This window comes from Devosia sp. (genome assembly GCF_039927955.1).
Taxonomy (GTDB): Bacteria; Pseudomonadota; Alphaproteobacteria; order Rhizobiales; family Devosiaceae; genus Devosia.
On record NZ_JBDSUA010000030.1, the window covers coordinates 1 to 56,139 of the forward strand.

At 61.6% G+C, this 56,139-nt stretch carries 54 protein-coding genes and 1 tRNA gene (1 of these 55 only partly in view); 27 read left to right on the forward strand and 28 right to left on the reverse strand.

Features of this window, described 5'->3' with window-relative positions; all coding sequences use genetic code 11:
* Positions 1-305: 305 nt before the first annotated feature.
* Positions 306-1,037 (forward strand): SprT family zinc-dependent metalloprotease, encoded by a 732-nt coding sequence (locus ABIT12_RS08945; RefSeq protein WP_348043449.1) that lies wholly within the window; start codon positions 306-308, stop codon positions 1,035-1,037.
* Here the strand turns inward: ABIT12_RS08945 and ABIT12_RS08950 are convergent.
* Both ABIT12_RS08950 and ABIT12_RS08955 read right to left on the reverse strand, forming a co-directional pair.
* Complete coding sequence (locus ABIT12_RS08950) at positions 1,034-1,426, reverse strand: glyoxalase/bleomycin resistance/extradiol dioxygenase family protein (protein WP_348043451.1); 393 nt, start codon at positions 1,424-1,426, stop codon at positions 1,034-1,036. The two genes, ABIT12_RS08945 and ABIT12_RS08950, sit on opposite strands and share 4 nt — an antisense overlap.
* Positions 1,426-1,845, reverse strand: a complete 420-nt coding sequence (locus tag ABIT12_RS08955) for a hypothetical protein (protein WP_348043453.1) — start codon at positions 1,843-1,845, stop codon at positions 1,426-1,428. The genes ABIT12_RS08950 and ABIT12_RS08955 overlap by 1 nt, the downstream gene beginning before the upstream one ends.
* Before the next feature lie 100 nt (positions 1,846-1,945).
* Between ABIT12_RS08955 and ABIT12_RS08960 the strand changes: the two genes are divergently transcribed.
* Positions 1,946-2,566 carry a TetR/AcrR family transcriptional regulator gene (locus ABIT12_RS08960; protein WP_348043455.1) on the forward strand — a complete coding sequence of 207 codons (621 nt, stop codon included), beginning with the start codon at positions 1,946-1,948 and terminating at the stop codon, positions 2,564-2,566.
* A 16-nt stretch (positions 2,567-2,582) separates the two neighbouring features.
* Here ABIT12_RS08960 and ABIT12_RS08965 read toward each other — a convergent pair whose 3' ends face one another.
* From ABIT12_RS08965 to dnaN, 4 genes are all read right to left on the reverse strand, one after another.
* The gene (locus tag ABIT12_RS08965; protein WP_348043457.1) at positions 2,583-4,997 is read right to left on the reverse strand and encodes a PBP1A family penicillin-binding protein; all 2,415 of its coding nucleotides are present in this window, start codon (positions 4,995-4,997) and stop codon (positions 2,583-2,585) included.
* 222 nt (positions 4,998-5,219) lie between these two features.
* Complete coding sequence (gyrB, locus tag ABIT12_RS08970; RefSeq protein WP_348043459.1) at positions 5,220-7,646, reverse strand: DNA topoisomerase (ATP-hydrolyzing) subunit B; 2,427 nt, start codon at positions 7,644-7,646, stop codon at positions 5,220-5,222.
* Between the two features lie 98 nt (positions 7,647-7,744).
* Positions 7,745-8,869, reverse strand: coding sequence for a DNA replication/repair protein RecF (gene recF / locus ABIT12_RS08975; protein WP_348043461.1), 1,125 nt, complete (start codon positions 8,867-8,869; stop codon positions 7,745-7,747).
* 180 nt (positions 8,870-9,049) lie between these two features.
* On the reverse strand, positions 9,050-10,171 hold the full coding sequence (gene dnaN / locus ABIT12_RS08980; RefSeq protein WP_348043463.1) for a DNA polymerase III subunit beta: 1,122 nt from the start codon (positions 10,169-10,171) through the stop codon (positions 9,050-9,052).
* 218 nt (positions 10,172-10,389) lie between these two features.
* Here dnaN and ABIT12_RS08985 point away from each other — a divergent pair, with 218 nt between their 5' ends.
* Together ABIT12_RS08985 and ABIT12_RS08990 are read left to right on the forward strand one after the other, a co-directional pair.
* Complete coding sequence (locus tag ABIT12_RS08985) at positions 10,390-11,247, forward strand: SDR family NAD(P)-dependent oxidoreductase (protein WP_348043465.1); 858 nt, start codon at positions 10,390-10,392, stop codon at positions 11,245-11,247.
* Positions 11,248-11,250: 3 nt separating this feature from the next.
* Complete coding sequence (locus tag ABIT12_RS08990) at positions 11,251-11,943, forward strand: alpha/beta fold hydrolase (protein WP_348043467.1); 693 nt, start codon at positions 11,251-11,253, stop codon at positions 11,941-11,943.
* 168 nt (positions 11,944-12,111) lie between these two features.
* Here ABIT12_RS08990 and dnaA read toward each other — a convergent pair whose 3' ends face one another.
* From dnaA to mutM, 3 genes are all read right to left on the reverse strand, one after another.
* Positions 12,112-13,548, reverse strand: coding sequence for a chromosomal replication initiator protein DnaA (gene dnaA, locus ABIT12_RS08995; RefSeq protein ID WP_348043469.1), 1,437 nt, complete (start codon positions 13,546-13,548; stop codon positions 12,112-12,114).
* A gap of 896 nt (positions 13,549-14,444) precedes the next feature.
* Positions 14,445-14,711 carry a 30S ribosomal protein S20 gene (gene rpsT, locus ABIT12_RS09000; RefSeq protein ID WP_348043471.1) on the reverse strand — a complete coding sequence of 89 codons (267 nt, stop codon included), beginning with the start codon at positions 14,709-14,711 and terminating at the stop codon, positions 14,445-14,447.
* A 150-nt stretch (positions 14,712-14,861) separates the two neighbouring features.
* The gene (mutM, locus tag ABIT12_RS09005) at positions 14,862-15,749 is read right to left on the reverse strand and encodes a bifunctional DNA-formamidopyrimidine glycosylase/DNA-(apurinic or apyrimidinic site) lyase (protein ID WP_348043473.1); all 888 of its coding nucleotides are present in this window, start codon (positions 15,747-15,749) and stop codon (positions 14,862-14,864) included.
* Positions 15,750-15,848: 99 nt separating this feature from the next.
* Between mutM and ubiE the strand changes: the two genes are divergently transcribed.
* The 6 genes from ubiE (at position 15,849) to ABIT12_RS09035 (ending at position 20,750) form a co-directional block, all read left to right on the forward strand.
* Complete coding sequence (gene ubiE / locus ABIT12_RS09010; RefSeq protein WP_348043475.1) at positions 15,849-16,613, forward strand: bifunctional demethylmenaquinone methyltransferase/2-methoxy-6-polyprenyl-1,4-benzoquinol methylase UbiE; 765 nt, start codon at positions 15,849-15,851, stop codon at positions 16,611-16,613.
* Between the two features lie 10 nt (positions 16,614-16,623).
* The gene (ubiB, locus tag ABIT12_RS09015; protein WP_348043477.1) at positions 16,624-18,162 is read left to right on the forward strand and encodes a 2-polyprenylphenol 6-hydroxylase; all 1,539 of its coding nucleotides are present in this window, start codon (positions 16,624-16,626) and stop codon (positions 18,160-18,162) included.
* 90 nt (positions 18,163-18,252) lie between these two features.
* Positions 18,253-18,876 carry a hypothetical protein gene (locus ABIT12_RS09020; RefSeq protein ID WP_348043479.1) on the forward strand — a complete coding sequence of 208 codons (624 nt, stop codon included), beginning with the start codon at positions 18,253-18,255 and terminating at the stop codon, positions 18,874-18,876.
* Positions 18,876-19,337, forward strand: a complete 462-nt coding sequence (gene dut / locus ABIT12_RS09025) for a dUTP diphosphatase (protein ID WP_348043481.1) — start codon at positions 18,876-18,878, stop codon at positions 19,335-19,337. Before ABIT12_RS09020 ends, dut begins: the two co-directional genes overlap by 1 nt.
* A complete protein-coding gene (locus ABIT12_RS09030) occupies positions 19,291-20,040 on the forward strand; it encodes a DUF2259 domain-containing protein (protein ID WP_348043483.1) in 750 nt (249 codons plus the stop codon). The genes dut and ABIT12_RS09030 overlap by 47 nt, the downstream gene beginning before the upstream one ends.
* Positions 20,037-20,750: a molybdopterin-synthase adenylyltransferase MoeB gene (locus ABIT12_RS09035; protein WP_348043485.1), complete on the forward strand. Its 714-nt coding sequence runs from the start codon at positions 20,037-20,039 to the stop codon at positions 20,748-20,750. The genes ABIT12_RS09030 and ABIT12_RS09035 overlap by 4 nt, the downstream gene beginning before the upstream one ends.
* 6 nt (positions 20,751-20,756) lie before the next feature.
* Here the strand turns inward: ABIT12_RS09035 and fabB are convergent, their stop codons facing one another.
* Entirely contained in the window at positions 20,757-21,980 is a 1,224-nt protein-coding gene (gene fabB / locus ABIT12_RS09040) for a beta-ketoacyl-ACP synthase I (protein WP_348043487.1), read from the reverse strand.
* Between the two features lie 116 nt (positions 21,981-22,096).
* Positions 22,097-22,627 carry a 3-hydroxyacyl-[acyl-carrier-protein] dehydratase FabA gene (gene fabA / locus ABIT12_RS09045; protein WP_348043489.1) on the reverse strand — a complete coding sequence of 177 codons (531 nt, stop codon included), beginning with the start codon at positions 22,625-22,627 and terminating at the stop codon, positions 22,097-22,099.
* 196 nt (positions 22,628-22,823) lie between these two features.
* Here fabA and irrA point away from each other — a divergent pair, with 196 nt between their 5' ends.
* On the forward strand, positions 22,824-23,252 hold the full coding sequence (irrA, locus tag ABIT12_RS09050; RefSeq protein WP_407065609.1) for an iron response transcriptional regulator IrrA: 429 nt from the start codon (positions 22,824-22,826) through the stop codon (positions 23,250-23,252).
* A 7-nt stretch (positions 23,253-23,259) separates the two neighbouring features.
* Here the strand turns inward: irrA and ABIT12_RS09055 are convergent, their stop codons facing one another.
* The gene (locus tag ABIT12_RS09055) at positions 23,260-23,880 is read right to left on the reverse strand and encodes a hypothetical protein (RefSeq protein WP_348043493.1); all 621 of its coding nucleotides are present in this window, start codon (positions 23,878-23,880) and stop codon (positions 23,260-23,262) included.
* 35 nt (positions 23,881-23,915) lie between these two features.
* On the opposite strand from ABIT12_RS09055, the gene ABIT12_RS09060 reads away from it, so the two are divergent.
* Genes ABIT12_RS09060 through ABIT12_RS09075 form a run of 4 tightly spaced genes read left to right on the forward strand, consistent with a single transcriptional unit; the run spans position 23,916 to position 26,773 of the window.
* Positions 23,916-24,740, forward strand: a complete 825-nt coding sequence (locus tag ABIT12_RS09060) for an arylamine N-acetyltransferase (protein WP_348043495.1) — start codon at positions 23,916-23,918, stop codon at positions 24,738-24,740.
* Positions 24,741-24,742: 2 nt separating this feature from the next.
* Positions 24,743-25,339 carry a YdeI/OmpD-associated family protein gene (locus ABIT12_RS09065; RefSeq protein WP_348043497.1) on the forward strand — a complete coding sequence of 199 codons (597 nt, stop codon included), beginning with the start codon at positions 24,743-24,745 and terminating at the stop codon, positions 25,337-25,339.
* Positions 25,336-25,857: a DUF1697 domain-containing protein gene (locus tag ABIT12_RS09070; RefSeq protein ID WP_348043499.1), complete on the forward strand. Its 522-nt coding sequence runs from the start codon at positions 25,336-25,338 to the stop codon at positions 25,855-25,857. Before ABIT12_RS09065 ends, ABIT12_RS09070 begins: the two co-directional genes overlap by 4 nt.
* Positions 25,858-25,876: 19 nt before the next feature.
* A complete protein-coding gene (locus tag ABIT12_RS09075; protein ID WP_348043501.1) occupies positions 25,877-26,773 on the forward strand; it encodes a ribokinase in 897 nt (298 codons plus the stop codon).
* Positions 26,774-26,890: 117 nt separating this feature from the next.
* Here ABIT12_RS09075 and ABIT12_RS09080 read toward each other — a convergent pair whose 3' ends face one another.
* The gene (locus tag ABIT12_RS09080) at positions 26,891-27,778 is read right to left on the reverse strand and encodes a LysR substrate-binding domain-containing protein (protein ID WP_348043503.1); all 888 of its coding nucleotides are present in this window, start codon (positions 27,776-27,778) and stop codon (positions 26,891-26,893) included.
* A gap of 107 nt (positions 27,779-27,885) precedes the next feature.
* On the opposite strand from ABIT12_RS09080, the gene ABIT12_RS09085 reads away from it, so the two are divergent.
* Positions 27,886-28,509 carry an NAD(P)-binding domain-containing protein gene (locus tag ABIT12_RS09085; protein WP_348043508.1) on the forward strand — a complete coding sequence of 208 codons (624 nt, stop codon included), beginning with the start codon at positions 27,886-27,888 and terminating at the stop codon, positions 28,507-28,509.
* Positions 28,510-28,583: 74 nt separating this feature from the next.
* On the opposite strand, the gene infC is transcribed toward ABIT12_RS09085, so the two are convergent.
* Positions 28,584-29,120, reverse strand: coding sequence for a translation initiation factor IF-3 (infC, locus tag ABIT12_RS09090; RefSeq protein WP_348043562.1), 537 nt, complete (start codon positions 29,118-29,120; stop codon positions 28,584-28,586).
* 197 nt (positions 29,121-29,317) lie between these two features.
* On the opposite strand from infC, the gene ABIT12_RS09095 reads away from it, so the two are divergent.
* Positions 29,318-30,088 (forward strand): alpha/beta hydrolase, encoded by a 771-nt coding sequence (locus ABIT12_RS09095; protein ID WP_348043510.1) that lies wholly within the window; start codon positions 29,318-29,320, stop codon positions 30,086-30,088.
* Positions 30,089-30,223: 135 nt separating this feature from the next.
* Here the strand turns inward: ABIT12_RS09095 and ABIT12_RS09100 are convergent, their stop codons facing one another.
* The 4 genes from ABIT12_RS09100 to ABIT12_RS09115 all read right to left on the reverse strand — a co-directional run bounded on the left by ABIT12_RS09100 (position 30,224) and on the right by ABIT12_RS09115 (position 33,661).
* Positions 30,224-30,886: a GNAT family N-acetyltransferase gene (locus ABIT12_RS09100; RefSeq protein WP_407065608.1), complete on the reverse strand. Its 663-nt coding sequence runs from the start codon at positions 30,884-30,886 to the stop codon at positions 30,224-30,226.
* The gene (locus ABIT12_RS09105) at positions 30,873-31,739 is read right to left on the reverse strand and encodes an NAD-dependent epimerase/dehydratase family protein (protein ID WP_348043512.1); all 867 of its coding nucleotides are present in this window, start codon (positions 31,737-31,739) and stop codon (positions 30,873-30,875) included. The genes ABIT12_RS09100 and ABIT12_RS09105 overlap by 14 nt, the downstream gene beginning before the upstream one ends.
* Complete coding sequence (queG, locus tag ABIT12_RS09110; protein WP_348043514.1) at positions 31,736-32,854, reverse strand: tRNA epoxyqueuosine(34) reductase QueG; 1,119 nt, start codon at positions 32,852-32,854, stop codon at positions 31,736-31,738. The genes ABIT12_RS09105 and queG overlap by 4 nt, the downstream gene beginning before the upstream one ends.
* 129 nt (positions 32,855-32,983) lie before the next feature.
* Positions 32,984-33,661 carry a glutathione S-transferase family protein gene (locus ABIT12_RS09115; RefSeq protein ID WP_348043516.1) on the reverse strand — a complete coding sequence of 226 codons (678 nt, stop codon included), beginning with the start codon at positions 33,659-33,661 and terminating at the stop codon, positions 32,984-32,986.
* A 115-nt stretch (positions 33,662-33,776) separates the two neighbouring features.
* Between ABIT12_RS09115 and ABIT12_RS09120 the strand changes: the two genes are divergently transcribed.
* Positions 33,777-34,586, forward strand: a complete 810-nt coding sequence (locus ABIT12_RS09120; RefSeq protein WP_348043518.1) for an undecaprenyl-diphosphate phosphatase — start codon at positions 33,777-33,779, stop codon at positions 34,584-34,586.
* A 68-nt stretch (positions 34,587-34,654) separates the two neighbouring features.
* On the opposite strand, the gene ABIT12_RS09125 is transcribed toward ABIT12_RS09120, so the two are convergent.
* Positions 34,655-35,641 (reverse strand): complex I NDUFA9 subunit family protein, encoded by a 987-nt coding sequence (locus ABIT12_RS09125; RefSeq protein ID WP_348043521.1) that lies wholly within the window; start codon positions 35,639-35,641, stop codon positions 34,655-34,657.
* 210 nt (positions 35,642-35,851) lie between these two features.
* Here ABIT12_RS09125 and ABIT12_RS09130 point away from each other — a divergent pair.
* The 6 genes from ABIT12_RS09130 to rpoN all read left to right on the forward strand — a co-directional run bounded on the left by ABIT12_RS09130 (position 35,852) and on the right by rpoN (position 40,162).
* Positions 35,852-35,936: transfer RNA gene (locus tag ABIT12_RS09130), tRNA-Leu, on the forward strand.
* A gap of 139 nt (positions 35,937-36,075) precedes the next feature.
* On the forward strand, positions 36,076-36,693 hold the full coding sequence (locus ABIT12_RS09135) for a ribonuclease D (RefSeq protein WP_348043522.1): 618 nt from the start codon (positions 36,076-36,078) through the stop codon (positions 36,691-36,693).
* Positions 36,693-37,325: a hypothetical protein gene (locus ABIT12_RS09140; protein WP_348043524.1), complete on the forward strand. Its 633-nt coding sequence runs from the start codon at positions 36,693-36,695 to the stop codon at positions 37,323-37,325. Before ABIT12_RS09135 ends, ABIT12_RS09140 begins: the two co-directional genes overlap by 1 nt.
* A complete protein-coding gene (locus ABIT12_RS09145) occupies positions 37,322-37,774 on the forward strand; it encodes an LptA/OstA family protein (protein WP_348043526.1) in 453 nt (150 codons plus the stop codon). The genes ABIT12_RS09140 and ABIT12_RS09145 overlap by 4 nt, the downstream gene beginning before the upstream one ends.
* Positions 37,771-38,529, forward strand: a complete 759-nt coding sequence (lptB, locus tag ABIT12_RS09150; protein ID WP_348043528.1) for an LPS export ABC transporter ATP-binding protein — start codon at positions 37,771-37,773, stop codon at positions 38,527-38,529. The genes ABIT12_RS09145 and lptB overlap by 4 nt, the downstream gene beginning before the upstream one ends.
* A gap of 130 nt (positions 38,530-38,659) precedes the next feature.
* Positions 38,660-40,162: an RNA polymerase factor sigma-54 gene (gene rpoN / locus ABIT12_RS09155; RefSeq protein WP_348043530.1), complete on the forward strand. Its 1,503-nt coding sequence runs from the start codon at positions 38,660-38,662 to the stop codon at positions 40,160-40,162.
* A gap of 149 nt (positions 40,163-40,311) precedes the next feature.
* Here the strand turns inward: rpoN and ABIT12_RS09160 are convergent, their stop codons facing one another.
* The 8 genes from ABIT12_RS09160 to ABIT12_RS09195 all read right to left on the reverse strand — a co-directional run bounded on the left by ABIT12_RS09160 (position 40,312) and on the right by ABIT12_RS09195 (position 50,308).
* Positions 40,312-42,123, reverse strand: coding sequence for an ATP-binding cassette domain-containing protein (locus tag ABIT12_RS09160; protein ID WP_348043532.1), 1,812 nt, complete (start codon positions 42,121-42,123; stop codon positions 40,312-40,314).
* Positions 42,124-42,410: 287 nt separating this feature from the next.
* A complete protein-coding gene (gene rirA / locus ABIT12_RS09165; protein ID WP_348043566.1) occupies positions 42,411-42,869 on the reverse strand; it encodes an iron-responsive transcriptional regulator RirA in 459 nt (152 codons plus the stop codon).
* Between the two features lie 112 nt (positions 42,870-42,981).
* Complete coding sequence (locus ABIT12_RS09170) at positions 42,982-44,166, reverse strand: ROK family transcriptional regulator (protein WP_348043534.1); 1,185 nt, start codon at positions 44,164-44,166, stop codon at positions 42,982-42,984.
* 431 nt (positions 44,167-44,597) lie between these two features.
* Positions 44,598-45,545: an ABC transporter permease gene (locus tag ABIT12_RS09175; RefSeq protein ID WP_348043536.1), complete on the reverse strand. Its 948-nt coding sequence runs from the start codon at positions 45,543-45,545 to the stop codon at positions 44,598-44,600.
* Entirely contained in the window at positions 45,545-47,056 is a 1,512-nt protein-coding gene (locus ABIT12_RS09180; protein WP_348043538.1) for a sugar ABC transporter ATP-binding protein, read from the reverse strand. The genes ABIT12_RS09175 and ABIT12_RS09180 overlap by 1 nt, the downstream gene beginning before the upstream one ends.
* 1 nt (position 47,057) lies before the next feature.
* The gene (locus tag ABIT12_RS09185) at positions 47,058-48,080 is read right to left on the reverse strand and encodes an ABC transporter permease (RefSeq protein ID WP_348043540.1); all 1,023 of its coding nucleotides are present in this window, start codon (positions 48,078-48,080) and stop codon (positions 47,058-47,060) included.
* 236 nt (positions 48,081-48,316) lie between these two features.
* A complete protein-coding gene (locus ABIT12_RS09190; RefSeq protein ID WP_348043542.1) occupies positions 48,317-49,348 on the reverse strand; it encodes a sugar ABC transporter substrate-binding protein in 1,032 nt (343 codons plus the stop codon).
* Positions 49,349-49,381: 33 nt separating this feature from the next.
* Positions 49,382-50,308 carry an SMP-30/gluconolactonase/LRE family protein gene (locus ABIT12_RS09195; protein WP_348043544.1) on the reverse strand — a complete coding sequence of 309 codons (927 nt, stop codon included), beginning with the start codon at positions 50,306-50,308 and terminating at the stop codon, positions 49,382-49,384.
* Positions 50,309-50,496: 188 nt separating this feature from the next.
* Between ABIT12_RS09195 and ABIT12_RS09200 the strand changes: the two genes are divergently transcribed.
* Both ABIT12_RS09200 and ABIT12_RS09205 read left to right on the forward strand, forming a co-directional pair.
* Entirely contained in the window at positions 50,497-51,747 is a 1,251-nt protein-coding gene (locus ABIT12_RS09200; RefSeq protein ID WP_348043546.1) for an ATP-binding protein, read from the forward strand.
* Positions 51,744-52,466, forward strand: coding sequence for a response regulator transcription factor (locus ABIT12_RS09205; RefSeq protein WP_348043548.1), 723 nt, complete (start codon positions 51,744-51,746; stop codon positions 52,464-52,466). The genes ABIT12_RS09200 and ABIT12_RS09205 overlap by 4 nt, the downstream gene beginning before the upstream one ends.
* Positions 52,467-52,493: 27 nt before the next feature.
* Here the strand turns inward: ABIT12_RS09205 and ABIT12_RS09210 are convergent, their stop codons facing one another.
* The gene (locus tag ABIT12_RS09210; RefSeq protein ID WP_348043550.1) at positions 52,494-55,679 is read right to left on the reverse strand and encodes a glycoside hydrolase family 38 C-terminal domain-containing protein; all 3,186 of its coding nucleotides are present in this window, start codon (positions 55,677-55,679) and stop codon (positions 52,494-52,496) included.
* Between the two features lie 134 nt (positions 55,680-55,813).
* On the opposite strand from ABIT12_RS09210, the gene ABIT12_RS09215 reads away from it, so the two are divergent.
* Positions 55,814-56,139, forward strand: partial view of a LacI family transcriptional regulator gene (locus ABIT12_RS09215; RefSeq protein ID WP_348043552.1) — the 5' portion only. It continues 721 nt past the right edge of the window; the window shows 326 of its 1,047 coding nt (coding positions 1-326); its start codon is at positions 55,814-55,816; the stop codon falls past the right edge of the window.

A 56,139-nucleotide genomic window follows, 5' to 3' on the forward strand; every position in this document is an offset into this window, starting at 1 on the left:
AGACTTGAAACCGCGCCTGATCAGATGCGCACCACCACACCGGGGACAATCCATCCCATCCTCCTGAGCAAATCACTTGCACAGCACAAGAATCCAAAAAGGATCGTAGGTAAACAGTTCCCCTTGATGGGGAGGTTGGGAGGGGGCGGGCGGCGCCATGATTTCAGAGTGATAAATCTGGGCCCTCACCCCCCCACCGTTGATCCCTCCCCACAAGCGGGAGGCTGGCGACTGAGACTGTTCGGCTCAAACCACTGACAAGCCGTGCTACCCTTCCCCCACGCGATTCTTCCATTAGGCCCAGATTGAAGCTGTTCTCCCGCACCAAGATCCCCGCCTCCACCGAGGTCAATATCGATGGCCGCATGGTCGCCGTCGCTGTGCGCACCCATGCGCGGGCGCGCAGCTATCGGCTATCGATCCCCCATAGCGGTGGCCCGGTGCTGACCCTGCCACCGCATGGCCGCTGGCCCGATGCCGAGGCGTTTCTGTTGCGCCAGACCAATTGGCTGGCCGCTCGCCTACCCCGCGCCGCTTCGCCGGTGTCGTTTGCGCCCGGCTCGACCATTCCATTGCGGGGCGTCGATCATCTGATCGTTGCCAGCGGCAAGGTGCGCGGCAAGGTCGAGATCGAAACTGATGACGAAGGCCCGATGCTGGTGGTGCCCGGTGATCCGGAACATCAGGCACGGCGGCTGACCGATTGGCTGAAGGCCGAGGCCGAGATCGATCTCAATCGACAAACCGCCATCCATGCCGCAACGCTGGGGGTCACCGTGCGATCGCTGAAGCTGCGCTCGCAGGCGACGCGCTGGGGCTCGTGTTCTTCGACCGGCAATCTCAATTTCAACTGGCGATTGATCTTGGCGCCCGAATTCGTGCTCGATTACGTCGCCGCCCACGAAATTGCCCATCTGGTGGAAATGAACCACTCTGCGGCCTTCTGGGCGACGGTGGGCAAGGCCCTGCCTGACAAGGATCGCGGCCGCGCCTGGCTCAAGGCCCACGGCCGCCAGTTGATGGCCTATGGCGTCTAGCGCTCGCTGAACAGCCACTGCACGCCAAACGCATCGATCAGCATGCCGAACTGCTTGCCCCAACCTTGTAACGCGAGCGGTACGGTAATCCGCCCACCCGCCGCGAGACGCCCGAACATCTCGGCCATAGCGGCCACATCGGCATATTCCAGCGTCACCGCACAGCCGCGCATCGGTTCGGCATCGTCATTGTCGGAGCAGTGCAACAGCACGCCCTGCCCTTCGAACCGGGCGTGCAGCACTTTGCCCCGTAGCGCTTGACTGCGCACGGCCATGCCATGGTCGCCGTAGCGTACCATGACCTTGCCTTCGCCCAGCCCGCAGCTTTGGTAAAACCCCATCGCCGCCTCGCAATTGGTCGTAAAAAACAGCGACAGGGACTGTTGCATCAGGCGACTGCCATCACGGCGGCGATCAAGCCTTCGCCGGTATATTGGATCCCCCCGATACCCCAGGCGCCATCCTCTGCATTGAGGATGTTGATCCAGGTATTTTCGGGGCGATGCGTCGGCACGCTGAGTTCGGCAACGATGGCGGTGGCCGTGGCGATGAAGCTCTGGCGCGCCTCCAGCGAAGCCAGCCCGATATTGGGCAGCTTGAGCTCAACCATCACCACCGGGCGGTTGCTCCCACCGGCATAGATCTGCTCGGGCGGCAGGATATGCACGGTTCCGCCGACGATGGCGGTGAAGAAGCTGTTTCCGGCAAGCCCGGAAACCTCGATCAGTGCCGCGATCAGGCGGGGCATGATTTCGCGCTCGCCGGCAGACGTTAATACGCCCCTGGGGGCAGTTACGGTGATTGGCATGTCATTTCCTGTTGATCGGTTGGCAACGGCCTTGTCGCGTTACATATCAATCGTTATGTTATGATCCATAACGGCGTCAATAGGTTTCGTAACGATCAGTATGGAAATTCCAGAAAAACGCGCCGGCCGCCCCCGCGCCTTCAATGCCGACACGGTGCTCGAAGCGGCAATGCTGCTGTTCTGGGAACATGGCTATGAGGCCACGTCGCTGGCGATGTTGCGCGACGCCATGGGGCTGACCCCGCCGCAGATCTACAATGCCTTCACTGACAAGGAGACCTTGTTCCGCAAGGCGCTGGAGCGCTACCATCAGACCGAAGTGAGCTTTGCCCTTGCAGCGCTCAACGCCGAGGTCTCGACCCGCGAGGCGATTGCCTTGCTGCTGACCGGCGCCGCCACTTCTTACACCAGGCCCGACAAGCCCGGCGGATGCCTGTTCATCAGCGGTGCGCTGGCCGCCTCGCCCCAGGCGCAGCAGGTGGCCGATACGCTCAAGGGCTATCGGCAGCGCAGTGAAACCGCAATCGCGGCGCGACTGGCCAAGGGTCAGGCGGATGGGGATTTGTCGATGCAGATTTCGGTGCCGACGCTGGCCAGATATATCCGCAGCGTCATGCACGGCATGTCGGTGCAGGCGCGGGAAGGGGCAACGTCGTTGGAGCTGGGTCAGCTCGCAGAACTGGCACTGCTGGCTATGCCCGAAAACAGTTCAGGCGGCTGAGCCGCCTGACCAGATTCTAACCACCAAAGATCAGATCCACCAGCGTGTGCTGGCTTTTTGGGCTCTGTTGCGGCGTTGGTTGGGCAGCGTTCGGATCATAGATCAGTTGATCGCCCTGATTTGCCGGTGGAATAATCGCCTGCCCGGTGGCCGGATCGATCTGGAAACCCTGCTGCACCGGCTGGCCGGTTGCGGGATCGACTGGTATTCCGGTCGCCGGATCGATCTGTGGAGCCGCTGTCGGCTGCACGATCTGTCCAGTGGTCGGATCGAGCTGCACCTGCACCGGCTGCCCGGTCAGCGGATCGACATACTGTACCTGCGGCTGCCCCGTCGCCGGGTCAATCGCCTGCTGGCCGGTAGCCGGATCGATGACCGGCTGGGCCACTGGCATATTGCTGGCGTCGTAGCCCGAAGGCAGGCCGATCGGTTTCAGCCCGGCATGCGCCTTGGCCATGAACTGCGTCCAGATCGCCGCCGGCACATTGCCGCCCGACAGCGTGGTCTTGGTCGCATCGTCATTACCCAGCCAGACCCCGGTGATCATGTGCTCGGAAAAGCCGACGAACAGCGCGTCCTTGGCCTGCTGCGAGGTGCCGGTCTTGCCGCCGAACTGCCAGCCCGGCAGATTGGCGCCCTTGCCGGTGCCCACTTCCACCACCTTGGTCAGCATGTCGTCCATTTCCGCCACGATCGGCGGCGCGATTACCCGGCCCGGGCCGGCGGTCGAGGCTTCATACAAAACCTTGCCATCGGTGGTTTCAATCTTGGTGATGACGCTGGGGATGACACCGATGCCACCATTGGCGAACGGCGCATAGGCCCCTGTCAGCTCCAGCAGCGACACTTCCTGCGTGCCCAGCGCGATCGAGGGTACTGCTTCGAGTGGCGAGCCAATGCCCAGGCGCATCGCCGTATCCACCACCACTTGCGGGGTAACGTCGATGGCCAAGCGGGCGGCAATGGTGTTGAGCGAATAGGCCAGACCCTGCCGCAACGTCACCGAGCCGGCATACTTGCCGCTGGCATTGTGCGGGCTCCAGCCCTCATAGGTGAACTGGGCGTCTTCGGCGACGGTATCAGGCGTATAGCCTTTTTCCATGGCTGCCAGATAAACGAACGGCTTGAAGGTCGAGCCGGGCTGGCGCTTGGCTGTCACCGCGCGATTATACTGGCTGCTCTGGTAGTCGACGCCGCCCACCATGGCTTGAATCGCGCCATCAGTGGTCATCGAGACCAGCGCGCCCTGGGTAAAGCCGCGCTTGGGGCCATCATTGGCCACCGCTTCCTTGACGATGAATTCGGCCTGCTTCTGCAAATCCCAGTTGATCGTGGTGGACACCACCACGTCCTGCTTGATGTCCCCAAGATAGGACTGCATCAGGCTTTCGACACAGTCGGCAACATAGGATTCAGAGCCCGCAACCTTGGTGCGCACCTTCTGGTTCGGATCAATCTGCGCTGCCTGGGCTTCGGCGGGCGAAATGTAGCCCTCCTCCGCCATGGCATTAAGCACCAGCTTCTGGCGCGCCGCCGTCGCCACCGGGTCTGATTTTGGATTGAGGCGCGAGGGCGCTTGCAGCGAACCGGCCAGCATCGCCGCTTCACCGAGCGACAGATTGCGCGCCGATTTGCCGAAATAGGTCTGCGCTGCGGCCTCGATGCCGGTGGCATTGTTGCCGAAGAACACGCGGTTCAAATACAGCTCAAGGATTTCGTCCTTGGAATAGGTCCGCTCCAGCCACACCGCCAGCAGCGCTTCCTGCACCTTGCGGGCCAGGCTTTGCTCGGGGGTCAGGAACAGGTTCTTGGCCAATTGCTGGGTAATGGTCGAGGCGCCTCGGGTGACCCGGCCGGCACGCAGGCTTTCCACCGCCACCGCGGCCAGACCATAGAGATCGACACCGAAATGCTCGTAAAAGCGCCGGTCTTCGATGGCGATCACAGCGGCGGGCACATAGGCCGGCAATTCGCGCAGCGTCGCTGCCTCGCCGCCGGTCTTGCCGCGATTGGAAATCAACTGCCCGTCGGCCGCCAGAATCCGGATATTTGGCGGCCGGTCCGGCACGGCCCAGGTATTGGACGACGGCAATTGCATGCCGAAATAGGCAATCACGCCACCCAGGGCGATGGTGCCCAACAGGCCAGCCATGAACAGCCAGTAGACGATAGAGACGATGAACCCGCCCAGGCCACGGCGCTTGCGCCGTTTGCCGTTTGCGACTTTCGCGGTGCCGCGTTTGACGGGTTTTTTCGACGCCGGCTTGCCGCCTGAGCGCTCATCATCTACGAAGCCGCCGACGGCGCTGCCCATGGTCGGTTCAACCCGCCCCTTGCCCCAGCCGGATGACTTGGCCTTGGCCGCAGGTTTGCCGCCGCGCTTGCCCGGCTGCGCGCCAACCCGGTCCTCAGGCGAAATACGAAATTCCATGCAATCCGTTCCGAAGCAAAGCGGCCTGCTCGTGCCGCTGCAGTGCCAGTATCAGGCCATCCCTAAACGTCTTTTTCAGGGCCGACGGCGCACCGTCTCATGGCCACCAGCATCAAGGCAAGCGAACGCCAGCCAATGTCCATACACCGACCGGCTTGTCCGTGCGAATTGTGGCCGGTTTATGGGGCAATTGTCGCCGACGGCGGCGCTGTTGCGCGGCTGCTACACGTCCAGATTGGAAACGCTGAGCGCATTGTCCTGGATGAAATCACGGCGCGGTTCGACCAGATCCCCCATCAGCGCGGTAAAGATCGCATCGGCTTCGTCGCTTTCGCGGATTTCCACCTTGAGCAGCGTGCGCACATTGGGATCGAGCGTGGTTTCCCACAACTGGCTTGGGTTCATTTCGCCCAGACCCTTGTAGCGCTGTAGCGATACGCCCTTGCGCCCGGCCTCGGTCACCGCCTTGAACAGTGATGCCGGCCCATGGATCTGGGTCGTATCGCCCTTGCGGCTCAGATGCGCCGGCCCACCGAACAGTTCATCGAGCCGAGGCGCGATCTGGCGCAGCTTGCGCGCATCGGCGCTGTTGAGCAGGCCCGGATCGATGCCGTGGGTTTCGGCCACGCCGCGCACGGTGCGGGTAAAGGCCAGTCCATCTTCATCAGTAATGACGCCCGACCAGCCGCGTTCCAGCTCGTCCGAAATCAGGTCCAGCCGCTCCGCAATCCGGTCCAGCGTTACCTGCGCCTTGCTCCGGTCCGACAGGCCATCCGGATCGAGCGCGCCAACGATGGCGGCCTGCTCGACCAGCGATCGGTTGTACCGAGTGTTCAAATTATCGATGGCGTTCACGATATCGCGTGCCTGCTGCAGGATTTGCAGCAGATCGGCGCCGGCATGGGTTGAACCGGAATGGGTGGTCAACACTGCGTCTTCCGTGCCGGTCGACAGCAGATAGTCTTCCAGCGCCCGCTCGTCCTTGAGATATTGTTCGGACTGGCCGCGCTTGATTTTATACAGCGGCGGCTGGGCGATATAGATATGACCGCGCTCGATCAACTCCGGCGTCTGCCGGTAAAAGAACGTCAGCAGCAGGGTGCGGATATGGGCGCCGTCCACGTCGGCGTCGGTCATGATGATGATCTTGTGGTAGCGCAGCTTGTCGGCGTTGAACTCCTCGCGGCCAATGCCGGTGCCCAGCGCCGTGATCAGTGTACCGACCTGCTCCGAGCTGATCATGCGATCGAACCGGGCGCGTTCGACGTTGAGGATCTTGCCACGCAGCGGCAGCACCGCCTGTACCGAGCGGTCGCGCCCTTGCTTGGCCGAGCCACCGGCGGAGTCACCCTCCACGATGAAGATTTCGGACTTGGCGGGATCGCGTTCCTGGCAGTCGGCAAGTTTGCCCGGCAGCGACGAGATTTCCAGCGCGCCCTTGCGGCGGGTGAGGTCACGCGCCTTGCGGGCCGCTTCGCGGGCCGAGGCAGCTTCGGCCACCTTGGCGGCAATGGCACGGGCTTCCTGGGGATGCTCCTCGAACCACTGGCCGAGCTTTTCGTTGACGACGTTTTCCACCACCGGCCGCACTTCGGACGAGACCAGCTTGTCCTTGGTCTGGCTGGAAAACTTCGGGTCCGGCACCTTGACCGACAGCACGCAGGTGAGGCCTTCGCGCGTATCGTCGCCAGTCAGCGTCACCTTTTCCTTTTTGGAAATGCCGGAGCTATCGGCATAACCGGTGACCTGCCGGGTGAGTGCGCCGCGCAGGCCGGCCAGATGGGTGCCGCCATCGCGCTGCGGGATATTGTTGGTAAAGCACAGGACATTTTCGTGGTAGCTGTCATTCCACTGCAGCGCCACCTCGACGGTGATACCGTCCTTTTCATGCAGGATGGTGATCGGCTTGCCGATGATCGGCGACTTGGACTTGTCCAGATAATTGACATAGGCCTCAAGCCCGCCTTCGTAGAACAGCTCGACATCGACCGGCTCCGGATGACGACGATCCGCCAGCAGGATGCGCACGCCGGAGTTCAGGAACGCCAGCTCGCGCATGCGATGCTCCAGCGTCTTGAAATCGAACTCAACCATGGTGAAGGTCTCGGTCGACGGGAAGAACGTCACTTCCGTGCCGGTGCGGCCTTCATAGGTGCCTGTCACTTCGAGCGGTTTGTCGGCGACACCGTGCGTGAACGATATCTCGTGGATATTGCCTTCGCGGCGGATCTTGAGCTTGAGCCAGGCGGATAGCGCGTTGACCACGGAAACGCCCACGCCATGCAGACCACCCGAGACCTTGTAGGAATTCTGGTCGAATTTGCCGCCGGCATGCAGCTGGGTCATGATGACCTCGGCCGCCGAAATGCCTTCGCCGGTGTGAATTCCGGTGGGCATGCCACGGCCATTGTCGGTGACCGAAACCGAGCCATCCGAATTCAGCGTCACCGTGACGCGATCGGCGTGGCCGGCCAGGGCCTCGTCGATGGAGTTATCGACCACCTCATAGACCATGTGGTGCAGGCCCGAACCGTCGTCGGTATCTCCGATATACATGCCCGGGCGCTTGCGCACAGCATCGAGCCCCTTGAGCACCTTGATGCTGTCGGCGCCATACTCTGCGGGATCGGGAATATTATCGTCGGTCATGTGGTTCCGAATCAGGCTCGTGAAGATGAAATAGTTCTAGTCGATAGAGGGTCTATCCCCAAGCAAAATGCCCGTTTCAGGCCGCTCGGCGGGGGATTTCAGCGGTCCGGGAACACCCGCCCGTCGCGCACCGTGATCCGTTGTGCGCGCGCCTCCAGAGCTTCGAACAGCAAGGGGTCGGTGCCGGTCAAAAAGCACTGGGTTCCCAGGCCGTCCAGCGCCACAAACAATGCCCGTCGCCGGTCCGGATCGAGGTGTGCGGCGATCTCATCCAGCAGCAGAAACGGGGTGATCCCGGTACGCTGTTTGACCAGCCTTGCATGGGCAAGGATCAGCCCGATCAGCAGTGCCTTCTGCTCGCCGGTCGAGCCCAAAGCCGCCGGCATGCCCTTTTGGGCATAGGTGACGTCCAGATCGACGCGGTGTGGTCCGGACGTGGTGCGTCCGGCGGCGCGATCAAGCCCGCGCGTGCCCGCCCACAGTTCCATCAGTTCCGCCTCCAGCGCCGAGGATGACACCGGCTCATGCCGATCCTCGAACAGCGGCGTCAGCGCCAGATGGGCGGCCGGAAAGCTGCCCTGCTCCAGGCTCTGCGCGATCAGGTCCTGCAAATGCGTCAGGCTGTCGGTGCGCGCCAGATGGATCGCCGCGGCCACCTCGGCCATCTGCACTTCGATGGCGTTGAGCCAGCGCGGATCGGCATTGTCCTCGAGCAGCCGATTGCGCTGGCGCATCACCTTGTCAAAATCGTTCACCGCCGCCGAATGGCCCGGAATCAGCGTCGTCACCAACCGGTCCAGAAACCGCCGCCGCTCGCTGCCCGGGCCGGAAAACAGCCCATCCATCGCCGGCGTCAGCCACAGCACCCGCAAGTAATCGCTCATCGCCTCGATCGAACGGGCATTGGCGCCGTTGATCCGCACCCGCCGGCCGGCATCGCCGGTTCCAGCGCCGGTGCCGATATCGGTCGGGCCCTCGCTGGTCTCGATCGTTGCCGCCACCGCCCACGGTCCGTCCGAGCCTTGCGCCTGCACCGTCTCGAACGCCGCCCGTCGCAGCCCGCGCCCCGGTGACAGCAGCGAAATGGCTTCGAGCAGATTGGTTTTGCCGGCGCCGTTCGGTCCGGTCAGCACCACGTGGCGCTCGTCCAGGTCGAGCGCTGCCGCGGTGTAATTGCGGAAGGCACTGAGGCGCAGGCGGGAGAGGTAACGGGAGGGGGTCATCTATTCCAACGTCCACCGGGTCTCCCCTCACCCCTTGAGGGAGAGGGTGGATCGGCCAGAGGCCGAGACGGGTGAGGGGTTATCTCAGTCAGCATCGACAGAGCAACCATCCTGGACCCCTCGTCCGCCCTTCGGGCACCTTCTCCCTCAAGGGGAGAAGGAAGAACCAGAGAACTGGCCTTAAACCCGCATCGGCATCAGCACATAGAGCGCCTTTGCCTCGCCGTCTTCGCGCACCAGCGTTGGCGAGCCAGCGTCGTTGAACAGGAAGATTGCATTGTCGGAGCGGATCTGCCCGACGATGTCGAGCAGATAGCGCGCGTTGAAGCCGATCTCGAAGCCATCGGTGTCGAACTCGACGGCCAGTTCTTCGGAGGCCGTACCGTGGTCGGGATTGGTGACCGACAGTTCAAGCTGCCCATCCTTGGCCGAGAGCTTGACCGCCTTGCCGCCGCGTTCCGAAGCAATGGTCGAAACGCGATCCACCGCCGTGGCAAAGGCCGCGCGATCGACGCTCATCGACTTGTCGTTGTTCTTGGGGGTGACGCGATCGTAATCGGGGAAGGTGCCCTCGATCAGCTTGGAGAGTAAAACTACACCGCCGAGCGAGAAGCGGATCTTGGTATCGCTGACTTCCACCGCCACGTCGCCATCGGCGCCATCGAGCAGCTTTTGCACTTCGCTGACGGTCTTTTTCGGCACGATAATGCCGGTCATGCCCTTGGCGCCCTTGGGCGCTTCGGTTTCCGCCCGGGCCATACGGTGACCGTCGGTGGCCACGGCGCGCAGCACCAGGCCTGAGCCGGAAACATCGATGGTGTGCAGATAAATACCGTTCAGGTAATAGCGCGTCTCCTCGTTGGATATCGCAAATTGCGTCCGCTCGATCAGTTCGCGCAGCGAGGCGGCCGGCAGCGAGAATTCATGGCTGAAACTGCCCGATTTCAAGTCGGGAAAGCTGTCGGGCGACAGGCATTGCAGATGAAAGCGCGAGCGCCCCGAGGTCAATAGCATCTGCTCGCTGCCATCGGTTTCGAGCCGTACTTCGGCCCCATCGCTGAGCTTGCGCACGATCTCGTACAGCGTATGCGCCGGCACCGTCGTGGTGCCTGCGGTTGACACCATTGCCGGAACGCTTTCGGTGACTTCGATATCGAGATCGGTGGCGCGCAGTTCCACGGTATCGCCGGTGGCCTTGAACAGCACGTTGGCCAGGATCGGATAGGTATTGCGCCGTTCGACCACCCGATGCACATGGCTCAGCGACTTGAGCAAATGATTGCGTTCGAGCGTAACTTTCATCGATCCGGTATCCTCACTGCACGCGCCGTAAACTGGCGTGGTCAAACCCGGCAAGCCGGGCGCAGACCATTGCAATTCAGGGACAAAAAGGCAAGGGCGCGCCGGGATTTGCCCCCGCCAAATAGCCAAAAAACCGTCGCGCGCGGCAAATAGCGCCGCCGCTGCATCCACAAGTGGTTTTGGCTACAATGCCCCCATCGATTCTAGGAAAAACCAACATGGCAGAAGCCTTCACTCAAAACGGTCTGGCCGTCATCACCGGAGGTGCCAGCGGCATCGGCCGCGCCGCCGCCCGGCAAGCCGCCAAGGCGGGCATGAAGATCGTGCTGGTCGACGTCAACGCGGCAAAACTGGCATTAACCGCTGCCGAACTGGCCGGTATGGTTGGTGTCGATAATGTGCTGATTTCGACCGCCGACGTCGCCGATCCGGCGCCAATGGTGGCTCTGGCGCAAACCGTCATCGCCCGTTTTGGTAGCCCAACGCTGTTGATGAACAACGCCGCCGCCTTCGTTTCGGGCGGGGCAGGCGGCATTCTCGATCCCATTGAAAACTGGCAGCGGCTGTTTGGTGTCAATGTGCTGGGGCCGGTCAATGGCGTGCAGGCGTTTCTGCCCGCCATGCTGGAAGCGGGCATGCCAGCCGTCATCGTCAATACCGGCTCCAAGCAGGGCCTGACCAACCCGCCGGGCAACCCGGCCTATAACACCTCCAAGGCGGCGGTGAATGCCTATACCCAAAACCTGGCGCGCGACCTGCGTGAGCGCCCCGGCTGTCGGGTCACGGCCCACCTGCTGATCCCCGGCTGGACCACGACTGGGGAGGCCGAACATCGCCAAGGCGCCTGGTTGCCCGAGCAGGTGATCGCCTTCATGGACGAAGCCATCGCCCGCGACGGCTTTTTCATCCTCTGCCCCGATGACGAGACCAGCACGACAACCGACCGCAAGCGCATCTACTGGAACGCCATGGATATCGTGCAGAACCGTCCGGCGCTGTCGCGCTGGCATCCCGACTACAAGGACGAGTTTGCCGCCTTCATGGCGCGGGACCTGCCGATCGATGACGGCGACTGAGCAATGACCCCGATCCTTCTGGTTCCCGGCCTGCTCTGCACCGCCGAAATCTTTGTTCCGCAGATCGTGGCGCTCTGGCCCTATGGGCCGGTGACGGTAGCGTCCACGCTCGAAGGCGAAACCATGGCGGCGATCGCCGCCAATATTCTGGCCGGTGCGCCGCCGCGCTTTGCCTTGGCCGGCATTTCCATGGGCGGCTATGTCTGCCTGGAAATCATGCGGCAGGCACCCGAGCGGGTGGTCAAGCTGGCGCTGCTCGATACGTCGGCCCGCCCCGATACCCCCGAACAGAGCCAGTTGCGGCGCGATCGAATGGCGCGTGCCCGCAGCGAGGACTTTGCGGCGCTACTGGCCGAAACCATGTCCATGAACCTGCATCCCGACCATCGCAATGACCCCGAACTGGGCGCTATCAGTCTGCGCGGCGGGCTGGCCGTGGGCGTCGAAGGCATGGCCCGACAGCAGAATGCCATCATCACCCGCATCGACTCGCGCCCCAGCCTTGGGGCGATCGCGGTGCCGACCACGGTGATTGTCGGGGATGCCGATCCGCTGACCCCGCCGGCGCTGGCGCAGGAAATGGCGGAAGCGATTGCCGGCGCGAAACTGGTGGTCATCGCCCATTGCGGGCATTTTTCGACCTGCGAGCAGCCGGAAGCGGTGAACCGGGCGCTAGTTGAGTGGATTAGCGACTAATCACCGGCCTCTCCTCGCCCCTTGAGGGAGAGGGACCGATTTTCTGCGTTCAGCAGAAAATCAGGGTGAGGGGTTCCCTCCGCAAACGCGAGGCAACAAGGGACCCTCATCCGCCCTTTGGGCACCTTCTCCCCCTGGGGGAGAAGGGCGAAAAAGTAAGCTAGAAAGCTATTCCTCGATCATGCGTTTCAGCAGTTCGATTTCCTGGCACAGCTCGCCGTCATCCTTCATCATCTGTTCGACTTTCCGAACCGAGTGCAGCACAGTGGTGTGATCGCGTCCACCAAAGCGGCGGCCAATTTCGGGGAGCGAGCGCGAGGTCAGGGCCTTGGCCAGGAACATGGCGATCTGGCGCGGGCGTACCACATCACGGCTGCGGCGGGCGGAGAGCAGCTCGTTGCGCGGCACCTTGTAGTGGCGCGACACGATGCGCAGGATGTCTTCGATGCGAACCCGGCGGGCTTCCTGCGAGCGGATCAGGTCGCCCAGCGTCTTCTCGGCCAGCGGAATAGTGATCATTTCGCCGGTCAGCTGATTGGCAGCAACCAGGCGGTTCACCGCTCCGTCGAGATCGCGGCCATGGCTGACCACGACCCGAGAGATATAATCGATCACCGGCGCCGGGAAGTGCATGCCATAGCGCGTTGCGGCCTGATCGGCGCGGCGCTGCACGATGGCGCGGCGCAGCTCGACGTCAAAGGCGGTAATCGGCACCACAAGGCCACCGGAAAGGCGCGAACGCACCCGTTCATCCAGCATTTCCAGATCCCGCGGCGGCGCGTCGCCCGCCACGACAACCTGCTTGGCGCCAGTCAACAGTGTACCCAGAGTATGGCCGAATTCGGTGGCCGACTTGCCCTGCAGGAACTGCATGTCGTCGATCAGCAGCAGGTCGACCTTGCGCAGCCATTCCTTGAAGGTCAGGGCCGACTGGCGCTGCACCGCAGTGATGAAATGGTACATGAAGTGGTCGGCGGTCAGATAAACGATATTCTTGCTCGGATCGGCCTGCGCGGTGGCATGGGCGATGGCGTTGAGCAGGTGCGATTTACCCAGGCCGACGGTGGCGTGGATATAGACCGGATTGAAACTGACACTGTCGTTGACAGCCGCATTGGCCACCTGTCGGGCGACGCCCAGCGCGATCTCATTGGGGCCGCCGGCCACGAAACTGTCAAATGTCATGCGCTGGTCAATGGCGCTGCCAGAAAGGGCGTCGCCCTTTTGCGCGCTGTTGTCGCGCACCAGTCGCGGCATGGCCGGAATGGTGGCAACGGCGACGGGCGCCTCCTGCACAAAAATTTCGGGCTGCGGGGCAATGCGCGGACGGGCCTGGCCATTGACGCGCAATGTCACCTGCAGGCGGCCGATCTGGGGCGCATCGAGCTGGATCGCTTCCAGAATCCGATCGGCGTAATTGGACTGCACCCACGAGCACAGGAAGCGGGTGGGTGCCGACAACAGGCACAGGTCATCGACCATTTCTTCGAGGTCGAGCCGGGCGAACCAGCTGGTGAACACATCCTCGCCCACCGCCACCTTGAGCCGGGCGCGGGCCCGGGTCCATAGGTCGCGTTCAGCTTCGGAAGGAGTGGATGTGGTCATCGCGGACAGTTCGCCTTTTGTGGTGGTCTGAGGTGTCGGTTGACTGGAATTGTCCCAATCGTCCCGTCCGGCGGTCGCCTGTCGCTTCATCGTCTGTGCCTCGTTTCAATTCGGCACAGACCCCGCAAAGTGTCCATGCCGTCGATCGCCGCCCTGCCCGGACGGCTCTGCCAATACTTCAACCCGCGCCCAAATGATGGGCGAGCGATCCCGTGGCGCGGCTGGGCCGCTGCCTGTCGTCCTGAATTTTGATCTGAACCCGGCCGAACCAGCCAGAAATTCTGTTACACGCCTACGCCAACCCGCCGCCGCAGAGCAGCGCCAAAACCGTCATGTTCAAAATGACATTGGCTGCCAAACCCAGAAGACGTCGCCGCCTTCACAGCCCTGATAATATGCCCCAATACGACCTTGAAAGCTCCGTCTGACGGGTCTAGCGCCGCCTTTTCTTGAGCTGACTTAGCCATATTAGAGTGGACCTTTTGGCCCCGCAACACGTGAATCGATGAAATAGGGGCTTGACTCTGCGAAGGCGAAAAACAGTTTCCAAGGCCCTCTCCCGGACCCCAAACCAAGCATCTGTGACTCAACGCAGAATCGTAAATTCGGGTTAAGCGGCGGAGAAATTTTTTCGTCAGATTATTCCGTTGCGCTGGTTCGGTTTTTATTCCGGCCCGGCGGAAATTACGCATAGGAAATCAGTCAAACGTTTGAAAAGACAAATGTATTTTATAGCCGATCGCCAGCTACCGGTATTTTTGACGGTGTCACTGCAACGTCACAGATTCCAGCTACCGTCGCATTTTTTGTGGCCTGGTCCAGGCAATAAAAAAGGGCTCCACAAGGAGCCCTGTCTCACGCCAGTCCATCTCGGACCGGACAGTCAATGGTATCTGTTAGACAGCCAGCGCCTTGACGCGGCCATTGAGGCGCGAAACCTTGCGCGATGCCAGATTGGCATGAACGATGCCCTTGCCAGCAGCACGGTGGATTTCTGGCTCTGCAGCCTTCAGCGCTGCCATGGCAACCTTGTGATCGCCAGCCACGATCGCTTCCTCAACCTTGCGGATGAAGGTGCGGATGCGCGAACGGCGCGACTTGTTGACCGCGGTGCGGGCTTCGATCTTGCGGGTCGCCTTTTTGGCGGAAGCGGTATTGGCCATGATGGTCCTCTTGGCGCGTCATCCGGCAGTCAGCGCGCCCAAGGCGTCACCAGCGTCCGGTATCAAAATGAAATCGGCGGCACATCGATAGCCGCCAAGTTGGGCGGTCTATACTAGCGCGCCCCCGGCCCGTCAACAGGAAACAGGGCATCATGGCTTCTTCTGGCATACCGGGCAAAAGAAGGTCGAGCGGCCCGATTGCACGATCCGCTCGACAGTGCCGGTGCACATCGGGGTAGGGCAGGGCTCCCCCTCCCGGTCATAGACGGCAAAGCGATGCTGGAAATAGCCCGAGCCACCTTCCGCATTGCGAAAATCCCGCAGCGTCGAGCCACCCACTTCAATGGCTTCAAGCAACACCTGGCGCACGGCGCTGGCCAGGTCTTCAAGCATGATCTTCGGCTTGCCCTTGGCGGTTACCAGCGCGCCGGCATGCGCGGTGGGCAGGATGTGCGAGCGATGCAACGCCTCGGCCACATAGATATTGCCCAGCCCCGCCACCACCCGCTGATCCAGCAGCGCCGCCTTGATCGGGGCTTTCTTGCCAACAAATTTTTGCGCCATTTCCGCGGCGTTGAAATTATTGCCCAGCGGCTCCGGCCCCAATCCGGTCAGATAGGGGCTATTTTCCGCCCTGTCATAAAGATCGACAAATCCGAACCGGCGTGGATCGGCGTAGATCAGGTGCAGGTGCCCATGCTCTGGATGGGTGATGTCCCACACCATATGGTCATGCTTTGGGGTGGGCTCGATCTCATAATAGCGCGGCGGCTTGTCCAGCTTGCGCTCGGCAAAGCGATAGCTGCCGGTCATGCCCAGATGGCTGAGCACAGTCTGGCCGCTCGACAGCTCGATCAGCAGATACTTCGCGCGCCGGCCCACGGAAACCACCGTCTGCCCCTCAAGCGCCTCGGCAAAGCCCTTGGGGAACGGAAACCGCAGATTAGCCCGGTTGAGGGTCACTTTGTCGATGCGCGCGCCCTTCAGATACGGCTCGAGGCCCCGGCGGACGGTTTCGACTTCGGGCAGTTCCGGCATACGCAAATAACCCTTCACCCTGTGCGGCTTTGCGCCATGGCAAAGCCGATGCTGCTTCGCTATGGTGCGGCAAATCAAAATCGCACGAGACTCAATGCCATGACCGAGGCCCGCGAGACCACCCATTTCGGCGAACAGCAAGTGCCACTCGACGAGAAGCAGGGCCTGGTCAATGCCGTATTCCACGGCGTAGCCGACCGCTATGACCTGATGAACGATTTGATGAGCGGCGGCATCCATCGCGTCTGGAAGGACGCCATGGTCGCCGATCTGTCCCCGCCCAAGCAGGGAACGCGGCCGTATCGCGTGCTGGATATGGCTGGCGGTACCGGCGATGTCGCCGAACGCATCATCAATGCCTCGGTCGGCTATGCCGAAGTCGTGGTCTCCGACATCAATTCGGACATGCTGCGCGTCGGTGCCGAACGGGCGAAGTCCTGGCGCTTTCCGGCCCAGGCCAGTTTTGTCGAGGCCAATGCTGAAGAGCTGCCCTTCGCCGACAAGTCCTTTGACGCCTATACCATCGCCTTTGGCATCCGCAACGTGCCGCGCATCCAGAAGGCGTTGGGCGAAGCGCACCGTGTGTTGAAGCGCGGCGGCCGCCTGCTGGTACTCGAATTTTCTCATGTCGATGTGCCGGGGCTGGACAGCTTTTACACGACGTTTTCCGATCGGGTCATCCCGCCCATGGGCAAGATGGTCACCGGCGATGGCCAACCCTATCAATATCTGGTGGAATCGATCCGCAAGTTCCCGACCCCACCGGCCTTTACCGGCATGATTTCTGAGGCCGGCTTCAAGCGGGTCACCCACACCGCCTATTCCGGCAATATCGCGGCGCTGTTCAGCGCCTGGAAAATGTAAGGGTCTGCTCTTGGGCCTCTCCGCCTATTTCCGTCTGCTGCGCGCCGGCTATGTGCTGTCGCGCGAAGGCGCGTTCTCCATTATCGAGGCCAAGGACCTGCCGGCGCCGCTGCGGTTGGGCATCGCCACCGCGCGGCTGATCGAACGTCCCTCGGTGCGCCGCACCGGTCGCGTCGAACGGCTGACCCGGGCGCTCAACCGGCTTGGCCCCACCTATGTTAAATTTGGCCAGACTCTGGCCACGCGTCCCGACATTGTCGGCGCCGATATTGCCGAGGATCTGTCATCGCTGCAGGACCGGATGGACCCGTTCGATCCGGCCTCGGTCCCGGGTATTCTGAGCGAAGCACTTGGTGCCAAGGCGCTGGAGCTGACCGAGCTATCGCCGCCGGTCGCCGCCGCCTCCATTGCGCAGGTGCATCAGGCCCTGCTGGTCGCGCCGGGCACGATGCCCAAAAAGGTCGCCGTCAAAATCCTGCGCCCCGGCGTGGCCGGGCGGTTCATGGCCGATATCGAAAGCTATTATGCGGGCGCAAGGCTGGCGGAAAAACTGGTCCGCTCCACCCGCCGCCTCAGGCCAACGCAGATTGTGGCGACGTTGGATCGCTCGGCCCGGCTCGAACTCGACCTGCGGCTTGAAGGCGCCTCGATTTCCGAGTTCGCAGAGAACATCAAACATGACACCGGCTTCGTCATCCCCGACGTGCATTGGGACCAGACCGCGCAGAATATTTTGACCACCACCTGGATCGACGGCATCCCGATCCGCGATCTGGCGGCGCTTGATGCTGCCGGCATGGACCGCAAGGCGCTGGCCACCTCCCTGCTACAGAATTTTCTCAAGCACGCCATCCGCGATGGCTTCTTCCACGCCGATCTGCACCCGGGCAATCTGTTCGCCGATCCGAAAACCGGCTCGCTCGTGGCCGTCGATTTCGGCATCATGGGCCGCATCAACAAGGCCGAGCGGCGGTTCCTCGCCGATACGGTCTTCGGCTTCATTTCCCGCGACTATCGCCTGGTCGCACAGCGCCATTTCGACATCGGCTATGTCCCGGCCGATCAGTCGATCGAGGATTTCGCGCTCGCCATCCGCTCGATTGGCGAGCCGCTGCATGGCCGCGTCGCCAGCGATATCTCGATGGCCAATGTGCTGGGGCAGCTGTTTGCCATCACCGATCTGTTCGGAATGCAGACCAGGCCCGAACTGGTGCTGCTGCAAAAATCCATGGTGCTGGTCGAAGGGGTTGCCCGTGCACTCGATCCGGATCTGGATATCTGGACCATTGCCGAACCCGTTGTCGGCGATTGGCTGCGCCGCGAGGAAGGCCCCATCGGCAAGCTCGAAGACCTCAAGTCCGGGCTGGCAACCCTGGCTGACACCGTCCGCCGCATCCCCGTCATCGTCACCCAGGCAGAGGCGGCGCTGGCCGACTATCATGCGGAAAAGCACCGCCGTTCGGCAATAGCGCCGTGGATGGTCTATTCCCTGTTCTGGCTGCTGGCGGTGCTGGCGGTGGCGGCGATCTGGCGGCTGGTCACGCTTTAGTGTCGCCGCACCCGCCTTGTGGCGCATCCGGCCCGGATTTAGATTGCCGCCGCTTGGCTGGCTCAGCCTGACCGTATTGGACGCGCAGCAATGATACTTCCGGCCTTTGCAAAACTTCCGATCTTCGCCGGATTGCTGGTGCTGCTCGCTGGCTGCGTCGATGCCGATCTCGACGTCAAACTGACCAGCACCACCACCGCCAGCGCCACGCTGATCCAGGTGATGAACGCGCAGTTCTATTCCATGATCAAGCCGCCCGCGACCAAGATTGATCCGAGCGGGCAAACGGAGCAGGGCCCGGAAATCCAGCATTTCTGTGCCGATGGGACGCTCACGCAAAGCACCGACGGTTCGGCCACCTGCCTGATCACCGCATCGGGGCCGTTTGCCGGCCTGGCGCTGGGCAAGCATCAGAAATTGCTCAGTTTTGCCCCGGCTGGCGCTGGCCTCGTCCGTGTCGCGTTCGACACCGGCGGCCTGCTCGCGGAAACCGGCGCCAGCTTTGCCCATGACGAAGAAACCGAGCAGATGAATCAATCTGTGTTCAGCGGCCACACACTGACGCTGCATTTTTCCGGGCTCGAGGTCATCGACACCAACATGACATTGTCTGATGATAAGACTTCTGCTGTACAAGCCATTCAGTTCCTTGAAATTATCAACGGAACTGCCAAGCTCCCCAAACAATTGTTTGCGGTTATCAGGGTCAAATAATGCCGGGTCTTCCCGTTCCGATCAGTTTTGCTCGTCTGCCGCATGGACAGGGGCTGGAAGCGCCACGCCAGCACACGGCTGGTGCTGCCGGTGTTGATCTGTCGGCGGCGCTCGAAACTGGGGCGGAACTGGTTATTTTGCCGGGCACCAGCGCCATGGTCGGCATAGGCTTTGCCATTGCCCTGCCGCAGGGCTACGAGGCGCAGGTGCGGCCGCGCTCCGGTCTTGCCGCCAAATTTGGGGTCACGGTGCTCAATGCGCCGGGCACTGTCGACGCGGATTATCGCGGCGAAATTAAAGTCATTTTGATCAATCACGGCTCGGCGCCCTTTTCGGTGCGTCGTGGCGATCGTATCGCCCAAATGGTGGTTGCACCGGTTTGCGCCGTAACCTTTTTGGAAACGGAGACGCTGGATGAAACCGAACGCGGCACTAAAGGCCATGGCTCGACTGGCCGTTAGCCTGGGGCTGGTTGCCGCTTCGGCCATGCCAGCCTGGGCCGGCGATCGCGCCCAGTTCGGGGCCATCGGCTACGATGAAGGCGGCCACTATCTGGCCTTCGAGGAATTCGGCATCGGCGACGGCTCGGGCCTGCCCTATTCCAATATCTATGTCGTCGATCTGCAAAAGGACTCCTGGGTGCTGGGCACGCCGATCAAGGTGCAGGCGGTCGATGAAAGCGAAACCCTGCTCGGCATCCGCGCCAAGAGCTTGGGCAAAGTGCAGACACAGTTGAGCGAGTTGGGCATCAACGCACCGGCGGAACTGATCGCCCAGATCGGCGATGGCCTGGTCGGCAACGACGGCGCCAACCTGCGTTTTGGGCTGCCGTCCTACACCACACCTGGGGCCATTATCGGCGATTATGGCCTGAAACTGACGAGCTTCGAGGCCACCGCCAGCGTGCCCTGCGCCGACTGGTTCGGCACGGCCGGCCTCGGCTACAAACTCCTGCTGACCGGCGATGGCGCCGATCGCGTCATCCATCTCGATGACAAGCTGCCCCGCTCGCGCGGCTGCCCCATGGCGTACCGGCTGTATGGGGTATTGCTGCCGCCCGATAGCGACAGCGTCAAAAGCGCAGTAGCCATTGTCTCGGTCTATACCAATGGCTTTGAAGGCCCGGACCGGCGCTTCCTTGCCATACCTCTGGCAGCGCAGTGATTTTCACGCCCGACGAAACCCGCCGCTATGCCCGCCATCTGGTGCTCAAGGGCATGGGCGGACCGGGGCAACAGGCGCTCAAGGCCGCCAAGGTGCTTGTGGTTGGAGCCGGTGGGCTGGGCAGTCCCGTCATCGCCTATCTGACCGCCGCCGGCATCGGCACTTTAGGTATCGTCGACAATGACACGGTATCGCTGTCCAACCTGCAGCGGCAGGTGCTGCACACGGTCGGGGGCATTGGCTCCGGCAAGGTGCAAAGCGCCGCCAATTTTGCTGCCGCGCTTAATCCCCATGTCACGGTGACGTCCCACGCCGTCCGCTTCGAACCCGACAACGCGACGGGTCTGATTGCCGATTATGATCTGGTAATCGACGGCACCGACAACTTTGCCACCCGGCTCAGCATCGCCACGGCCTGCGAGGCAGCCGGCAAGCCGCTGATCTCGGGCGCCGTCTCGATGTATGATGGGCAATTGACGGTCTTTTTGCCGGACGGTCCGCGCTTTGCTGATCTCTACCCGGCCAGCCCCGACGATGCCGATCTGCCAAGCTGTGAGGCGACCGGTGTGCTCGGTCCGCTCACCGGCATCATCGGCACCCTGATGGCGATGGAGGCAATCAAGCTGATCACCGGCATCGGCACGCCCTTGGTAGGGCGCTTGCTGATGTATGACGGCCGCGACGCCCGGTTTACCGAACTGACCTATTAGCGAGCGTCAGGCCTCGGGGTGCTTGAATACCAGCGTCGCATTGGTGCCACCGAAGCCGAACGAGTTGGACAGGGCCACGCCGATCTTGGCATTGTCGCGCCGTGCCCGAAGGATCGGCATGTCTTCAAACGCCGGATCGAGGTTTTCAATGTTGGCGCTTTCACACAGGAAGCCTTCCTGCATCATCAGCATGCAATAGATCGATTCCTGCACGCCCGTGGCGCCGAGCGAATGCCCGGTCAGTGACTTGGTGGCCGAAATCGGCGGGCATTTGTCGCCGGTGCCGAACACCGCGCGGATGGCGTCCATTTCGCGCGCATCGCCGACCGGGGTCGAAGTGGCGTGCGGGTTGATATAGTCCACCGGCATCTTGATGCCTTCAAGTGCCAGCCGCATGCAGCGCTCGGCGCCTTCGCCCGATGGGGCGACCATGTCGTAGCCATCGGAGGTCGCGCCATAGCCGATGATTTCGGCGTAGATCTTGGCGCCGCGCGCCTTGGCATGTTCGAGTTCTTCGAGCACCAGCACGCCCGCGCCGCCGGCGATGACAAAACCATCGCGATCGCGGTCATAGGCGCGCGAAGCCTTGGACGGGGTGGCATTGAAGTCCGAACTCATGGCGCCCATGGCGTCGAACAGGTCGCTCAGCGTCCAGTCGAGATCCTCATGACCCCCGGCAAACACGATGTCCTGCTTGCCCATCTGGATCTGCTCATAGCCATTGCCGATGCAATGCTTGGAGGTCGCGCAGGCCGAGGAAATCGAATAATTGATGCCCTTGATACCAAAGGGCGTCGCCAGCGTTGCGGAGGCAGTCGAGCTCATCGCCTTGGGCACGGCCAGCGGCCCGATGCGCTTGGGGCCTTTGTCGCGGGTGATGTCAGCGGCTTCCACAACGGTGCGGGTCGATGGACCACCCGAACCCATCACGATCCCGGTACGCGGGTTCTTGATGTCGGATTCTTCCAGCCCCGAATCCTCGATTGCCTGCTGCATTGCCAGATAATTCCAGGCCGCGCCCTTGCCCATAAAGCGGGTGGTGCGGCGGTCGAGCACGGCAAATGGATCAATGGTGGGCGCGCCATGCACATGGCAGCGGAAATTGAGGTCGGCATAATCCTGGGCGAAGGTAATGCCCGGGGTGGCGGCATAAAGGCTGGCCAAAACCTCGGCCACATTATTGCCGATGGAAGAAATGATCCCAATGCCGGTTACGACAACTCGTCTCATCTTCGCCTCGCTCCAGATCGTATAGCAGAGTTCCGCCCCGGGCGCTCACCGCTTTTATATAGTTTGGCTTCCCGCCAGTTTCATGGCTGGGGCCGCTTTACGCGATGAACTTTTGCTTACGCGCTCTTCTGGTCGCGCAATTGGCTGTCGGTGAACAAACCTACGCGCAAATCCTTGGCCTCATAGATCAACTTGCCGTCAGCCTTGACCCAGCCATCGGCAATGCCCAGCGTCAGCCGCGAACGCATCACGCGCTTCACGTCGATGCCGTATTCCACCACCTTGACGTCATCGGTCACCTGGCCGGTCATCTTGATTTCCCCGCCCAGGGCGCGGCCCTTGCCGGGCGCACCGACCCATCCGAGGAAAAAGCCGGTCATCTGCCAGACAGCGTCAAGGCCAAGGCAGCCCGGCATCACCGGATCGCCGATGAAATGGCATTTGAAAAACCACAGGTCCGGGTTCACGTCGAGTTCGGCCCGCACCTGCCCCTTGCCATGGGCACCGCCGGTCTCGTCGATCCGCGTGATGCGATCAAACATCAACATCGGTGGCGCCGGCAGGCGCGCATCCATCTGGCCGGGCAATTCGCCGCGACCATGCGCCAGCAGCTCGTCATAGGTAAAAGAGTTCTGCCGCTCGGCCATTGCCTGCCCCGTGGTTAACCAGTGGCCGTTGTGTAGAGGGGCGGGGCAGGAGGGTCAAGAGAGCCGGGCTCTGCGCCAATCTGTCATTGTGGCTTTCCCTGTGCATAGCTTGTGCCAAACCGCCGCTCTGCGTATAAGAGGAGCGAACAATTATGGCCCTTTCTGTCGACCTAAGGACCCAATGCCGGACCACACCCTGACCAGCCGCACCCATCCGTCGCGCAAACCGTGTCTCACGGCAGTGCTGCGCATGGCCGGCCTTCGCCCCACGCGCCAGCGTGTCGCCCTGGCCGAACTGCTGTTCGGTGGCCCGCATCGCCATGTCAGCGCCGAACAGCTGCATGGTGAAGCAAGCCTGACCCGCGTCAATGTTTCGCTGGCGACCATCTACAACACGCTGCACCAGTTCCATGAAGCAGGCCTGCTGCGCGAAGTGGCTGTTGACGCCTCCCGGTCCTATTTCGACACCGATACGTCTGATCATCACCACTTCTACGTCGAAGACGAACAGCGGATGATCGATATCCCCGCCTCGGCCGTGAGCTTTGAGTCTTTGCCCGAAGCCCCTGCCGGCATGGTGGTGAGCCATGTCGATGTGGTCATTCGCGTTCGCAAGGCGCAGTGACGCTCTTTTAGAGCCTGCCGAACGCTACGCCCTTCCATCCCCAGCCGTTAGCCAGCGTGGTTTCCTGCAGCGGTGTCTTGATTTCGCCGGTGCTGAACTTGGCTTCGTAGATTTTGCCAAAGCTGCCGTCTTCCTTGATGCCAAAGGCGGCGCCGTAGCTGAACGATTTTTGCTGGCCGCGCGAGGCCGAAGCCGCGAACGACAGGCTCGGGATGCCCGCATGCCATTCCACGCTGAACTCGTGATCCACCGAGCGCACGACGCCGCGGCTCGCATCCAACTTCATCAGCACCTTAAACACCCGTTTCAGGCCCGCCTTTTCAAAGAACGCGTACCATTTGGCGTCGATGATCTTCCATTCGGCCACCAGATCAACCTTTTCCGGGCCGCCGTCGCGGATCAGGAACGGCACGCCATCGTTGTTGAGCGCCAGCAGTGCCTCACGTAGCTCCGATGGCGGTTTCCTGGCCACGCCTGAGGGAGCGGCTTTGCTTCCGGTGATGAAACCCAGCAATCCCATATTGCGTCCCCCATTGGCATAATCTGGACGAACCCTAGTCCATTCCGAAGCGTTCTGCACGGAGCGGTTTGGCGCCGGCGTCGTGACAAAGCCGGCTTCGGTCGCCATGATGGGGTTCTCATAAAACCAGTTTGCGGGTCCCGATGAGCGAAAAAGTCAACCTGGCGGCCTATTTCGAGCGAATCGGCTTCTCCGGCTCCATCGCCCCGACCCTGGCGACCCTGGAACAACTGCATGCGCTGCACCCCGCAGCGATCCCGTTTGAAAACCTTGATGCATTCCTGGGCCTGCCGGTCCCGCTCGACCAGCACAGCCTGGAACACAAGCTCTTGCACAATCGCCGCGGTGGCTATTGCTTTGAACAGAATCTGCTGTTCATGCGGGTGTTGCAGACGCTCGAATTTGAGGTGCGCGGCTATGCCGGGCAGGGCCTGTGGTGGAACCCCGATCCAGCCGGACGGGGGCCCTCCCATATGTGCCTGGTGGTGGACATTGCCGGCGTTTCCTATCTGGCCGACGTCGCTTTTGGCAGTTGCACCCTGACCGCCCCGCTCAAACTGCGCACCGAGGTCGAACAGACGACCCCCAATGATACGTTCCGCCTCATGCCGATCGGTGACGGGTTCCGGCTGGAGGTCAAGTTCAACGAGGTTTGGCGCCCCGCCTATCAGTTCGAACTGACCGAACCGACGGACGCCGACTATGCCGCGCTCAGCGCCGAAATCGCGGCAAAGCAGCATCAGGCGGGGTTGCTGATCGCCGCCCGGGTCCAGCCCGGCTTGCGTACCACGCTGCGCCACAATCTGCTGAGCACGTATCGTCCGGGAGAGGAGCGCGACCGTCGCATTCTTACAAGCGTGGAGGACATCCGTGCGGCACTCTCGGATACCTTCGGCATTGCCCTGCCAACCAGTGATCTGCTCGATCCGGCACTGGCTCAGATGCTTGCCACCCATACCGAAAGCTGACCATGGCTCCCGTCTATGTCGATCCCGACAAGGTCCATCCCTTCGCCAGCGCGCAGGCGTTTTACGATTGGCTGGCCAAGCACCACGACACGGAAACCGAAGTGTGGGTACGCATCTTCAAGAAGGCCACCGGTACGCCCACAATAAATGCGGTCGAAGGCATTGAGGTGGTGTTGTGCTGGGGCTGGATCGACGCTATCCGCAAGAGCTACGACGATGTGTCCTTCGTACAACGCTATACGCGGCGCGGGCCGAAAAGCCTGTGGAGCCAAGTCAATCAGGACAATGTCGCCAAGCTGCTCTCCGATGGCAGGATGACCGAACATGGCATGCGCCATGTCGAGGCAGCCAAGGCCGATGGCCGTTGGGCCGCCGCTTACAAAATGGATATGCCGCCGCCCGAGGAGCTTTTGGCGGCGATCGAAGCCAGCCCCAAGGCGATGGAGTTTTACGGCAAGCTCAGCGCCCAGAACCGCTTTGCGCTGACCTTCCGCACCCACAACCTCAAGACCGCCGCCGGCCGCGCCAAGCGCATCGCCAGCTTTGTCGAGATGCTGGAAAACGGCGAGACCATCTATCCGCAGGGCAAGAAATCGTGACGCGCTACGCCGCTTTCCTGCGCGGGGTGAATCTGGGCAAGCGGCAGGTCAAAAGCGCCGACCTGCTCAAAGCCTTCACCAACATGGGGTTCGACAATGTCAAAACCCTGCTCGCCTCGGGCAATGTGCTGTTCGATGCCGACAGTCCCGACGCTCGCCAGATCGAAGCGGCGTTGGAGCGGGCTTTCAGCTTTGCCATCGGCACCGTGCTGCGCAGCCAGGATCAGCTCAAGGCGCTGATCGATCTCGATCCGTTCGATGGACGCAAAGAGGATGAGAACACCAAGCTCTACGTGACCTTTGTCGAGGACCTGAACGCCACATCCCTGCCGATGCCCTGCGCCGTCACGGCTGACTTTGAAGTGGTCAAGCTCACTGACGGCGAAGTGTGCATTGTCACGTATCGCAAGGCCGATGGCCGCTATGGCTCAGGCATGGACCTGATCTGGAAGCATTATGGCAAGAAGCGCCTCTGGACCTCGCGCAACTGGAATACCGTGTTAAAAGCAGCCAGCTAACGCATCAGGACTTAGAACCATGATCACTGTTTTCGGCTCCACGGGCCTGGATCAAATCGGCACCGTGCCGCGCCTGCCAGGCCCCGGCGAAACCGTTTTGGGCGGCGTTTTTGCCTCCGCCCCCGGCGGCAAGGGGGCCAATCAAGCGCTGGCCGCCAAGCGCGCCGGTGCCGACGTGCGCCATGTGTCGGCGGTGGGCGACGATGCCTTCGCCGCCCAAGCCTTGGCGTTGCTCAAGGCCGGCGGGGTTGATCTGAGCCTGGTCAAAACCGTGCCCGGCGCCACCGCGATCGCCATGATCTTTGTCGATGCCCATGGCGAAAACTGCATCGCCGTGCTCCCCGGCGCCAATGCCACAGTCAGCGCTGATGAGGCCGAAACGGCGCTGAGCAAACTGCCGCCCGGCGCGGTGGTGATGTTGCAACAGGAAATCTCGCAGTCCGCTACCGAACGCGCCCTTGATATCGCCAAGGCCAATGGCCTGGTCTCGATCCTCAATACCGCGCCGTATCTCGAAACCACCAAGACCCTCGCCCACAAGGCCAGCATCCTCGTCGCCAACGAAACCGAGTTCGCCCTGCTCAGCAATTCGACGCCGGCCGAACTCGACACTGCCATGGCCGCCTGGGTCAAGCAGCACGGCCAGACGCTGATCGTGACGCTGGGCAAAGACGGCGCCAAGGCCGTCACCCCCACCAGCGCCTTCAGCGTCCCCTCTCTCGCCATCACTCCGGTGGATACCGTTGGTGCCGGTGACACCTTCTGCGGCTATCTCGCCGCCGGTCTCGATGCCGGCCTTGATCTCGAAGCCGCCATGCGCCGCGCCGCCTATGCCGGAAGCCTCGCCTGCCTCAAGCCCGGCGCCCAGCCTGCGATCCCGTTTGCCGCTGAGGTGGACAAGGCGCTGGCTTCGTAGAGGCGCCACCCCCCTTGATCCCCCTTGTGGGGAGGGAAGCGAGATAGGACTTAGCTTCAGCTAAGTCCGGCATCGAGCAGCGTGGGGCTGTGCTTCCGCATACTCGAAGACTGACCCCTACTCCCGCATCCCCTCCGCCAGCGCATCGATAAACGCGGTTACTCGCCGCGGCACCTGTTTGCGGCTGGGATGCACCACCTGGATGGGCAGGCCGGGCATGGTCCAGTTCGGCAGTATGCGCACCAGACGTCCCGATGCGAGATCGTCGCGCACCAGATCCTCCGGCAGATACGCCGCACCGCCGCCGGCCAAAGCTGCTGCCAGTTGCGCCTCGCCATTGTCGATCTCGATACCGCCCCTCACCGCCGCTGTCACTTCCTGCCCCTCCGGCCCGATAAACGGCCAGCGATTGCGCGGGATCAGGTTGAGATTGAGCACGCAGGGCGCATGCTGCAGACCATCGGGCGTCTGCGGCATGCCGTGGCGTTCCACATGGCTGGCTGCAGCACAACAGATGAACCGGTAAGTGCCGATCCGCCGCACGATCAGGCTGGATGGCGGCAGCATGCCGATGCGCACGGCCAGATCAAAACCCTCGGCAATCAGATCGACCCGTCGGTCGCTGAGCGAAATCTCGCAGATCGCCCCCGGATGCGCGGCGACGAAGCCGGCGACGATCCTCGGCAACCGCCTTATCCCCAGCGTCGTCGGCGCGCTGATGCGAATGCGCCCATGCAATTGTCCCGGCTCGACCCGGGTCAAATCGCCCAGCGCGTTCTCGGCATCAAGGACAGCCTGCGCCTGCACCAGAAATCGCTCGCCCAGTTCGGTCAGCCGCTGGCTGCGCGTCGTCCGTTCGATCAACCGCGCGCCATAGTGCTCTTCGAGCGCCTGCACCCGCCGTCCCACCATCGCCGGCGAAATATCAAGCCGTCGCGCCGCCTTGGCAAAACTGCCCAGCCGCGCTGCGGTCACAAAGGTACGGATATCGATCAACTCGCTCATTCGATATTATTATGCAATTCTAAAACGACAATCCACCCAATTTACGTAACAATGGCGCTGCTCTATCTCATGGTCATCGCAATCAAACCAAACCGATGGAGAAACCAATGACCGTAGCAATTCTTGGACTGGGCAATATGGGCAAGGGCATCGCCGCCCGCCTCGCCGGCAAGACCGATCTGGTGCTGGGCGTGCGTGACGCTGCCGCCAATGCGGCGCTGTCCGCACAATTTGGGAATGCCCGTGTCGCTTCGATCGCTGATGCAATCGCCGCCGCCGATATCGTCGTGCTGGCCCTGCCTTACGGCGCCGCGCTCGAAGTCGCCGCCCGCCCAGATCTGGCTGGCAAGATTATCGTCGATATCTCCAACCCGGTTAAGCCGGACTTCTCCGGCCTCAGCATCGGCCATACCACCTCGGCTGCCGAGGAAATTCAGGCCGTCGCCAGCGCGGCTAAAGTGGTCAAAGCCTTCAACACCATTTTCGCCAGTGTGTTCGCAGCGTCCGCTGCCTCGACGGCCAACGTCCCGGTCTTTGTGGCCGGCAATGACGAGGCCGCCGTCGCCGCTGTCTCCGAATTGGTCAAGCTGGCTGGCTTTGCCGTCGAAAACGCCGGTGGTCTCGATGCCGCCCGCTTGATCGAGCCCGTCGGCATGCTCAACATCCGCTTCGGCTATGGCCTGGGTCGCGGTACGGCGATTGCGCCGCAGTGGACCAATGTTGCGGCTTGATCAATCCGGCAGCGGCGCAAAACAAAAAAGGCGGGCTCAAAGCCCGCCTTTTCCAATTCAAATGTGCCAGAAGCTCACTTCGGCGCTAGAACCATCACCATCTGGCGGCCTTCCGACCGGGGCTGGCTTTCGACCTTGGCCAGAGTTTCCATCTGGTCCTTGACCTTGATCAGCAGGTGCATGCCGATATCCTGGTGGGCCATTTCGCGGCCACGGAAACGCATCGTTACCTTGACGCGATCACCATCTTCGAGAAAGCGGATCACCGCCTTCATCTTGGTTTCATAGTCATGGGTGTCGATATTGGGTCGCAGCTGGATTTCCTTGACCTCGATGACCTTCTGTTTCTTGCGGGCCTCGGCAGCTTTTTTCTGCGCGGCATACTTGAAACGTCCGAGGTCCAGCATCTTGGCGACGGGCGGAACGGCATTGGGAGAGATCAGAACCAGATCGAGACCCGCTTCCTGCGCTTCAGCCATGGCCGCGCGCGTGTTGACGATCCCGCGGTTCTCGCCTTCAGCGTCGATGAGTTGGACATCGGCGCTGGTGATATCTTCGTTAGAAAGCGGCCCATCCTTCTGGGGCGCAACTGGTCTCATGGGACGACGAATGGCAAACGTTCCTTGTATTGACAAACCGAGTGGTGAAATCAGGCGTAAAATCGTGTTAGCGCAGACAGAAGTCAACAGGCAAACACACCCAAATTGTGGCGTGTTGCAGCATGGTAACGGCTTTATCTGCAAGCAATTGCGCCGTCTTCGGCGCGAGGGCAACACAGCCATTATAGCGCAGTGGAGAACAAAGAGCGATGGCCGAGATACAACCGCGCGATATCGTGGTGGGGCATGGGACCGATGCCAGAGCCATCGCAGTGCGCCAGCGGTCCGGAACGGCGCCCGGCCTGTTCTGGCTCGGTGGCTTCCGCTCCGACATGATCGGCTCCAAGGCCATGGCGCTCGATGCCTATGGCGCCGAGCATGGCCTGGCCGTCACCCGCTTTGACTACTCCGGCCATGGCGTTTCCGGCGGCAGCTTCGATGATGGCACCATTTCGCGCTGGTTGGAGGAGGCGGAGGCGGTGTTTGCGTTTGCCGCCGGGCCGCAGATCGTCGTCGGCTCATCGATGGGCGGATGGCTGGCTTTGCTGCTGGCGCGCAGCCTGCTGCGACGCGGCACCCCGCTCAAGGGGTTGATCCTGATCGCGCCGGCGCCCGATATGACCCATGAACTGATGCTGAAGGATTTTACGCCCGAGGAACGCTCGTCGCTGAAACAACTGGGCTATGTCGACCAGCCGTCACAATATTCGGCCACGCCCTACCGGATTACCCGTGGCCTGATCGAGGACGGCGCCAACCATCTGCTGTTCGGCAAGGTCATCGAAACCGGGTGTCCCGTGGTCATTCTGCAGGGTGGCGCCGATCCCGACGTGCCCCAGTCCCACGCCATTCGCCTGACTACGCATCTGCTGCATGATCCGGTGACGCTGACGCTAATCCCGGACGGCGACCACCGGCTGAGCCGCCCGCAGGATTTGAAATTGTTGACCGATGCAGTGGAGCGGCTGGTCGGGGAGTAGAAACCCCTCATCCGTCCTTCGGGCACCTTTTCCCACAAGGGGAGAAGGGTGGCATTGTGCCTGATTAGACACCAGATCAACCCTCGCCCCTTGTGGGAGAGGGTGGATCGCCCGCAGGGCGAGACGGGTGAGGGGTTACGATCTAACGGCCGCCGCCAGCTTCGTCTTCTGCATCCCGCCAGCGTCAAAATTATCTGGGTTTAACCATCGCTCATATTCCGCCCGCAACGCCGGCCATTCGCTGTCGATGATCGAGAACCATGCGGTGTCGCGGCTTTCGCCCTTGATGATCAGGTCTTGCCGGAACACCCCCTCGTGCTGGAAACCGAAGCGCTTCGCTGCGGCCTTGGAAGGTTCGTTGCGGTTGTTGCATTTCCATTCGAACCGCCGGTACCCCAGATCATCGAAGGCATGCCGGGCGAACAGGAACAGTGCCTCGGTGGTCACCCGCGAGCGCGAAATCGCCAGGCCCCAATAGATGCCGCCAATCTCGATTGACGCGTGGTCGGGAAAAATCCGCATCCAGCCCTGATGGCCCTGCACCGTGCCGGTGGCCTTGTCGATCACCACCACATAGCGGTTGGGCGACGCATTGGAGGCGTCGATCCAGGCTTGCGCCGCGGCCACACTGTCAGGGGCATGCGAAAACAACCAGCGGTGGCGCTCAGGCGCGCTGGCCGAGGCTTCATAAAGCTCGGCGGCGTGGCGCTGTTCGATCGGTTCGAGCCGCACGTAGCGCCCTTCGAGTACGATGCGCTCCGGTACGGATTTGGCGGGTTTGACGTCACTGTGCATCATGGATCGCCTTCAGGCCTTCGCGGTAGGTTGGATAAAGCAGCTCGATGCCCAGCGCATGCTTGACCGCCGCGTTGGAAACCCGCTTGTTGTCAGCATAGAACGAGCGCGCCATCAGTGTCATCTCGGCGGTTTCGTAGGGCTGCTCCGGTGGCGGCGTTAGCCCAGCCATGTTGGCGGCATAAGCGATCACGTCCTGGGGCGGGGCCGGTTCGTCATCGGCCATGTTGAAGGTGCCTGCCAGTTTGCGCTCCGCCGCCAGCGCCGTCACCCGCGCGATATCGGCGACGTGTATGCGGTTAAAAACCTGATCTTTCTTGATCACACGGCGTGAATTGCCCTCGCGCAGTTTGTCGAAGGTTGAGCGGCCCGGCCCATAAATACCCGCCAGCCGCAGGACCGCCAGCGGCACGCCGTTGGCTTGGGCAAAATCCCGCCATGTCTGTTCGGCAACTACCCGCTGCTGCGAACGCACATTGATTGGCTGGCAGATGGCGTTTTCATCGATCCAGGCACCGCCGAAATCGCCATAGACGCCCACGGTCGAATAATAGCCCAGCCATTGCAGGTTTTTGGAGCCACCCAGCTCGGCTCCAAAGCTATTGAGTGCGGGATCGCCCGCTGCGTCAGGAGCGATCGACAGCACGATATGCGTTGCTGCGGCGAGATCGGCCAACAGCGCTGAATTTTTCGTCGTGCCATCGAACAGATGCGCGGCAAAGCCTTCGGCAATCAACGCCTCGGCCTTGTCAGCCGCACGCACGGTGCCGGAGATCACCGCATCGGGGTGCCGGGCGCGAATGCGCTGGGCGCTGGCCAGTGATGAGAAGCCCAGTCCGAAAAAGAAGATGTTCAACCCGAAAGCTCCGCCGTCCATTCCGCGCGAACCGTATCGTCCGCCTCATCAGTCTCATAGTCTTGCCGCGCCGCATCAGCGCGTTCGGGCGCCAGGCGCCGCAACGCCCAGATGGACGCACCGCGCACCAGTGGATCGTCGGCGCCCAAGCGCGTTTCGGCCAGTGACGTCAGGGTGTCGTCGCCGCTGTTGCCGACAGCGATCAGTACATTGCGCAGGAACCGCCCATGCCCGATCCGCTTGATCGGCGAGCCGGCAAACAGGCTGCGAAAACCACCGTCGTCGAGCCGCGCCAGATCGGCCAGGTGCGGACGCTCCAGATCGTCGCGGGCGCGCAGTCTGGCTTCGCGGCTCACCTTGGCAAACTTGTTCCACGGGCAGACGGCAAGGCAATCGTCGCAGCCGTAGATCCGGTTGCCCATCGCCACCCGGAACTCGGCGGGGATCGGTCCCTTGTGCTCGATATTGAGATAGGCGAGGCACCGCCGCGCATCGAGCTGGAATGGCGCGGGAAACGCCTGGGTCGGGCAGATATCGAGACAGCGCGTACAGGAGCCGCAGCTTTCCGCGTGGGGTGCATCCACCGGTAGTTCGGCATCGGTGAAAATCGCGCCCAGAAACAGCCATGAGCCGAAGTCGCGGCTGACCAGCACCGTATGCTTGCCCTGCCAGCCCAGCCCGGCGGCTTCCGCCAGCGGCTTTTCCATTACCGGGGCGGTATCGACGAACACCTTGACGTCGGCTCCGCTGCGTCGTGCCAGCAGGCCGGCCAGCTCCTTGAGCTTGCCCTTGATGATTTCGTGATAGTCACGATTGCGCGCATAAACCGAAATCGTCCCCAGTGATTTCTCTGCCAGCAGCGCCAGCGGATCGCGTTCAGGGCCATAGTTGACCCCCAGCAGGATTGCCGATTTCGCCTCGGGCCAGAGCGCATTGGGACTGCTGCGGCGCTCGGCCGTTTCGGCCATCCAGTCCATGTCACCATGCCAGCCGCGCTCCAGCGCCAGGCGCAGCTTTTCCGGCAGGTCGGGACGCGCGGCAGTGGATGTGATCCCAAAGCTGTCGAACCCCAGCGCCACCGCTCGAGCGCGCAGCTCGGCGATCAGTTTTGGCATTTGGCTGGCGGAAGCGGGCACTTGTTCACCGGATTATTCCCGCGCAAGCGAGAATCCATTCTGTCTTGTAGCCGATGACCACCAAAGAGTGGATTCCCGCCTGCGCGGAAATGACCCGGTGGATGACGCCTAGAAATCCAGGTCGGCATAACCCTTATGCGGCGGCATCGCCACCACGCGGTCATTGAGCAAGGTTCGGAACGCCGGGCGGGATTTGATGCGCGAATACCAGTCACGGGTTTCCCCCGCATTGCCCCAGTCGATATCGCCCAGATAATCCAGCGTCGACAGATGCGCCGCCAGCGCGAAATCGGCTAGCGTCATGGTGTCGCCGGCCAGCCACGGGCGGGTGGCGAACAGCCAGTTAAAATACAGCATGTGCTCATGGAGGTTGGTCTTGGCGACGCGCAGCACTGCCGGTTCGGGAGTTGCGCCGCGACTGTCGCGCTTGATGATCTTTTCTTCGAGCACGTAGCGCGTGACTTCGTCATTGAGCTTGAAGATCACCCATTCGATCAGCCGCCACATTTCCGAGCGCAGGCCGATATCGGCTGGAAACAAGCCGTCGATCGCGGCCGGCGCAAATCGCTCCTCGATCGCATGAACCACGGCAAGGCATCCGACGGCCGGCGCGATTTTGGTATCCAATAGGATAGGCAGGGTCGCCGCCGGATTGAGCTCGAGCAATTGCGGTTCGCGCAGCCACGGCTTGATTTCCTCCAGATCGACCGGAATGCCATACTCGGCAAACATCAGGCGGGCCAGGCGCGAGGATGGATCGAGCGGATGGTGCAGCAATGTCGGCATGCGAACTCACTCACTAATTTCAGGCCAACGATGCAAGCCAGCTTATTGGCGAGCCATGCAAACACCGTTAAGACCATAACGCCCAAGGGCGTGGCTGGTTGAATTAGGGGATCAAATGAGCGTCGATCAAGGTCTTTTTGTGCCGCTGGTGCTCGGAGTTATCGAAGGGCTTACTGAATTCTTGCCAGTCTCCTCGACTGGCCATCTGCTGTTGACCGAACATTTCTTCGGTCTGGCCCAGCCAAAAACCTTCATCGTGCTGATCCAGCTCGGGGCGATCCTGGCAATCATAACCATCTATTTTGCCAAACTGGCGCTGCTGCTCCGCGATGCGCTGACTGGCAAGGCCTATGCGTGGGCGTTTGCGCGCAATGTTGTGCTGGCCTCGATCCCGGCGGTGATTGCCGGCGTGCTGCTGCGCGATTTCATTCAGGGCGTGCTCTACGAAACCCCGATGCTGATCTGCATCATGCTGGTGGTTGGCGGGGTGATCCTGTTGATCGTCGATCGCCTGCCGCTGCAGCCGCGCTACACCGATATCTATACCTATCCCTGGCATCTGAGCTTGATTATCGGGCTGTTCCAGATGCTGGCACTGATCCCGGGCGTATCGCGCTCCGGCGCCACCATTGTCGGCTCGATGCTGTTTGGTACCGACAAGCGCTCGGCGGCCGAATTTACCTTCTTTATCGCGCTGCCGATCATGATCGGCGCTTTCGGCTATGATCTGTACAAAAGCCGCGATCTGCTCTCGGCCTCCGACGGCATCAATATCGCCATCGGTTTTGCCGCCGCCTTCGTGGTCGGCGCCATCGTGGTGCGCTACCTGCTCAACTTCGTCAGCCGCTTCGGCTTTGCCCCCTTCGCCTGGTGGCGTATTGCGGTGGGCATTGCCGGCATCGCAGCGCTGCTGCGCGGCCTCTGATACTTCCAGCCCCAATGCAAAAGGGCCGCCCAGTGGGCGGCCCTTGTTATTTCTAAGCCAAAGCGCGTTTAGACGGCAGTGCCGCCATTGGCAGCCGGGCGACCGAACTGGCCGTTCTTGCGGAACCGCCACATATAGCTGGGCAGCACGCTTTCCATCGAAGTCGGTTCGATATCGAACGCTGCCAAGGTGCGTCGCTGGGCAATCGCCGAGTCGGAGACGACATTGTCACTATCGAGCAAGGTGATCTGGTCCGCCGTCAGCAGCGGCGGGAAGGGCAGGATGGCAAAGGGCAGCGCCAATAGCTTGGCAATGCCGCTGGGTATTGGCAGCAGCGGATTGCTGCGACCAGTTTCGCGCAGGATCATCGCCAGCAGCGCCTTGTGATCGATCACTTCGGGCCCGCCGATCTCATAGACCTTGCCGGTCTTGACCTTGCCTTCGGCGGCCAGCACGAACGCCTCGGCAACATCGCCCACATAGGCCGGCTGCAGGCGGGTCTTGCCCGAGATCACCGGCATCACCGGCAACATCCGCGCCAATGTACCCATCAGGTTGAAAAAGCCATCGCCGCGCCCGAACAGGATCGACGGGCGGATCACCACGGCCTGCGGAAACGCCGCAAACACCGCAGCTTCACCCTGCGCCTTGGACACGGCATAGGTGCTGGCGCTCTGCTCGTCGGCGCCGATGGCCGACATATGCACCAGCGATTCGACCTTGGCAGCCCTGGCCACACGGGCAATGGTGCCCGCCGCGATGCCATGCACGTCTTGGAACTGCTGCCGACCGCGCTCGAACCCAATGCCGACCAGATTGATCACATAATCGGCGCCGGCAATGGCCCGCTGCACCGAGGCTTCGTTGCGCACATTGGCCTGGATCGGCTGGATCTGCCCCACATCGCCCAGCGGCTTCAGGTGCCCTGCCAGATCGGGCCGGCGCACGGCCACGCGCACGCGATAGCCGCGTTTGGCCAGCACCTGCACAATCTGGGTCCCCACAAACCCCGAGCCGCCAAATACGGTGACGAGTTTCTGGTCCAAATGATCCATTCGATGGGCTCCGGGAACGACGATTGGGGAACGGCTTGCTGCATAGCGCTTCTAACGCAAGCGCCACCGCACTGTCGAGGGTGATGGGCCGTGTCGACCATGTCGATTGCATGCGTTTTTGCCGCCAAATCCAATTGACATAACCCGCCTGCGGCCCTAGTAACCGCTCGCTCCAATACGAGTTTGTCCAGTTCGGCCAAACTTACATGTGCCCAGATGGCGGAATTGGTAGACGCGCACGGTTCAGGTCCGTGTACCGCAAGGTGTGGAAGTTCGAGTCTTCTTCTGGGCACCATTTCTCTGTATCGACGTTTGAAACACCGGCCTCGCAACAGCGAGGCCGGGTTCAGGCGTTTGTCGTCTTCCGCACCGCAGCCCGCCTTCCCAAGGCCATCATGGTGTGGCATCAGGGTTGAAACGATAACGAGGCGACTATGGCCATCCGACTGCATCAGGGCGATCTGCCTAATCTTTCCAACTATAGCGGCCGCGAAGTGGCGATCGATACCGAGACCATGGGCCTGCAGCCACACCGCGACCGGCTCTGCGTTATCCAGCTTTCGCCTGGCGACGGCAGCGCCGATGTGGTGCAAATCCCGGCAGGCTCCAACTCTGCCCCCAATCTTGCAAGGCTGCTGGCCGATCCGGCCGTGACCAAGATTTTCCATTACGCCCGCTTTGACGTCGCCGTGCTCAAGCACCGGTTTGGTGTGGTGACTGGCCCGGTCTACTGCACCAAGATCGCCTCCAAGCTGGTCCGCACCTATACCGATCGCCATGGGCTCAAGGACATCGTGCGTGAATTGCTCAATGTCGATCTGTCCAAGCAGCAGCAGTCTTCGGACTGGGGCGGCGACAAGCTCAGCGATGCGCAGCTCGAATATGCTGCGTCCGACGTGCTCTATCTGCACGATCTGAAGCGGCATCTGGATCGCATGCTCAAGCGCGAAGGCCGCATGGAAATCGCTGACGAATGCTTCCGTTTCCTCAAGACCCGCTGCGAACTCGACCTGTTGGGCTGGGAAGAAACCGACATTTTCGCCCATAGCTGATGACACTGGCGGCTGGCCAACGCGAACAGGTTTATCGGGGGCTGCTCCGGCGTAACCGCGGCGTATCCTTGCTGCGCCTGATCGTGCCATTGGCCGGCACGGCAATCTTCCTGCTGCTGGCAGCGGAGATTTACCTTTCAAGTCTGGCCGGACGCTTCGGTATTGGCCAGATCAAGGTGTCGCTCGAAAACGTCAGCATCGATGCGCCCGAATATGCCGGCGTCATGTCCGATGGTTCGACCTATCGCGTCACCGCCCAGGGCGCTGTCGCCAATATCGCCCATACCGATATCATCGACATGACCGACGCAGCGCTCACGGTGCTGCGCAAATCCGGCACCACGCTTGAGATTAACGCGGCGGCCGCCCAACTCGATACCACCAAGCGACAGGTAATCATTGCCGGCCTTGCCAATGTCGAGGATTCCACGGGAACGGTCAGCCGCTTTTACAATAGCGTGTTCGACTGGTCGGCGCAGACGCTCGATAGCCAGGGTCCGGTGGCCGTTGATTATGCCGACGGCACCAAGATCATCGCCAAGACCATGAAATACGACACCCAGGCTGGGGTCTGGACTTTTTCAGGGTCCACCGTCACGCTGCCATCCACGCCAGGAGCCAAAAAGCCATGAAGTCAGGCTCTATTCTTATTGTGCTGCTAAGCCTTCTGGCCTTGCCGGCGGTGGCGGCCGACAAGGTGCGGATCACCTCCGATACCTTTGTCGTTTCGGAAGCCGATCATCAGGCGGTGTTCAGCGGCAATGTGGTGGTGATCCATCCCAGCGTCACCGTTCATTCGGACAAGGTCGTTGCTGTCTACGGCGCCGGCGGCACCACCGATATCGAAAGTTTCATTGCCACCGGGCATGTCCGGTTAACCACGCCGGAACAGGATGCCACCGGCGAAAAGGCAGTGTTTACGCCGGCCGATCAATTGCTGCGTCTCACCGGCGATGTGGTCGTGGTCAATTCCAGCGGCACGGTCAATTCGAGCGAGCTGGTGGTGAACCTCGAAACCAATGTTTCGACCTTTACCAGCAATGGCGGCGGCCGCGTTACGGGCGTATTCACCTCGCAATGACCGAAACGCAAGCCAAACCCAAAGTCGACCAGACCGGCTGGCTGGTGGCGCAGAACCTTGCCAAGAGCTTTGGCAAGCGCGTCGTCGTGCGCGATGTATCGCTGGCCGTGCGGCGCGGCGAGGCGGTGGGGCTTTTGGGGCCGAACGGGGCCGGCAAGACCACGGTTTTCACCATGATCATGGGCCTGGTCAAACCCGACGCCGGCAATATCCGGCTTGATGGCCATGTTATCACCAAACTGCCACTGTTTCAGCGCGGCCAATTGGGCATTGGTTATCTGCCGCAGGAGCCGTCGATCTTTCGCGGCCTGTCGGTGCGCGGCAATATCATGGCGGTGCTGGAAAACCATGTCCGCTCGCGCCGTGACCGCGCCGAAAAGCTCGAATCCCTGCTCGAAGAATTTTCCATCGCCCATCTGGCCAAGTCCAACGCCATGGCGCTGTCCGGCGGGGAACGCCGCCGCGTCGAGATCGCCCGCGCGCTGGCCGCCGATCCGGCGTTCATGCTGCTCGACGAGCCGTTTGCCGGCGTCGATCCGATTGCCGTGGCCGAGGTCAAGGGCCTGGTCAAGCAGTTGACCAAGCGCGGCATTGGCGTGCTGATCACCGATCACTCAGTGCGCGAAACCCTCAGCCTGGTGGATCGCGCTTATCTCATTCACGGCGGCAAGGTGATGATTCAGGGCAAGCCCGAAACTATCACCGCCGACCCGGAGGCCCGTCGCGTGTATCTCGGCGATAATTTCGATTATTGAACTTGGCGTGATCGCCGCCGCAACTGGCACGGAACTTGCCCTTCACCTTGCCACCTGCCCAAAAATGAGTCATGTTCGTTCTGGGAACGGGCTGGCGACAGCCCATTGGTTTGTCTAAGGGACTGTTTTAATGGCTTTATCGCCGCGTCTCGAATTTCGCCAGGCGCAAAGCCTGACGCTGACGCCGCAATTGATGCAGTCGATCCGTCTGCTGCAGTTGAGTCATCTTGAACTCAATGATTTTGTCGAAGCCGAACTGCTGCGCAATCCGCTGCTGGAGCGCGAGGATGGTGCTGCCGATGAGGCGCCCGAGCTTCCCGAACGCCTCGCCGAACTCAGCGCCTACGAGGACACCGTCGATCACGGCGACCGCATCCAGAGCGCCGATTCGATTGCTGATGGTTATGACACCTCGGTTGAAAACGTCTTCCCCGATCAGGCCAGCGCCGATCAGCTTAATCTGTCCAGCCGCATCGATCATCAGGGCAATGGCGATGGCGGCGAAGCGCCGGACCTCGATCAATTCGTCGCTGCGCGCCCGCGCCTGGCCGATCATCTGGAAGAACAGACCAACCTGATCCTGCGCACCCAGGCCGATCGGCTGATTGCCCGCCACTTGATCGATAATCTCAACGAAGCTGGTTATCTTGGTGTTGAACTGGACTCCATTGCCGAGCAGCTGGGCGCCGAACTGGCCGATGTCGAAGCTGTGCTACAGGCCGTGCAGGGATGCGATCCGCTGGGTGTGTTCGCCCGCGACGTGCGCGAATGCCTTGCCATCCAGTTGCGCGAAAAGGATCGTCTCGATCCGATGATGCAGCGGCTGCTGGATAATCTGGGCTTGCTGGCCAATCACGACATGCCGGCGCTGATGCGTGCCGTCGGCGCCGATCGCGAAGACATTGCCGATATGCTGTCCGAGCTGCGCATGCTCGACCCCAAGCCGGGCCGCGCCTTCGATGTTGGCCCCATCGAAGCGGTGGTGCCCGATGTGTTCGTCAAGCAGGGTCCGGCTGGAAACTGGCTGATCGAACTCAATTCCGATGTGCTGCCGCGCGTCCTGGTCAACCGCACCTATTATGCCAGCGTCACCAGGAAGGCCCGCGACAGCACGGAAAAAACCTTCCTCACCGATTGCCTGCAGACCGCCAACTGGCTGACCAAGAGCCTGGATCAGCGCGCCCAGACTATCCTCAAGGTCGCTACCGAAATCGTCCGCCAGCAGGATGGATTTCTGGTCAATGGCATCGCCCATCTGAAGCCCATGACGCTCAAGATGGTCGCTGAAACCATCGAAATGCATGAGTCCACGGTCAGCCGCGTCACCTCGAACAAGTATATTTCGACCCCGCGTGGCCTGCTGGAAATGAAATACTTCTTTACCACCGCCATCCAGTCCAGCGATGGCGGCGATAGCCACTCGGCCGAAGCCGTGCGCCACCGCATCCGCCAGCTGATCGATGCCGAACCGCTCAGCGATGTGCTGTCGGACGATACGATTGCCGATGTGCTGAAAAAAGAACAAGGCATCGACGTCGCCCGCCGCACCGTCGCCAAGTATCGCGAGGGGATGAATATACCGTCCTCGGTGATCCGGCGGCGGCAGAAGAAGGGCTTGTTGGCGACGGGGTAGCAACAGCCAGTTCGTCCAGGCGCTGGGTTACGCTCAATCAGCCACCACTTACACCGTGTTTCCTCGGGAACGAGGTTGCCCGCTCTGCGGGCGCGATCTAGTTACGCCTCGTGGTTCGACAAGCTCACCATGAGGCTACTGTGCCTGCGTCACCCCTCAAGCTCTTCGCGCAGCACTTCCAGTTCCAGCCACTGTTCTTCAGCTGCAGCCTTTTTGGCCTCGACCTCTGCCAGCGCCTTGGAGCTGTCATCGAACGCCTTGGCGTTCTTGGAATAAAGCTGCGGGTCGGCCAGAATCTTGGCGAGGCGGGCGATTTCGGTGTCGAACCTGGCGATCTCCTTGGGCAGCGTTTCGAGCGCGTGCTTTTCCTTGAAGCTCATCTTGCGCTTGCCGGTCGCAGCGGTCACCGGCGCCAGCGAGGTCTTGCCCGGCTTGTGCGCCTTGGTGATCGCGGCGCGCGCCTGCACGCCTTCGCCGCGCTGCACCACCATGTCGGAATAGCCGCCGGCATACTCGGTCCAGCCACCGTTGCCCTCCGAAATGATCACCGAGGTAGCGACCCGATCCAGAAAATCGCGATCATGGCTGACCACGACGACAGTCCCGGCATAGTCCGAGACCATTTCCTCGAGCAGATCGAGGGTTTCTAGATCCAGATCGTTGGTCGGCTCGTCCAGCACCAGAAAATTCGAGGGCAGGGACAGGGCGCGAGCCAAGGCCACGCGGGCACGCTCGCCGCCGGAGAGCTTGCCGATCGGGGTATTGGCCTGTTCGGGGCTGAACAGGAAGTCCTTCATATAGCCCACCACATGGCGCGGTTCGCCATTGATGTGGATGGTGTCGCTGCCGCCGCCGGTCAGCGCGTCCTTGAGCCGGGTCTCGGGTAGCAGCTTGGCGCGGCCTTGGTCCAGCATCGCCAGTTCCAGCGCCGCACCCAGCTTGATCTTGCCGCTATCGGGCTTGAGCAGGCCGGTCAGCATCTTGATCAGCGTGGTCTTGCCGGCCCCGTTTGGTCCGACAATGCCCAACCGATCGCCGCGCAGCACGCGCGTGGAAAAGTCATCGACGATGACGCGATTGCCATAGGCCTTGGAAATATTCTCGGCTTCCGCCACCAAAGCGCCGGAGGTGCGGCCCTCGGAAACCTGCATATTGACGCTGCCCGTCACCCGGCGCTGTTCGCGCCGGTCTTGCCGCAGGCTGCCAAGACGTTCCAGCCGACCGACATTGCGTTTGCGCCGCGCCGTCACGCCATAGCGCAGCCAGTGCTCTTCGCGCACGATCTGCCGGTCCAGCTTGTGGCGGTCGCGTTCTTCTTCCTCCAGCACCGTGTCGCGCCAGGCCTCGAACGCGCCAAAGCCCTTGTCGAGGCGCCGGGTGACGCCGCGATCGAGCCAGACGGTGGCCCGGGTCAAATCGGAAAGGAACCGACGATCATGGCTGATCAGCACCATGGCTGAACGCATCGAGTTCAACTCGGACTGAAGCCATTCGATTGCCGGCAGGTCGAGATGGTTGGTCGGCTCGTCCAGCAGCAAAATATCGGGCTTCGGCGCCAAAACCCGCGCCAGTGCGGCGCGGCGGCCCTCGCCACCCGACAGCTTGCTCGGGTCTTCCGCCCCGGTCAGCCCCAGCGAGTTCAGCAGATATTGCGCACGGTAGGGATCATCGCCTGGCCCCAGGCCACCTTCGACATAATCCAGCGTGGTCTTGAACGCCGACAGGTCCGGTTCCTGTGGCAGGTAGCGGATGGTGGCACTGGGCTCGAGAAACCGCACGCCGCCATCATGCTGCACATCACCTGAAGCGATCTTGAGCAGCGTCGATTTGCCCGAGCCGTTGCGGCCCACCAGTGCAATGCGCTGTCCGGGCGAAACGATCAGCTCGGCGCTTTCCAGCAGCGTCGTGCCGCCAAAGGTCAGACGAATGTTTTGCAGGCTGAGAAGCGGGGCAGCGGCCATGAAGGACTGACATTTCTGTGGGTTTGGCCGCATAGAGCATGGGCGCGTCGATAGATCAATGCGCGCGGGCGGGAACCCGGAATGCGTCAATTCGGAATGGGGAAAAAGAGAAGGCTGGTCAGGGCGTTGAGGACCTTGAGCAGCCCGGGGAGACGGTAGCAGTAAGCCCCGTCGTTCCGATGTTTGTGCCGGCCCTGCGGCGTCGGCTGCTTGGCCGGGCCCTGTAATTAGTCGCAAAATAATATGACTATCAAACTCATATTTGTGGCGAAACGAGGAAAGTCGTCTCAATGCGCCAAGGCAATTGGTTCAACGAATTTCAGCCCCAGCCGTTCGCGCAACGACCGGCGCTTTTGTGCCAGATCAGCAATCGAATAGCCGTCCAGCACCGCAAAGAACGCACCAAGCGCTTCGCGGAGTGCGGAGTTGAGATCGCATTCCCCGATCAGCGGGCAATCCGCGCCATCTTCGAAGCATTCTGCCAGCGCGAAATTTTCTTCGGTCAGGCGGATGGTTTCGAGCAACGAAATGTCTTTCGCCGGGCGACCCAGCTTGATGCCGCCATGGCGGCCGCGCACTGTCTGGATCAGACCGCCCTCAACCAGAGGCTTGATCAGCTTGAACAAAAACAGCTCGGAAATGCCATAGGCCTTGGCAATGTCGGCGACGCGGCTTAGACCCGGATCGTTGATCGCACAATAAACCAGAGCGCGGATGGCGTAGTTGGATTGGCGTGTCAGTCGCATCATGACCCTTTCGGCAGCGCGGGCAAACGCCCGGATTCGCGCCGTTAACGCTCGCTAACTTATAACCGTTCTAAAATATGTCAACTAAACTTGATCCGATCCATCAAGTATTTTACCCGGCAATATCGGATGGGTGGCGCGAAAAATGCCGGCGATACAGCGGTAGTTCGGCAGCGCCCAGCGCGGGGGCCGTGGCGCCAAGATGGCCCGCCACCACCGCGGGCGCCGAACAGGCCGATATCGGCAGGGTTGCCAGATGGCGCTGCACGCACGCCACCAATCGCTCCAGTACCGCCCGGGGCATTGCTCCATCGATCACCGCCAGCCGGCACTCAATAACGGCGGTGGTGTTGAACACCACGTTGGCCAGCGCCCTTCCGCCATCTTCGATCCAGTCTGACAGCACCGGCTCCAGCGCCCCCCAATCCGTTTCGGGGGTGATGGGCGATGAAACCGGCCGTCCCGCCGCCGTCAGCCGCTGTTCGAGTGCGTCGAGCGAGGCGACGAAATGGGCGGGATGCTGCTTTCCTTCGGCATCAGTCACCAGCATCGAGCCGAGATTGGCCGAGTTCCCGGTCGGTCCCTCCCAGAGCGTGCCTTGCCCGACAATGCCCGCCGCCACGTAGCAGGACACCAGAAAATAGATGAAGTCGGACGGCCGTGGCGCCGGCGAGGCAATCAGCTCGGCCCAGCAGGCCGCGTTGCCGTCATTGAAAACCTGCACATCAAGCCCGCAGCGTGCGTTCACCTCCGCCGCAATGTCGAGTTCGCGCCACAGCGTGGTCTGCTCCGGGGGTGCATTGACCAGATGCACATGCTCCCAGATCGAGGTTGGCATGGCGATCCCCAGATCGGTCAGCCGGTCCTGTCGATCAGTGGGAATTCCGGCGCGCAGGGCCTGCACCGCCTCGGCAATTTCGTCCGGCAGCACGCTGGCATCGGGATAGGCATAATCGCGGTGAATGTGGCCCAACACCTGGGCATGCATGTTGATCAGCAGCACATCCAGATGCCGCCAGCCAATTTCGCAGCCGATGGCATAGCCGCCTTCGGGATTGAGAAAAATCGGGGTCGCCGGCTGGCCACGACGACCGCGCAGCACCTCGCCGCGCCGGATCAGCCCGCTCCGCTCGATCTCGATCAGGATTGCCGAAACGGTCTGTGGCGCCAGCCCCGTCAGCCGCGAAATCTCGGCATTGGAGAGGCCAGGGTTGAAGGCTACGACCGTCATGACCGCCCGTTCATTGGCGCGGCGCAATCCGTGATGCTGTAAGCCGCGCCCGGCCGTTTCAAACATGCCAGGCACCAATTCCGGGTCTTTAGGCAACTGCAACAGCTCCTGATCGACAAATAGCCAAGGTCGGCCCTGGCATGCGCCGGACTGATTCAAGGTTTCTGTAACGGCAACAAATCGCCCCGAATATGCTGGGGCAGTGCTGGAATTGTGATTCGAAATGCAATTGTTCAACGATAACAAAGCAATGCAGTAACGCAACCCTTCAACAGGGTAGCCCATCGAATCTCAAAGGGGCACTGGGACTTGTCCCATGTTGCTAAAATAGATAACGTTTCAATATATAAAGCGTTTGCAGCCGACAAAGGTCGGCTGACTAGGCTGGTGCCGTTGGCCGATCCGGGTCGCTGGCGGGCCACGGCAAGTCGGGCGACACGGCGCCCGTTGATCACCGGCCTCTGCCGGGACAGCGCCTCCGTCCAGAACAGCTTGAACTACTTCAGCTCTGCAATCGCCAGCGCCACCACAATGATCGTCCCTTTGGCGATCAGTTGCATGTCGATGGGCACGTTCAGAATGTTCATGCCATTGTTCATGATGCCCAGGAACAGCACGCCCATCACCGTCCGCGCCACTGAACCGCTGCCCCCCATCAGGCTGGTGCCGCCTAGAACCACGGCGGCGATCACATCCAGTTCGGTGCCAAACGGCCCGTAGGTCGCTGCCGCCGTATGCACCTGCGAGGACTGGATAATGCCGGCAAACCCGGCACCCAGCCCCGACAGCCCATAGATCAGGGTCTTGGTCAGCGCCGTGTTATGCCCGCTGAGAAACGCTGCGCGCTCGTTTTCGCCCACGGCCGCAACCAGCATGCCCAGTGGGGTCCGTCTCTGCACAAAGATCAGCACCAGCGCCACGGCGATGAACAGATAGATCGAAACCGGAATGCCCAAGATGTTGCCGGTGCCGATAAAGGTGTAGGCGCTCTCCTCGCGGATTAGATGCAGGTCCGGCCCGCCCAACAGCAGTGCCGAGCCGCGCACAATAGACAGAGTGGCCAGCGTCACGATGATCGGCGGTAGGCCAAGAAACGCAATCACCGCGCCATTGGCAAAGCCGATGAACAGCCCAAGCCCCAATCCTGCCGCCAGCACCACCGGCAGCGGATAACCCGCCGCCAGGCAAAAATACGAGACCAGTCCCGAAATTGCCAGCACCGGGCCAACCGACAGGTCGACCCCGCCGGTCATGATCACGAAGGTCGTCGCCGTCGCCATGATTCCGACCAGCGCCACCTGCCGCAGGATGCCGATCAGGTTTTCCGGCTTCAAGAACGCCGGCTGAGCGATGGCAAAGACCACGACGATCACCAGGATCGCCAGCGGCAGGGCGTGGGGCGCAATACGCCGCCCGAAGCCTGAAATCTGCGCTGCCGTGCCCATTACGCCGCCTCGCCGATTTCGTTGACCACCTGGCTCATCGTCACCTTGTCCGCATCGTGGATCGCTTTGAGTTGGCCGCTGACCATGATGCCGATCCGGTCGGCTACGGTCATCACCTCTTCAAGGTCCGACGACACCACCAGCACCGCCGCGCCCTTGTCGCGCTCGGCGCGCAGGATGGCGTAGATTTCCGCCTTGGCACCGACATCGACGCCCACCGTGGGTTCATCCAGGATGATGACCCGCGGCGACAGGTTCAGCCATTTGCCCAGCAACACCTTTTGTTGGTTGCCACCAGACAGCAGCTTGACCAGCTTGCGGCCATCGGGCGGCTGCACGTTGAGATCAAGGATGGACTTTTTGGCACTGCGCTCGATGCCGCCGCGGTCCAGCAGGCCGAAGCGCCAGAACTTTTTCAGCGTTGCCATCACCAGATTGTCGGTCACCTTCAGGCCCAGCATCAGCCCCTCGCGGTGCCGGTCTTCAGTGACAAATCCTATGCCCGCTGCCATCGCCTCCGCCGGGTGACCGAATTTTACCGCCTTTCCGTCCAGCTCGACCGTGCCGCTGTCGAACTGGTCCGAGCCAAACAGGGCATGCATCACTTCGGTGCGCTTGGAGCCAATCAGCCCGGTAATGCAAAAGATTTCCCCGGCATGAACATCAAAGCTCACATTCTTGAACACGCCCCTCTTGGTCAGGTTCTGGACCCCCAGCCGGACGGCTCCCGAGCCACGCGGCTTGCGTCCGACCAGAGCGGCACCAGCGGAATCGCGTGCCAGCTTTTCGCCCACCATCAGTTCGACCACCTTGGGCCGCTTGATGTCCTTGACCGCACTTTCAGCGATCACCTTGCCGTCGCGCATGATGGTCATGGTGTCACACACCGCGAAAATCTCATCGAGCATGTGACTGATATAAACGATCGCCACGCCACGGGCCTTGAGCGTGCGGATCGTGTCGTGCAGCCGCGCCACATCCGCTGCTGCCAGCCAGCCGGTCGGCTCGTCCATCAGCAACACCTTGGCGTCAAGCGCCAGCGCCTTGGCGATTTCGACTTCTTTCTGCTTCACCGTCGGCAGCGCGCCGACAATGGCGTCGAGATCAAGATCTATGCCGTGGCGCTCCAGCAGGACCAAGGCGTTGGCGCGCTGGGTCTTGCGATCAAGCAGACCAAACCCCCTGGTGGGCTGGCGGCCGAGGTAGATATTATCGAGTACGCTCATCGCTGGGGCGAGGTTGGAGTGCTGATAGATGCAGGCCACGCCGCGCGCGATCATTTCCGTCGGGTTGCCCAACGGGGCGATAACGCCTTCCACTTCAACCGTCCCTAAAGTCGGCGCGATCGCCCCGGTCAGGACTTTGATCAGCGTCGATTTGCCGGCTCCGTTCGAGCCGATCAGCGCGCGTACTTCGCCAGCCATCACCGCGATACTGGCGTCAGCAAGCGCGACGAAATTGCCGTAGACCTTGGTCAGTCCCTTGCCCGAAATCAGCGGGGTTACGCTCATCTCAATGCCCCGCCGCCAGATTGGCTTTGAGCCTGCGCTGCTGGCGCAACACCAGCAGGCGATCATAACTCACTGCCGCCAGCAGGATCACCCCCGTCAAGATTTGCTGCACGAATTGCGATACGCCCAGCAGCGTCAGCCCGAGCAGGACAATGCCCAGCAGGAACGCGCCGAGCGCTGGTCCGAACACCGAGCCGGTGCCACCCTGCAGGCTGACACCGCCGATGACCACCGCCGCGATGGCTGACAATTCCATGCCGGTGCCCAGCGCCTCGGTCGATGTGGTCAACCGCGCCACCAGCAGCAGCGCCGCCATGGCGGCACAGAATCCCGAGATGGAATAAGCGGCGATAATCACCCGATTGGTCTTGATCCCGGCCAGCCGCGCCGCTTCGAAATTGCCGCCCACCGTATAGATGTCGCGACCAAACCGAGTCTTGAGCAGGATGAACTGGAACACCGCCAATACCGCCAGCATGACAAAGAAGGACAGCGGAAACCACGGCATGGCAATGGCGTGGCTCAGGCCGGTCATGCCGCCGATATCGAAGTAGTTTTCCAGCCCGGTGATCCACTTGTCGGTGATCGGGGTGGTCGACAGGCCCGGCACCAGCTGGCGCCCGGAAATCGAATAGACCAGCCCGCGATAGGCGGCCAGCGTCGCCAGTGTGGCGATAAAGGGCTGCAGCCGCAGCGACACGATCAGCGCGCCGTTCAGCGCTCCGGCCAGCGTGCCCACGATCAGGACCAGCGGCAGCACCGCAAAACCTGGCACATGGAACATCAGCGACAGATCGAACGTCACCATGCCAACCACGGCGACAATGGCGCCAACCGACAGATCAATCCCACGCACCAGAATCGGAAAGGCCTGCCCAATGGCCAGGATCGCCACGAAGGAAAATCCTGACATCAGGTTTTCCATATTGCTGGCCGTGGCAAAACGCGGCGCAAACAGGCTGAACAGCCCGGTCGTCGCCGCAAAAAACAGCAATAGTGCAAAAATAGCGGGGCGGGCCTTCATGTATTTCTTCTCGGACCTGTCTTCACGAATACCTCAGTCGTCATCCCTCTCTCCTTGCGGAATCAGGGTGAGGGGTTGGCGCCGCGAACACGAAGTAGCCAAGATACCCCCATCCGCCCTTCGGGCACCTTCTCCCGCAAGGGGAGAAGGAAGACCAGAGCGACCGAAACCTCTCCCAACAAGTAAAAAAGGCCGTGGCATGGGTATGCCACGGCCCAGTGAGCCTCGGGAGAGACTTACCAGCGTTGGGCAGGCTGGATCTGCCCAACATTTTCCTTGGTGGCGATGACGTATGGCATCAGCAGGTGACCCTGCTGGCCGAACGCGGTGGCCGGCACCATGCCGGTCGCCAGCACAGTTGCGGCAGCAGCGGCAAGACGGCCCTGCTGATAAACGTCGGTATACTGGGTGCCGGTCAACTCGCCCGCTTCGATCGATTCCAGCGCTCCGGTTTCCCCGTCATTGCCGAAAATGAACAACTTGCCGATCAGGCCTTTTTCCTTGGCCACGTCGACCGCACCCAGCGCCATCGAATCGTTGACGCCATAGACACCGCCCAGGGTCGGGTTGGCGGCAAGGATGGTGTTGAGCACGTCCTGGGCCTTTTTGCGGTCCCAATCGGCAACCTGATCGGCAACGATCTTGATGTCCGGGTGGTGCATCTTCATACCATCGACAAAACCATTGGTGCGCTGGTCTCGGATGATGATGCCCGGAGGGGCATTGAGAATCGCCACATCGCCCTTGCCGCCCATGGCGTCGCCCAGTGCCTTGGCGATGTCCATGGCGCCGAAATAGTGGTTCATCTCCACATGGGCCGCATGGGCCTCGGTCGCATCGATATTGAGCGTGATCACGGCAATGCCGGCGCGCTTGGCCTTGGCGATCGATGGTGCCAGCGCCACCGAGTCGATCGGCTGCAGGAAGATCACCGCAGCGCCCTGGTTGATCAGGGTTTCGATCAGGCTGACCTGCACTTCGACCTTGTTCTGCCCGTCGAGCAGTTCATAGTCGATGATCTGCTGGGTCTTGAGCACTTCCTCGATACCCTTGGACCAGGCGGCCGGCACGGTGTGTGGCTGCCACTGGATAAAGCTCATCTTGATCCGGCCATCGGCGGCGCGGGCCTGCGCCATGCCCAGGCCCCGATTGGCGTCGAGATGGCCGAACATGCCGGTCGCGGCGGCGCCGACGGCGGCCGAACCCAGCACCATGGTCTTCAGGAAGTCGCGGCGCTGGCCGATATCGATATCATTGTCCTTGGTCATAATGTTCCCTCCCTATGGGATGCTTCTGCTTGGCTACGTCAAAGGCCCCCGAGGGCGTTGTGCCCCGCGGACGGCGGTATAAACGGCGTAAAGAGAAGTCGTCGCGGCGATGAACAGCCGGTTGTTCTTGGGTCCGCCAAACGTCAGGTTGGCGACCGTCTCGGGCACATGGATGATACCGAGCGGGGTCCCGTCGGGGGCAAAGATTTCCACGCCCCGTTCCGAACTGACCCAGAGATTGCCGAATTCGTCGAGCCGGAACCCGTCCGGCACGCCCTCCTCGATTTCGACAATCTTTTGGCCCGTCCCAACGCCCCCTCCAGGCGTCACCGGAAAGGCCAGAACATGATGATCGCCCTGCGCATCGTGTGAGCGCGCGCTGTCGGCGACATATAAAATGCGCTCGTTGAGCGAGAAGGCCAGCCCGTTGGGCTTGCGCATCGTGGTGATCCTGGCCTCGACCGCGCCACTCTGCGGATCGATGCGATAGACAAAGCAGCCCGCCTGCTCAGGGCTGGCGCGCCTGCCTTCGTAGTCGCTCATGATGCCGTAATTGGGGTCGGTGAACCACACCGCACCGTCGCTGCTGACCACCACGTCATTGGGGGAATTGAGCGCCTTGTCCTCATGCTGGGACGCCAGCACGGTGCGGCTGCCATCGTGCTCGAAGCGCACCACTGACCGGCTCAGATGCTCGCAGGTGATGCGGCGGCCCTCGCGGTCCAGCGTGTTGCCATTGCAGTTATTGGCATCGTGCGAATAGACCCGCGCACCCAGCCCCGGCACATATTGCATAACGCGATTATTGGGAATGTCGGACCACAACAAATGGTCGCCCGCGGCGAAATACACCGGCCCTTCTGCCCACAGCATGCCGGTATGCAGCCGCTCAAGCTGTGCATTGGGCTGCACAAGCTGACGCAGGCGCTCATCGAGCACGGTGAAATACGCGGTTCCCATGAGCCCTCCCCGAGCCCCCTGCTGGCCTTTGGCTCTTGCAGGTGGCGTCAGGTTTTCACTTGCATGCCAAAGGCAAAACGGTCCAACGCGAACAAAATTTGCGGGTTCCCGCAAATCCGCTCCGGTTTCCACGCTGTTTCGTGCCAGGATTGCTGGCGTAGTTCCTCGTGAGCAACAGGCGGCCGGTGATGCCAAGAACCGTTCAAACCATCGACATGACGCAAATTCTGTCGATTCTGCGCGCCATCGCCGGTCAGCTCGATTTCCGCGGAGTGGTCAGCGCCGCCTCGGCTGAAATCAGTGCGCTGCTGCCCCATGACCATCTCGATGTGGCGATCATGGATAGCAAGCGCACCATGGTTTCGGCCTATGAGACGGGCCTGCATACCGAATGGGACGCCTCCACTACGGCCACCAAGCCAGTCAAGGTCAGCCCCATCCGCCCGCTGTTCCTGGGCAAGGTCGACTACATTCTGACCGACGACGCCCAGAACGATCCGCGCTTTCATTTCGAAGGCGCCTTTTCCAAGCCGATCTTTGCCGCCGGCCTGCGCAGCCGCCTGCATGTGCCGCTCAAGGTCGAGCGCCGGGTCATCGGGGCGCTGAGCTTTTCCACGCAGGAAATCGGCACCTACCGGCTCGAAGATGTGGAAACCGCCCGCATCGTTGCCGATATACTGTCGTCCTATTTTTTCGCACTGCAACAGTCCGAACTGGTCCGCCAGAGCGAATTGCAGCAGGTGCAGGCCGAAGCACGGGCCGAAGGTCTGCGCATCGGTGCGCTGCATCTGACGGAGGAGCTGGAAAACGCCCGTCAGGCGCTGGGCATGGATCTGCATGATCAGACCCTGGCCGATCTGTCGCGGATTGCGCGCGGGCTGGAACGCGCCGTCGGCAAGCCATCGCTGCGTGGCGCCGAATTGCAGCCCCTGCACGACGATATCGAACATTGCCTGCGCGAACTGCGCGTCATCATCGACAATGCCAAGCCCTCGGTGCTGCAGTTCTTTGGCTTCGGCCAAGCCGTCGAAGCCCTGCTCGAACGCAGCGTTTCGTCGTCGGCGGGCCTCACCTATTGCCTGCAGGACGATGGCGATACAGGCCTTGATGAACTGCCTCCCAATACCGTGGTCAGCCTTTATCGCATCGTGCAGGAAGCCATCAACAACAGCGTCCGCCATGCCCGCGCCACCCACATTGCCGTCAGCCTCAACCGGCATCGCGGCGCCGCCCGCATTGTCATCGCCGATGACGGCATTGGCCTGGGCACCGCCCCCGGTCGCCGCACCGGAGGCCTGAGCAATATCCGCACCCGCGCCTCGCTGATCGAAGCCGACCTCACGGTCGCCTCTGGCAGCGACGGCAAGGGTACACGCCTGGAAATTCTGTTGCCGGCCTGCACGCCGGCAGCTCAACCCGTGAAAGCCAGCCTGCCATGAGCACTTTCCTGATCGTCGAGGACGACGCGCTGCATCGCAATTTCCTGCGCGAGGTCATCACCCTGTCCGATCTCGAATGCACCAATCTGCTCGAGGCCGACGATGGTGAAGCGGCCATCCGCATGGTGGCCGAACACGACCCCAAGGGCGTGATCATGGATTTGCAGATGCCGCGCAAAACCGGGGTCCAGGCGGCCAAGGCGATCTGGGCCGATAATCCGACCATGCCCATCGTGTTCTGGTCCAATTATGCCGACGAAGCCTATGTGCGCGGCATCACCAAGATCGTCCCGGCCAACGCGACCTATGGCTACCTGCTCAAAACCTCATCCAAAGAGCGCCTGCGCCGCTCTATTCAGTGCGTGTTTTTGGAAGGACAAAACATCATCGACCGCGAAGTGCGTGGGGTGCAGCAGCGCGGCCACTCTCGCTCGGAAAGCCTTTCCGAGGCCGAATATGAAGTGCTGCTCGATATCGCCATCGGTCTGACCGATCAGGCCATTGCCGACCGCCGGCGCATTTCGCTGCGCTCGGTACAGGGCCGCCTGCAACAACTCTACGCCAAGCTCGGCCTGATGGAACTACCCACCCTGCCCAGCGGCACCGCCGAATACAACAGCCGCACCCGCGCCATTGCGCTGGCGCTGACGGCACGGGTGATCAACGGCAAATCCATCGAAATGGCCGAACTGGATTATCGCCGCGCCAGTGAGGCTTAGTGCCGCGAGGGCGTGCGCGGATGTTCCCTATGCGAACTCCACCAGCAGCGTGGTGATCTCAAACGGCCGCAGGCTCAGGCTGACGCCGTTGTCGTGTAGCGGCAATGCCTCTCCCGGATGCTCTTCCATGAGGTTGACCACCCGCACCGACTTCACCGGAATGCCGAAGCTGAGCCTGGCCTTTGCCCTGGTGTTGGCGTGTTCGAAGATACGCACGACGACGGCGTTTGAGGCCTCGGCTTTCTTGATGGTCTCGACGGTGACATTGGCGGCGTCGACGCGGGCATAGGAGAGGGATTTGCCCTCAGAGGTCGCGGTGTTAACCGGCCTGGTGTCGCCAACAACCGCGACAGGGTTGTTGAACCGCTCGGCAGTGCGATGCACCTGGGCGATGTCCGCAACACCCTCGTGGATGAACAACCCATAGCGCAGGCGATGCTCCCCGAGGTCGGCTTCGGGGTGCGGGAAGGTCGAACCGCGCACCAGCGTCAGGCGGACCAGTTGCTCGACGGCGTCATAGCCATATTTGCAGTCATTGATCAGCGCCACGCCGAAATCGGCTTCCGACAGATCCACCCAGCGATGCATCGAGGCCTCAAACCGCGCCTTGTCCCAAGACGTGTTGCGATGGGTGGGGCGACGCACATGGCCGAACTGGATTTCCGAACGGATTTCAGAAGTATTGAGATCAAACGGGAAGCAGGCTTTCAGGACAGTCTGGCGCTCCTGCCAGTCAATGAAGGTGTCGAATTCCAGCTGGCGGCTGTCGGCTTCCAGCGCGATGATCTGGACGATTTTGGATTTCCGGTAGCGGCGTTCGATGCGGATCGCGGCCCGATGCGGGCCGGTCTCGACCACCGAGATGCTGGCCTTGGTATCGGCGAGTGGCCAGAACTGCTCTTCGAAGTAGCGATCGATATCCCAGGCGTCCCACTCCATCGGCTTGTCTTCAAAGGCAATCAGCCGATTGGCGGTCTCGCCCGTGGCGATCAGCTCACGACCGGAGGCCTTGTCGATGATCGAGACAATCTCGCCCGCAGTGTCGAAGCGGACTGCGACCAGCGCGTTTTCCAGATGCTTGGCGGAAACCGACAGCGTGTTGGCCACCGCCTTGCTGCCGACAACGATCTGGGTGCTGGCCCAGCCTAATGAGGGCAGACCAGTGATGCGGGCGCCAAAGCTGGTGGAGCCATCGGCGCGGCTCAGCCGCTGCAGCGGCTGGCCGGAGACGCTGGCATCCTTGAGTGCGGCGTCACTGCCAAAGCTGATCAGTGCGGTGCGTTCCTGGCTGGTAAAGTTGAACAGCTTGATCTCGCTCGCCGCAGTCTCGGCGATGGCGTTTGCCGCCCCATGCCACGGACCATTGGCCGAGTTCAACGTGGAAAACAGCTGGCCATATTCATTGTCGCTGTCGACATAGACTTCCGGGATCGAGGTGCCGGGCAGGATGTCGTGGAACTGGTTGATCAGCACCACTTCCCAGAACGCCTTGAGGTCCGCCGAGGGGTAAGCTGCACCCGTCGTGGCCAGCGCCATGGCGCCCAAAAACTCGGTCTCGCGCAGCCGCCGTTCGGCCAACCGGTTGTTGGCCTTGTTCTTGGCGACGCTGGTGAGCGTGCCACGATGATACTGCAGGTAAAGCTCGCCATTCCAGGTCGGGAACTTCCTGGCATTGGCATCCATGCGTTTGCCGAGGCGATCAAGATACGGGACGATGCCTTCGAGCTTTACTTTTGGCGCGCCGGGAATACCGCGTTCCATGCGGATACCACGCTCGATCATGCCGCGGGTCGGGCCACCGCCGCCGTCGCCATAGCCGTAGCTCATCACCACTTCACTGTTGACCGCCTTGGGCTCATAGCGCTTCCACGCCCCCATGGTTTCACTCACCGAGAGATCGCCATTGTAGGTGGTATAGACCGCTTCGCTTTCATAGCGCTGGGCCGTAATCAGCTGCGCCTTGGTGACGGTGCCATCGATGCCGCGCCAGAAGAAGGTGTCATAGGGATGCCTGTCGGTATCGTTCCAGCTCAGTTTTGAGGTGACAAAGTATTCCAGCCCGGACTTGGCCATGATCTGGGGCAGGTTGGCCGAATAGCCGAAGGTATCGGGCAGCCACACGGTTTTGGGATCGACGCCGAACTCGGCCAGATGAAACTGCCGACCACGCATGATCTGGCGCACCAGCGACTCGCCCGAGACGATGTTGACGTCGGGCTCCACCCACATGGCGCCTTCGATCTCGAACTGGCCGGTTTTGACCCGCTCCAGCATCCGCTCCCAGATTTCTGGATAGTCCTGCTTCAAAAAGTCGAACAGCACCGACTGGTTATACATGAACACGAATTCTGGATATTCCTCCATCAGCTTGAGCACGGTGGCAAAGCTGCGGCCGGTCTTGTCGCGCGTGTGTGCCACGCGCCAAAGCCAGCCAACATCGAGATGGGTGGAGCCCACTGCGGTGATCTGCGGCTGCACTTCAGTATCGACCAGGGCATAAATTTTGGCGGCAATGGCTTCGGCGGCACCCAGGCTCTCCGCAAACGCTTCGGTATGCCCATCGCGGCGATCGAGCGCCCGCACCGCTTCATCGACCAGGTTCAAAATCGCCTGCCGGCGTGGATCGTTCTGATACAGCCTTATCGCCACTTCCAGCGGGGTCTGCAGGTCGTAATAGAGCTTTTCGGCGCGCTCGTTGCGCACGAAGTATTCTGCGGTAAACCCGACGAGTGGCCGATCAAAAAAGGTAAAGGCATTGACATGCAGCACGGCCTTGGTGCCTGCGGCCGCGCCGCGCGCCACCACCAGCTCGGTGTGATTGCCGTCCAGCGCCTGGGCGATCTTGCCATCGAGATAGGCGAGGCACTGTGGATCGGTCGATCCGGGACGCTCCTGCCACTGGCTGGTGAAATGCAGGATCAATGTCTGCCCCGCAGCCGCCTCCGGTACTGTGACTTCAGCGGCAAACCAGGTGTTGCCCTGCTTTTTGCTCCACACGCTGCGCGCACCAAATTCGCTCCACGAACGCCAGTCCGAGGCCAGAGCCTGCTCCGCCTTCATCTCATCGGCGTTCACATGCCATTGAAATGGCGCGCTCACCGGCGTCAGGATCTTGGCCCCTAGGTCCGCCACCAGACGCAGCAGCTTGCCTTCCATCTTGAGGTCGTCGTCCAGCAGGCCCAGCTTGGTCGATTGAGGGTTCAGGTAGGTCACGTTTCACACTCCGATGGCCGGCTCGCACGGCACTTTGCGCGGACCCAATCACATTTTTTGCAACGTTGCAATTGTGGAATGTTTGCATCTGCCCGGCAGCTGTGTAGAAGCTTTATCGATGGGCAGGAGCCATGATGGCCAAAGACAACAACAGCGATGCTACAGGTGGCGCGGCAGCTGGATCGCGGGCGACGCTCAAGACCATCGCCCAGTTGACCGGGCTCAGCCTTTCCACCGTGTCACTCTCTCTGCGCGGTGGCGCCACGCTCAAGCAGGAGACCAATCGGCGGGTCGCCGAGGCGGCCCAAAAGCTCGGCTATGTCCCCGATCGAGCCGGCGTTCGCCTGCGCACCGGCAAGACCAACGTCATTGCCTTGGTGCTCGATGGCGCCGAGGAATCCATCGATTTTGCCCGCCATATGATCCAGGGCATCGGCCATGCCCTGCATGGCTCGCGCTA

Excerpts from the sequence above, each read along its gene's own strand:
- ABIT12_RS08950 (WP_348043451.1), bottom strand. The coding sequence starts at position 1,426 with ATGCAACAGTCCCTGTCGCTGTTTTTTACGACCAATTGCGAGGCGGCG.
- ABIT12_RS08955 (WP_348043453.1), bottom strand. The coding sequence starts at position 1,845 with ATGCCAATCACCGTAACTGCCCCCAGGGGCGTATTAACGTCTGCCGGC.
- ABIT12_RS08960 (WP_348043455.1), top strand. The coding sequence starts at position 1,946 with ATGGAAATTCCAGAAAAACGCGCCGGCCGCCCCCGCGCCTTCAATGCC.
- ABIT12_RS08965 (WP_348043457.1), bottom strand. The coding sequence starts at position 4,997 with ATGGAATTTCGTATTTCGCCTGAGGACCGGGTTGGCGCGCAGCCGGGC.
- gyrB (WP_348043459.1), bottom strand. The coding sequence starts at position 7,646 with ATGACCGACGATAATATTCCCGATCCCGCAGAGTATGGCGCCGACAGC.
- recF (WP_348043461.1), bottom strand. The coding sequence starts at position 8,869 with ATGACCCCCTCCCGTTACCTCTCCCGCCTGCGCCTCAGTGCCTTCCGC.
- dnaN (WP_348043463.1), bottom strand. The coding sequence starts at position 10,171 with ATGAAAGTTACGCTCGAACGCAATCATTTGCTCAAGTCGCTGAGCCAT.
- ABIT12_RS08985 (WP_348043465.1), top strand. The coding sequence starts at position 10,390 with ATGGCAGAAGCCTTCACTCAAAACGGTCTGGCCGTCATCACCGGAGGT.
- ABIT12_RS08990 (WP_348043467.1), top strand. The coding sequence starts at position 11,251 with ATGACCCCGATCCTTCTGGTTCCCGGCCTGCTCTGCACCGCCGAAATC.
- dnaA (WP_348043469.1), bottom strand. The coding sequence starts at position 13,548 with ATGACCACATCCACTCCTTCCGAAGCTGAACGCGACCTATGGACCCGG.
- rpsT (WP_348043471.1), bottom strand. The coding sequence starts at position 14,711 with ATGGCCAATACCGCTTCCGCCAAAAAGGCGACCCGCAAGATCGAAGCC.
- mutM (WP_348043473.1), bottom strand. The coding sequence starts at position 15,749 with ATGCCGGAACTGCCCGAAGTCGAAACCGTCCGCCGGGGCCTCGAGCCG.
- ubiE (WP_348043475.1), top strand. The coding sequence starts at position 15,849 with ATGACCGAGGCCCGCGAGACCACCCATTTCGGCGAACAGCAAGTGCCA.
- ABIT12_RS09020 (WP_348043479.1), top strand. The coding sequence starts at position 18,253 with ATGATACTTCCGGCCTTTGCAAAACTTCCGATCTTCGCCGGATTGCTG.
- dut (WP_348043481.1), top strand. The coding sequence starts at position 18,876 with ATGCCGGGTCTTCCCGTTCCGATCAGTTTTGCTCGTCTGCCGCATGGA.
- ABIT12_RS09030 (WP_348043483.1), top strand. The coding sequence starts at position 19,291 with ATGAAACCGAACGCGGCACTAAAGGCCATGGCTCGACTGGCCGTTAGC.
- fabB (WP_348043487.1), bottom strand. The coding sequence starts at position 21,980 with ATGAGACGAGTTGTCGTAACCGGCATTGGGATCATTTCTTCCATCGGC.
- fabA (WP_348043489.1), bottom strand. The coding sequence starts at position 22,627 with ATGGCCGAGCGGCAGAACTCTTTTACCTATGACGAGCTGCTGGCGCAT.
- ABIT12_RS09055 (WP_348043493.1), bottom strand. The coding sequence starts at position 23,880 with ATGGCGACCGAAGCCGGCTTTGTCACGACGCCGGCGCCAAACCGCTCC.
- ABIT12_RS09060 (WP_348043495.1), top strand. The coding sequence starts at position 23,916 with ATGAGCGAAAAAGTCAACCTGGCGGCCTATTTCGAGCGAATCGGCTTC.
- ABIT12_RS09065 (WP_348043497.1), top strand. The coding sequence starts at position 24,743 with ATGGCTCCCGTCTATGTCGATCCCGACAAGGTCCATCCCTTCGCCAGC.
- ABIT12_RS09075 (WP_348043501.1), top strand. The coding sequence starts at position 25,877 with ATGATCACTGTTTTCGGCTCCACGGGCCTGGATCAAATCGGCACCGTG.
- ABIT12_RS09080 (WP_348043503.1), bottom strand. The coding sequence starts at position 27,778 with ATGAGCGAGTTGATCGATATCCGTACCTTTGTGACCGCAGCGCGGCTG.
- ABIT12_RS09085 (WP_348043508.1), top strand. The coding sequence starts at position 27,886 with ATGACCGTAGCAATTCTTGGACTGGGCAATATGGGCAAGGGCATCGCC.
- ABIT12_RS09095 (WP_348043510.1), top strand. The coding sequence starts at position 29,318 with ATGGCCGAGATACAACCGCGCGATATCGTGGTGGGGCATGGGACCGAT.
- ABIT12_RS09100 (WP_407065608.1), bottom strand. The coding sequence starts at position 30,886 with ATGATGCACAGTGACGTCAAACCCGCCAAATCCGTACCGGAGCGCATC.
- queG (WP_348043514.1), bottom strand. The coding sequence starts at position 32,854 with ATGCCAAAACTGATCGCCGAGCTGCGCGCTCGAGCGGTGGCGCTGGGG.
- ABIT12_RS09115 (WP_348043516.1), bottom strand. The coding sequence starts at position 33,661 with ATGCCGACATTGCTGCACCATCCGCTCGATCCATCCTCGCGCCTGGCC.
- ABIT12_RS09120 (WP_348043518.1), top strand. The coding sequence starts at position 33,777 with ATGAGCGTCGATCAAGGTCTTTTTGTGCCGCTGGTGCTCGGAGTTATC.
- ABIT12_RS09125 (WP_348043521.1), bottom strand. The coding sequence starts at position 35,641 with ATGGATCATTTGGACCAGAAACTCGTCACCGTATTTGGCGGCTCGGGG.
- ABIT12_RS09135 (WP_348043522.1), top strand. The coding sequence starts at position 36,076 with ATGGCCATCCGACTGCATCAGGGCGATCTGCCTAATCTTTCCAACTAT.
- ABIT12_RS09140 (WP_348043524.1), top strand. The coding sequence starts at position 36,693 with ATGACACTGGCGGCTGGCCAACGCGAACAGGTTTATCGGGGGCTGCTC.
- ABIT12_RS09145 (WP_348043526.1), top strand. The coding sequence starts at position 37,322 with ATGAAGTCAGGCTCTATTCTTATTGTGCTGCTAAGCCTTCTGGCCTTG.
- lptB (WP_348043528.1), top strand. The coding sequence starts at position 37,771 with ATGACCGAAACGCAAGCCAAACCCAAAGTCGACCAGACCGGCTGGCTG.
- rpoN (WP_348043530.1), top strand. The coding sequence starts at position 38,660 with ATGGCTTTATCGCCGCGTCTCGAATTTCGCCAGGCGCAAAGCCTGACG.
- ABIT12_RS09160 (WP_348043532.1), bottom strand. The coding sequence starts at position 42,123 with ATGGCCGCTGCCCCGCTTCTCAGCCTGCAAAACATTCGTCTGACCTTT.
- rirA (WP_348043566.1), bottom strand. The coding sequence starts at position 42,869 with ATGCGACTGACACGCCAATCCAACTACGCCATCCGCGCTCTGGTTTAT.
- ABIT12_RS09170 (WP_348043534.1), bottom strand. The coding sequence starts at position 44,166 with ATGTTTGAAACGGCCGGGCGCGGCTTACAGCATCACGGATTGCGCCGC.
- ABIT12_RS09175 (WP_348043536.1), bottom strand. The coding sequence starts at position 45,545 with ATGGGCACGGCAGCGCAGATTTCAGGCTTCGGGCGGCGTATTGCGCCC.
- ABIT12_RS09180 (WP_348043538.1), bottom strand. The coding sequence starts at position 47,056 with ATGAGCGTAACCCCGCTGATTTCGGGCAAGGGACTGACCAAGGTCTAC.
- ABIT12_RS09185 (WP_348043540.1), bottom strand. The coding sequence starts at position 48,080 with ATGAAGGCCCGCCCCGCTATTTTTGCACTATTGCTGTTTTTTGCGGCG.
- ABIT12_RS09190 (WP_348043542.1), bottom strand. The coding sequence starts at position 49,348 with ATGACCAAGGACAATGATATCGATATCGGCCAGCGCCGCGACTTCCTG.
- ABIT12_RS09195 (WP_348043544.1), bottom strand. The coding sequence starts at position 50,308 with ATGGGAACCGCGTATTTCACCGTGCTCGATGAGCGCCTGCGTCAGCTT.
- ABIT12_RS09200 (WP_348043546.1), top strand. The coding sequence starts at position 50,497 with ATGCCAAGAACCGTTCAAACCATCGACATGACGCAAATTCTGTCGATT.
- ABIT12_RS09205 (WP_348043548.1), top strand. The coding sequence starts at position 51,744 with ATGAGCACTTTCCTGATCGTCGAGGACGACGCGCTGCATCGCAATTTC.